This window comes from Microbulbifer discodermiae (genome assembly GCF_040742695.1).
Taxonomy (GTDB): domain Bacteria; phylum Pseudomonadota; class Gammaproteobacteria; order Pseudomonadales; family Cellvibrionaceae; genus Microbulbifer.
Genome location: NZ_JBFLAB010000035.1, coordinates 1 through 43705, shown reverse-complemented (window position 1 = coordinate 43705; position 43705 = coordinate 1). Strand labels below are relative to the sequence as shown.

Annotated in this window: 35 protein-coding genes, 1 pseudogene and 1 riboswitch; of the genes and pseudogenes, 20 read left to right on the top strand and 16 right to left on the bottom strand. The window is 52.2% G+C overall.

Features of this window, described 5'->3' with window-relative positions; translation table 11 throughout:
• Positions 1 to 106: IS3 family transposase (locus tag AB1S50_RS12960; protein ID WP_367151204.1), on the top strand; the 106-nt coding region annotated here is incomplete at its 5' end.
• A gap of 767 nt (positions 107 to 873) precedes the next feature.
• Positions 874 to 1422 (top strand): HD domain-containing protein, encoded by a 549-nt coding sequence (locus tag AB1S50_RS12955; RefSeq protein ID WP_367151202.1) that lies wholly within the window; start codon positions 874 to 876, stop codon positions 1420 to 1422.
• A gap of 76 nt (positions 1423 to 1498) precedes the next feature.
• Here AB1S50_RS12955 and AB1S50_RS12950 read toward each other — a convergent pair whose 3' ends face one another.
• From AB1S50_RS12950 to AB1S50_RS12935, 4 genes are all read right to left on the bottom strand, one after another.
• Complete coding sequence (locus tag AB1S50_RS12950; RefSeq protein ID WP_367151201.1) at positions 1499 to 1900, bottom strand: TolB-like translocation protein; 402 nt, start codon at positions 1898 to 1900, stop codon at positions 1499 to 1501.
• 24 nt (positions 1901 to 1924) lie between these two features.
• Positions 1925 to 2464, bottom strand: coding sequence for a hypothetical protein (locus AB1S50_RS12945; RefSeq protein WP_367151199.1), 540 nt, complete (start codon positions 2462 to 2464; stop codon positions 1925 to 1927).
• 301 nt (positions 2465 to 2765) lie between these two features.
• Positions 2766 to 3203, bottom strand: coding sequence for a hypothetical protein (locus AB1S50_RS12940; RefSeq protein ID WP_367151197.1), 438 nt, complete (start codon positions 3201 to 3203; stop codon positions 2766 to 2768).
• A 968-nt stretch (positions 3204 to 4171) separates the two neighbouring features.
• Entirely contained in the window at positions 4172 to 4603 is a 432-nt protein-coding gene (locus AB1S50_RS12935) for a site-specific integrase (protein WP_367151195.1), read from the bottom strand.
• A gap of 478 nt (positions 4604 to 5081) precedes the next feature.
• Between AB1S50_RS12935 and AB1S50_RS12930 the strand changes: the two genes are divergently transcribed.
• The 3 genes and pseudogenes from AB1S50_RS12930 (at position 5082) to AB1S50_RS12920 (ending at position 7959) form a co-directional block, all read left to right on the top strand.
• Complete coding sequence (locus AB1S50_RS12930) at positions 5082 to 5636, top strand: head GIN domain-containing protein (RefSeq protein WP_367151194.1); 555 nt, start codon at positions 5082 to 5084, stop codon at positions 5634 to 5636.
• Positions 5637 to 5970: 334 nt separating this feature from the next.
• On the top strand, positions 5971 to 6354 hold the full coding sequence (locus tag AB1S50_RS12925; protein WP_367151192.1) for a hypothetical protein: 384 nt from the start codon (positions 5971 to 5973) through the stop codon (positions 6352 to 6354).
• A gap of 363 nt (positions 6355 to 6717) precedes the next feature.
• Positions 6718 to 7959 (top strand): annotated as a pseudogene (locus AB1S50_RS12920) (serine hydrolase domain-containing protein).
• Between the two features lie 306 nt (positions 7960 to 8265).
• On the opposite strand, the gene AB1S50_RS12915 reads toward AB1S50_RS12920, so the two are convergent.
• From AB1S50_RS12915 to AB1S50_RS12900, 4 genes are all read right to left on the bottom strand, one after another.
• Positions 8266 to 10803 (bottom strand): alpha/beta fold hydrolase, encoded by a 2538-nt coding sequence (locus AB1S50_RS12915; RefSeq protein ID WP_367151190.1) that lies wholly within the window; start codon positions 10801 to 10803, stop codon positions 8266 to 8268.
• 355 nt (positions 10804 to 11158) lie between these two features.
• A complete protein-coding gene (locus tag AB1S50_RS12910) occupies positions 11159 to 11899 on the bottom strand; it encodes a hypothetical protein (protein ID WP_367151188.1) in 741 nt (246 codons plus the stop codon).
• Between the two features lie 14 nt (positions 11900 to 11913).
• Entirely contained in the window at positions 11914 to 12678 is a 765-nt protein-coding gene (locus AB1S50_RS12905) for a hypothetical protein (RefSeq protein ID WP_367151186.1), read from the bottom strand.
• Complete coding sequence (locus AB1S50_RS12900) at positions 12675 to 13460, bottom strand: hypothetical protein (RefSeq protein WP_367151184.1); 786 nt, start codon at positions 13458 to 13460, stop codon at positions 12675 to 12677. The genes AB1S50_RS12905 and AB1S50_RS12900 overlap by 4 nt, the downstream gene beginning before the upstream one ends.
• 1131 nt (positions 13461 to 14591) lie before the next feature.
• Between AB1S50_RS12900 and AB1S50_RS12895 the strand changes: the two genes are divergently transcribed.
• From AB1S50_RS12895 to AB1S50_RS12845, 11 genes are all read left to right on the top strand, one after another.
• Positions 14592 to 14960 (top strand): hypothetical protein, encoded by a 369-nt coding sequence (locus tag AB1S50_RS12895; protein WP_367151182.1) that lies wholly within the window; start codon positions 14592 to 14594, stop codon positions 14958 to 14960.
• Positions 14961 to 15651: 691 nt separating this feature from the next.
• Complete coding sequence (locus tag AB1S50_RS12890) at positions 15652 to 16047, top strand: hypothetical protein (protein WP_367151180.1); 396 nt, start codon at positions 15652 to 15654, stop codon at positions 16045 to 16047.
• A 588-nt stretch (positions 16048 to 16635) separates the two neighbouring features.
• Entirely contained in the window at positions 16636 to 16908 is a 273-nt protein-coding gene (locus AB1S50_RS12885; protein ID WP_367151178.1) for a hypothetical protein, read from the top strand.
• A 114-nt stretch (positions 16909 to 17022) separates the two neighbouring features.
• Positions 17023 to 17121: riboswitch (TPP riboswitch) on the top strand.
• A 77-nt stretch (positions 17122 to 17198) separates the two neighbouring features.
• On the top strand, positions 17199 to 19124 hold the full coding sequence (gene thiC, locus AB1S50_RS12880) for a phosphomethylpyrimidine synthase ThiC (protein WP_367151176.1): 1926 nt from the start codon (positions 17199 to 17201) through the stop codon (positions 19122 to 19124).
• 30 nt (positions 19125 to 19154) lie between these two features.
• Complete coding sequence (gene thiO, locus AB1S50_RS12875) at positions 19155 to 20240, top strand: glycine oxidase ThiO (protein ID WP_367151174.1); 1086 nt, start codon at positions 19155 to 19157, stop codon at positions 20238 to 20240.
• On the top strand, positions 20237 to 20440 hold the full coding sequence (gene thiS / locus AB1S50_RS12870; RefSeq protein WP_367151172.1) for a sulfur carrier protein ThiS: 204 nt from the start codon (positions 20237 to 20239) through the stop codon (positions 20438 to 20440). Before thiO ends, thiS begins: the two co-directional genes overlap by 4 nt.
• Positions 20441 to 20468: 28 nt before the next feature.
• Positions 20469 to 21272 carry a thiazole synthase gene (locus AB1S50_RS12865; protein ID WP_367151170.1) on the top strand — a complete coding sequence of 268 codons (804 nt, stop codon included), beginning with the start codon at positions 20469 to 20471 and terminating at the stop codon, positions 21270 to 21272.
• The gene (thiE, locus tag AB1S50_RS12860; protein WP_367151168.1) at positions 21269 to 22801 is read left to right on the top strand and encodes a thiamine phosphate synthase; all 1533 of its coding nucleotides are present in this window, start codon (positions 21269 to 21271) and stop codon (positions 22799 to 22801) included. Before AB1S50_RS12865 ends, thiE begins: the two co-directional genes overlap by 4 nt.
• 110 nt (positions 22802 to 22911) lie before the next feature.
• On the top strand, positions 22912 to 23313 hold the full coding sequence (locus AB1S50_RS12855) for a c-type cytochrome (RefSeq protein WP_367151166.1): 402 nt from the start codon (positions 22912 to 22914) through the stop codon (positions 23311 to 23313).
• Positions 23314 to 23532: 219 nt separating this feature from the next.
• Entirely contained in the window at positions 23533 to 24558 is a 1026-nt protein-coding gene (locus tag AB1S50_RS12850; protein WP_367151165.1) for a Vgb family protein, read from the top strand.
• A 134-nt stretch (positions 24559 to 24692) separates the two neighbouring features.
• Positions 24693 to 25166 carry a Dps family protein gene (locus tag AB1S50_RS12845; RefSeq protein ID WP_367151163.1) on the top strand — a complete coding sequence of 158 codons (474 nt, stop codon included), beginning with the start codon at positions 24693 to 24695 and terminating at the stop codon, positions 25164 to 25166.
• On the opposite strand, the gene AB1S50_RS12840 is transcribed toward AB1S50_RS12845, so the two are convergent.
• Positions 25155 to 26045, bottom strand: coding sequence for a LysR family transcriptional regulator (locus tag AB1S50_RS12840; protein ID WP_367151161.1), 891 nt, complete (start codon positions 26043 to 26045; stop codon positions 25155 to 25157). The two genes, AB1S50_RS12845 and AB1S50_RS12840, sit on opposite strands and share 12 nt — an antisense overlap.
• Before the next feature lie 161 nt (positions 26046 to 26206).
• On the opposite strand from AB1S50_RS12840, the gene AB1S50_RS12835 reads away from it, so the two are divergent.
• The 4 genes from AB1S50_RS12835 to AB1S50_RS12820 all read left to right on the top strand — a co-directional run bounded on the left by AB1S50_RS12835 (position 26207) and on the right by AB1S50_RS12820 (position 34620).
• Positions 26207 to 28180, top strand: a complete 1974-nt coding sequence (locus AB1S50_RS12835; RefSeq protein WP_367151160.1) for an acetoacetate--CoA ligase — start codon at positions 26207 to 26209, stop codon at positions 28178 to 28180.
• A gap of 144 nt (positions 28181 to 28324) precedes the next feature.
• Positions 28325 to 28696, top strand: a complete 372-nt coding sequence (locus AB1S50_RS12830) for a hypothetical protein (protein WP_367151159.1) — start codon at positions 28325 to 28327, stop codon at positions 28694 to 28696.
• A 202-nt stretch (positions 28697 to 28898) separates the two neighbouring features.
• Entirely contained in the window at positions 28899 to 30686 is a 1788-nt protein-coding gene (locus tag AB1S50_RS12825) for an autotransporter assembly complex protein TamA (protein ID WP_367151158.1), read from the top strand.
• On the top strand, positions 30634 to 34620 hold the full coding sequence (locus tag AB1S50_RS12820) for a translocation/assembly module TamB domain-containing protein (RefSeq protein WP_367151157.1): 3987 nt from the start codon (positions 30634 to 30636) through the stop codon (positions 34618 to 34620). The genes AB1S50_RS12825 and AB1S50_RS12820 overlap by 53 nt, the downstream gene beginning before the upstream one ends.
• Before the next feature lie 49 nt (positions 34621 to 34669).
• On the opposite strand, the gene AB1S50_RS12815 is transcribed toward AB1S50_RS12820, so the two are convergent.
• The 7 genes from AB1S50_RS12815 to AB1S50_RS12785 all read right to left on the bottom strand — a co-directional run.
• Complete coding sequence (locus tag AB1S50_RS12815; RefSeq protein ID WP_367151156.1) at positions 34670 to 35110, bottom strand: hypothetical protein; 441 nt, start codon at positions 35108 to 35110, stop codon at positions 34670 to 34672.
• 334 nt (positions 35111 to 35444) lie between these two features.
• The gene (locus AB1S50_RS12810; RefSeq protein WP_367151155.1) at positions 35445 to 35996 is read right to left on the bottom strand and encodes a hypothetical protein; all 552 of its coding nucleotides are present in this window, start codon (positions 35994 to 35996) and stop codon (positions 35445 to 35447) included.
• A gap of 28 nt (positions 35997 to 36024) precedes the next feature.
• Positions 36025 to 36717, bottom strand: a complete 693-nt coding sequence (locus tag AB1S50_RS12805; RefSeq protein ID WP_367151154.1) for a hypothetical protein — start codon at positions 36715 to 36717, stop codon at positions 36025 to 36027.
• Positions 36718 to 37231: 514 nt separating this feature from the next.
• On the bottom strand, positions 37232 to 38095 hold the full coding sequence (locus tag AB1S50_RS12800) for a M90 family metallopeptidase (RefSeq protein ID WP_367151153.1): 864 nt from the start codon (positions 38093 to 38095) through the stop codon (positions 37232 to 37234).
• A gap of 121 nt (positions 38096 to 38216) precedes the next feature.
• Positions 38217 to 39080 carry a gluzincin family metallopeptidase gene (locus AB1S50_RS12795; protein ID WP_367151152.1) on the bottom strand — a complete coding sequence of 288 codons (864 nt, stop codon included), beginning with the start codon at positions 39078 to 39080 and terminating at the stop codon, positions 38217 to 38219.
• A gap of 654 nt (positions 39081 to 39734) precedes the next feature.
• Entirely contained in the window at positions 39735 to 42659 is a 2925-nt protein-coding gene (locus AB1S50_RS12790; RefSeq protein WP_367151151.1) for a TonB-dependent receptor domain-containing protein, read from the bottom strand.
• A 788-nt stretch (positions 42660 to 43447) separates the two neighbouring features.
• On the bottom strand, positions 43448 to 43705 hold a 258-nt coding region (locus tag AB1S50_RS12785; protein ID WP_367151150.1), incomplete at its 5' end, for a transposase.

Sequence of the window (43705 nt, the reverse complement as noted above, 5' to 3'; positions counted from 1 at the left end):
GTACATCGAGATTTTTTATAACCGCCAACGTCGCCACTCACGGCTTGGCAACTTGGCCCCAACTGAATTCGCCAAGAAGTATTGGGAATCAGCCAAAGCGGCTTAAAGCGGGACTGTCCAGTATTGTCAGGACACCCCAGTATTTGTGTAGCGCGTACATTATAGTACAAGCGGTGAAATTTAATTGGTTAAAAAATAAACAATACTTTGGCGGATGATTTTGTTATCGTCGGTGGAAAATTGGTGATTCTAAAAGTGTCGAAATTGTAATTGGTTGTTTTCGACAAAACTGTCGTATAGATGCAGTAGCGGAATCTGGATTAGCGCAGCGGGTCGTTCACGACTTTCGCCAAACAGTGAGACAAACCAAGGCGTTGGCCGTACTCACGCAGCAGCAGAAGGCCGGCATTGGATATCAAATCATCACCAGTGAAATCTGCCGCGATTTTGCGGCGAGAAAAAGATGAAAATTGGAGTTTAGATTGGTAGCATTCTGTTACGGCGAAATTTCCAATTGGGCTGTCTTATACATCGGTAATTGTAAGATTCTCTAGCGTTGTTGGATCTGGGACCATATAAAATCCGGGATAAAGGATCAAATGATAGGTTTTGAATTGAATCGGTTACCCACATACTATTACAAAGTTGCTGGCTGGTAGTTATCGGTAGAGGCATCTCCTGAATTAATAGTGGCCGCTAGTAAAGAGAATACGTGCAAGCCTAGCAGCTGACCCCTCTCCTTATCCAATTACATTTATTATACGAAACTCCGGTAAATAAAGTTTATGGTGCTGCAATGGCTACCAAAATCATTGTCTTTTGCATCGTGCTAAACGTGAATGCGAAAAATAGTCAGTTTAGGGAGAAAACTTGGTGGTGCTAAAAGGCAACAAATCAGAACTTGTTGAGAGGACATTTTTATTTGTTAAATCTGCGCACGGTGCTATTGATCAGCGGCGCAAGTACACTGGGGAGCCTTACATTAGGCACCCCGTAGCAGTCGCCAGTATTGTTAGCGAAGTTCCCCATACAGAAGCTATGTTAGCTGCTGCGCTACTTCACGATACAGTCGAGGACACTGAGATATCTACTGCCGATATCGAGCGTGAGTTTGGTGTTGAGGTTGTTGAATTGGTTGCATGGCTGACAGATGTGTCTAGGCTGGAGGATGGAAACCGTTCCGTCAGGAAGGCTATCGATAGGGAGCATATAGCACGAGCGACAGCCGAAGCCAAAACAATCAAGCTGGCGGACTTGATAGACAACAGTAGAACTTTCGTCGCCTGTGCCCCGAAGTTTGCGGCAGTCTACCTTCAGGAGAAAGCTTTATTGCTTGAGGTGTTGAAGGAAGGCGACGAGAGTTTATGGCTCAGGGCAAACGAAATCCTTCAGAGTGGCCTCCGGTCCCTAGCAGGCTGTTGATTTTCGCGCAGATTTGGACATGTTGATCGTTTGAATCTGTAATTTCTGGCCCAAATAGACAATTACAGGCCGTTTTTCACTTGTACGGGCCTTGGTGAAGAACTTTGCCTCCCTCATTCGAGTCGGCTCCTTCGGCAGAAGTTTGAGGCTGAGATGGATAAGGCCTGAAGCTTTCTACCACCTGGGCATCTACCCAGAATATATCTCCTTCGTTACTGACTTTTCCTGGCGTTCTATTGAAAAACAGGTATTTACCATCTGGGGATACATAAGCACCGGTCTCTGTAGCTGCGGTGTTTATTGTATTGCCGAGGTTGAAAGACGTGCTCCAGCTGCCATCAGCTTGTTTGAAACTTATATACAGATCTTTACCTCCATAGCCATCATCTCTTTCACTGTCCCAGATGAGGTAAGAATCATCTGCTGCGATAAAGGGGTGGGCAGTATACGCGCCATTATTGATTACAGTTGGAAGCAATTTTGGTGGCTGGCGCTCTTTATTTTATACGTAGGAAATGCGCAAAACATCACCATTTTTATAGTCGTCAAATACATATGTTCCGCTATTTGAGGATGATAAACGCATGATCCCCCAGTCATCTCGGTCAAGCATTGGACCTAAACTTTTAATAACTGACCAACCTTGTCGATCACGTTGCATATATTTTTTACCCAAGTGCATGGTCTGGCCGTCGGGTGATAGTATGGGGCGGCCGACTCTAGGCATAAGGGTAGATTCCTGCCAATATCCATTGTTAGATTTAACCTGCTGCAAATACCACTTTTCGATTTGATTATCCCTGCGAGTGAAGTAAAAAGTTTGCATATCAGGAGTAAAGGAGCCGCTATAATCTCTGTGTTCGGTGGAGACAAGCCCTGGCGCAAATACTACAGGTGTATGACCCGGAGGTGTTTGGCCCAGATAGGGGCCTTTGAGTTTATTAACTGAAGCCGGCTGTTTAGCCAAGGTTGGGATATTGGCAAGTAAACTCATTAATAATAAAAGGCCAGTGAGACTCTTTGACGGGGAAGAGGGTTTCATATCTTATGAGTTCCTATTTTTGTGCCAGTGAGCTATTGAATGAAGGGGACTTGGCTTATTTTCATTGAATGGCTAACTCTGTGATTTTATTGGTTATTCTTTCACAAGATTTCTTCGGGATTGGTTATTTGTCTAAGTCGGGGGGATATATTGTATTGGTATCGCGATGTCTTGACGCCTGATGCCAGAAGCGTAGACCTTGTATTGCAGCACCAACCTTAAGGTGTCGGGAAGGAATATTTCGGAGAGTCGCCCCTTGATGTCAACTTTCTGGGGTTGGCAGGGGCGTTCTTCTCTGCTCTTAATTGGCGGGCTCTCTATGTTTTTCTTGCCCGGAAAACCACCATATCGGTCGATAAAAGTATTGCCTTGCCACATACACCCAAGGTATGACCAATATATCCAAGATGACGCCAATGCCGTTGGCAAAAGCTAATTCCCGGGCAGCACCCTCGAGTAAGCCCTGTTGCCAAAGTGGCAGGCCAACTCCGAGTATCCAGATCAGTTTGTAGGTCAACTGCAAAAACAATAGCGGTAGCATTTTCAGCGGGTATAGAAAACCCATAATAGACAACAACGCAAGCGCGGCCCAGAATGCAATCGCAACACCGTAAAAAGGCTCCCAAGTTTCCGCGGGGACAATAATTTCCTGCCAGGCGCTCGGTGCCAAGCCGACAAAGGTAAGCAGAAATACCAGGCGCATAGCGTAGAGTCTGACGTTACTTATTTCACGTTCCATTACTCTTTCCTCGACAAGTTTGTTTCTTTGAACATGTGGAATATTGGGGATGGCGCCTTCTAATGTCAACTTTCCGAATCGGCAGGGGGGCACTACTACAGCGCTTTCAGCAAATCAGTACCTTTTTTATCTAGCTTACGAGGCTTACTAACAGCAAATTGTGTTGTATTCCACGTCAGGGCTGAGGGGTTGTTAAACAGCTAAAATTGGTGATTAAACGTTTCTGGATAAAGCGACCGTCTTTTAATATCTAATTCGTTGATTTTATTACTTATTCTTTCATGAGATTTCACCGGGATTGGCTATTTGGCTAAATCGAGAGAAATCAATATTGGGCATCTGTCGGAATCGCTTTGAAATTTTACAGAGCCAGCCTTAACCAATTGATTTTACTACTATTTATGCATTTTTGTACGATGGAAGTTCAACAACTTTGGGCCGAAAATCCGATAAAGCAGTTTAATATGGCTGGCAGCCGATGTATGAGTTTCAGCTGTTGAATTAGCTGAAGCTTTACGGCATCTAATCGGTTGCGGTTGGTTGTGTTTTGCGTATCGCCATCATGGATGCCTTAAATCACCGCTGAGTGGTGATTAGTGAGATGGAACTAGTGCGAGAACTCAGAAATAAAAGGGTACTGAGTAAATTCAATCAATTTATCATGCGAAACATCTTACTAACGAATTTCATATTGTTTTCTGAGAGGTGCTATTTTACGCCCCGTTGCTTCCCACTATTGGCTCGAATCTTACTTTCTGTGTGGACGTAAACAGTATCGGTTGTGGCAATGCTGGAGTGCCCTAAGTCGGCTATTTGACATGATCGAGGGAAATGTTGCGTAAGAACTCCTTAACTTACTGATTTATATTGACTAGTTCGGTGTAAATTGGGCTCATGGTTTAGATGGGATTGAGGGGTGTGAGAACCATTCTCACATATGGCGTTATCAAAATCTCAAGGGGGTCCTGTCATTTCATGCCGGAAGAGGGTATTAACTCCGGAAGCTCACCGGTCGCCGGGCCGGCATCCGCTAATTGCGTGTTCCCGGCTGGGTCCTTGCGTCGGCGATGCGCCTGGTGCCCAAGCTGATTGAGCTGTTTTAAGCGCTGGCTATTAAATGCCTGGTACGTAGGTACCGAACGAAAATCTTTCCAGCCCACGATGTGCACCGCATACTCCATGCGCCCGCCCTGATCGTCGGTATAGTTCACCAGCCCGCGGCGAGACGAGTGCGAGCTGTAGCCACTCCCATCCAATCGGGCTTCCTTAAAAATCCGCTCCAGAATCACATTGATGTTCCGGGCGCTCAGTTGTCCGTCGGAAATTTTCTCGCACCAGTGTTTGATCTCGGTGTAGACATAGTCTTCATCGATGGCACCGGTGGAGAACCAGTCCTGCAACGCGGCCACCGGACAGAGCCAGCTCGGTGCCGGTGGTGCTTCAAGATTGCATTAGATGCGATTTAGCTCTCTTTTTAAGGTATGCTGCAGTTCACTTGGCTGCCAGGTGTAATGACGTGTAATTGACTTTCCATGACGGATTGTATGAACTCTCTTAGAAGCTGAAGCGCGAAAAGTTGATGAGCAGCTTCATTGGAAAAGAAGCGAGCTTTCAAGGCGGACCTTCATGCTGATGACGTCACTTTGTCAGGTACATTCTGCTGCGGTGGATAAAGCGGCCAGCGACACGACCGAGGCTGTCGATTCCAGATGGCAGAAAATCTTCTCCAAGACCGCGGTGGTGTGGGCTTCAGCAGTGCCGAGGGAGATCATTTCGGGGTCTTGCATGAGCAGGGTGGAGCGCTGGTTGCTCGGTTGGTGAGCAGCTGATGGTTATCATATAACTATTTTCAAGTAACGGAAACTTACTGAGCAGATTATGAGCATTAAATCTTTATTCGCGGTATTGGCAACTCTGATAATGACAGGGATGATGACTGGTTGCCCTTTGACGGCTGAGATAGTCGGCAGCAGCGAAGTCCGCACCTTGGGTGATTTTAACCGAATTGAAGTGGGTGGGCTGACCAATGTGGTGCTGGTGCACGGGACAAACCCTTCTGCTGAAGTCAAAGCGGCCGGGATTGAACTCAAAGATATTACCACCGAGGTGACCGACGGCATCCTTAAGGTCGATACCCGTGGTTTTCATAGTGGCGAGTCGATTCTTGTCAATGTGACCTACAACCGGCTGGAGTCGGTCAAAACCGCTGGTTCTTCAACCGTGACTAGTGACGGCCCAATCAATGCCGACAAGCTCAAGGTGATCATTACCGGCAATGGCGATGCCGACCTTGAACTGAACGTCGCCAGTGTCGAGGCGAACATGTCCGGTGGCGGTAACCTGCGCTTGACCGGCAAGGCAGGCGCGCAACAGATTATTTCCGGTGGCAGCAGTGGCAGTTTGAACAACGCCGATCTTGAGATCGTCAATTAATGAGTGATTGACTGTTTTTGGATAAAGCAATCGTCATTTAATGCCTAACTCTGTGATTTTATTGGTTATTCTTTCACGAGATTGCTGCGGGATTGGTTATTTGCTTAAGTCGGGAGACATATTGTATTGGGATCGCAATGCCTTGACATCTGAGTTCTACGCATATTTTGCGCGAATCTCTGCCCTTTTATCTTCACACAAAATCCGGTATTGATGTGTTTTAAAAAATTCATACGGCAAAAGGTGGTGGCCGGGTGAAACGATGGAACTGAAAGAGTTGGAAAAAGCTGGGATAGAGAATATCTATAATCTATTATTAAGATCGTAAATAAAAATGACAGAAAAACGAATTTCACAAAAAGAATTGGATAAGCTTGAACACTTGATTGATAAAGTCTTGCCTAAAGAGCTCAAAGCCTGGTTAGCCGATCAAGCTGAAAAGAGAGTTGTACTGACATATACGAGCAAAGCTCGAACAGGCCAGATCGTGAGTGGCTACAAAACTATTTACAATCGCTATAATAGGCTTCTAAATAACGCAAAAAAAGCGGCTAAATACAAAGCAGTAGAAGGTCTTATATTTCTCGGCCATGAACCTGATGCTCAGGATTTGGGTTATTTCTACTTGGATCCTACCAGCATGGAAGTGTTTGAGTTTAGTGATTACTGCGAAGAAATAGAAAATATCGGGTATTTCAAAACTATTTTTAGTAGCTAGCCTGGTATATACCCTTTCACCAGAAATTTATAGTGAAATTTATTATGGTTAGTATTCGCTCATGGGTCAGTAAAGTGCATTTGATTACCCTGTTGGAGCGTCGAGATTGAAATAGCCATACAAGCACTTTTGTCGTCCCTTGCAACTTATGTTGCAAAAATTTTGATTATTAATCTCGTGTCACTCCCTGTCTCCCCCTTTTTATGATCTGGTATTGCGGCTATTTCCCATACACGTTTTTCTGGAGAGGGTCATGCGCACGAGTTTAAAGCTAAAAAAGACCCGACAGGAAAAAAAATCTGCATCCATTATTGGGATTAGCGGCGTCCAAGAGGCGACTGGTGGCGTTGCTGCGTCCTATTAATGCACATGGAGATTACGGTGAAAATAATTTATTCGATTGGCATTGTTTTTGCTGTTACTTTAGGGTTTTGGTTGGCTTTACCCAGTGAAAAAGTGGTTAGTCCGGGAATTTCCTCCCTGGATAAATTTATACCTGCAATTATGCGGGAAGCAGCGATTCCTGGTGTTGCCATTGCGAAGATACAAGGTGGACAGATATTTTTCATTAAAACCTATGGTATGTCCAACCTGGAAAGTGGTAAAGCGGTATCGGAGGACACTCTATTTAATGTGGCATCAATCAGCAAGCCAATCATGGGTGTCACTCTGTTGCAACTGGTGGACCAGGGGTATTTGGATTTGGATCGTGATATTAATGCATATCTGCCGTTCCGGATTGATAATCCCAACACCGGGGGAGAGAAAATAACACTTAGGCATCTCGCCAGCCATGCCTCCGGAATCGCCGATTATTATGATTACAATTCTTACGCTAAAAATAAAGACACTGAAATTTCCCTGGAATTGCATTTGAGGTCACTGTTAGCTCATGATGGAGATTTATATAATAATGGAAAATATTTCACCAATGCCATGCCGGGGAACAATTGAGTCTATAGTAACTTAGCGGCAGGTGTTGCGGGTTTATTGGTAGAATCAGTCACGGGGAAGTCGTTGGCTGAATACAGTCAGGATACGCTGTTCCAAAGTCTGGAAATGGAAAATACCAGTTGGTTGCTCGAAGGTTTGGACCTTGGCGCCATTGCTGTGCCCTATGAAGTCGAGCAGTGTGTGCCGTATATTGGGTTGTGCGCCGATACGGAATCTGGCGCGCTGAATTACCTGATTAGCAAGTGGGTTAATCCACCGTTTGAGTTTAAAAAATTTATTCCATATCCACATGCTGGTAATCCACAGTATCCTGATGGTGGGGTACGCAGTAGTATTTCGGACTTGGCAGATTTCTTGGTTGCAATCTTGAATAATCGAGATAGTTCGGGCGCAAGGATTTTGTCGGAACAGATGTACGACGAAATGTTTCGTTTACAACTTCCAGAATCGGTTTCTGATTCCCAGCGGTTCTTTTGGCGGGATCGCAATGGGCTTACTGGGCATATGGGTTCGGATCTCGGTGTATTTACTGCAATGTACTTTGATCGTAAAAATAAAGATGGATTTATTATTCTAATGAATCGTGGTGCGGATATGAAATCCGGGCAAGCGGTAAGAGAGATAGCCAATCGTCTGCAAAAGCAAGGATAGAACTTACGGGTTGGTAAACTTTTTTAAACCTTTTCGCACCTGAATATCAAGACAAAGAGCATTCTGGATATGTCCACACAAGCTATGTTAACAAGCCACAAAATTTTCCTTCACAGCCATTCGTCTAGTCCGGGTAGCAGGTTTATATAGGCAGAATTCGGAGCTATATCTTAAGTTTGATAAACAATAGGATATTTTGTGATTTGGAAGAGCCTTCCAGAGAAGAGGCCCTTCCTATATCATTTTTTAAATAAGTCTATAGCGATTATCAGTTGCTTAGTCCATAGAAAATCGATACTTGCCTACTCAAGTGTCTGTAGCGGCAGCATCCGACAATTCACTCAGGTTATTCTCCCGGATTGCATCCGGATTGGTCGTGAGATATTCCACAATGTGTAGGTCGACTTCAGTTCCGTCTGCCAGAATATAGTAGCGCGCCCTTCCAGCTACTACTTCTTCCTCAGCATGATAGTTGGATACCTGTAGATTGAGCGCATCATTGCATAGGTGGGACACCCAGGAGCCTGCTGGGCTGTCGCTCGATTCACGGATGCGGATATGGGTCACCGGGAAGCCGCCGTCCCGTCCCCTTGCGGTACCCTCCGGTTCGACCAGGCTGGTTGGGGGCAGCGCTCGCAAATTGTTGTCCGGGTTGTCATCCGCCTGTGTGGCGAGATAGCGTCGGGCCAAAACCCTGGTGCGATTCCCCGATTCGTCCACAATCACATAGGGTGTGACACCACCGCGTGCCAATGCATGGTTTAACACTTGTTCATAGGATTTCGGCTTCCAAAGTGGGGCGAAGTGAAACGCTGTAATCCGACCATCCTCCCTGCTCGCCGAGAGTATTTCCCGCGGGGGCCGCCGCTGCGCCATAAAGCTCAGGATACGCTGGGCCAGCCAGCGCGGACGCTCGGCATGGATCGAATGGCCCGTTTCATCCACCAGAATGGCATAGCCGGGATTATTCTCCATCCGGGGTGCAAGGTACTGGACGCCGCCGAAGATATTAAAGCGATGTTCATCCACGACATCTTCGGCTCCGGCAATCAGCAGCGTTGGTATATCGGAGGCCTCATAACACGGCAGGCCCCGGCTCGCGGCCACTTCATCCTGGTGGCTAAATAACAGTTGTTCATAGGCAATACGCCAGTGCATACGCCTGCGGCGACTGTTATAGGTTTCATTCAGCAATAAAAGGGCGGATTGGCCCGCAGCGGCATTATCATATTCCGCCCTGCATTCCTCGCGTAGCCAGGTATCCGATTGTTTTATTGGAGTGATGTTTGCGACGCCCTCCACTGCGACGGCGCCCCATATTTGTGGACCCACCAATCCCGAAACCAGCGGGCCCAACCCGGGACCGAGGATTAAAGGCGCCAGACCACCCACCAGTGGCTGGGCAAAAAAACTCAGCAGTCGCACTCCGGCCTCAAATCCCGGGGTACCGTCATTGATGAGGCGCTCCCCCTGTATTTGCAGGCCGATAAAATCAGCCCGTGAACCGTCTGACTCCCTTTGCTGGCACCGGTGGTGTGGTCGCTCCAGTGCTTCTTTGGCGATTGGGTCGAAATGTTCACCCGGACTGGGAATAAAGTAGTCGGCGCGGCCGAAGGACACGTAGGAACTTGCCGGGGACCAGGATACGATTGCATCCAGCCAGATGGCGCTTGTCACCAACCGCTCGGACAGGCGCAGTGCCAGGTTCCCCCCCATGCTGCCGCCCACGACTGCTGCGATGCGGTCCAGAATCCCGGATCGACCATCCGCGATGATCTGTCGATCCAGCTCTTCTACGAATTCCACTACCAGCTTTTCATAATACTCCAGCATACCGAATCTGCGTTGCTCTGCCCGGTCGGGAGAGTATCTGGTGGTGGTTTGCAGGGGAGAGAGGTCTTCGTGATCCACATAATCGGAGTAGCCGTTGGTGGGGAAGTCAAAACTGACAACGGCGAAAGGCTTGCTAAAAGCGGAAAATTCCTGCTCATCGAGAAGCCCTTGGTAAAAACTGCCCGCCTCTTCCAGCCTTGAACTGTGCCCGTGTAGAAAGATCAATAGCAGGCAGTCGTCGGGGATAAGCGGTGGTCGTCTTGTTTCCGGCAGAGAGTCGGAAATCGATACGTCGGTATCAACGTCAGCCGCCCCGGCGATGGCGTAGCGGATTCTGGTTGTGATGTCGCGGCCATCATGGCCGACAGTGACATCGATATCTGCACAGGGCCAGTTAATGGTATCAACATTCACTGGCCGCGGCGGCGGATCGCGCTCGGCATTCACGGCGATCCACCCCAGGGGCCTCCTGGCAGCCGCCCGGTGCGCTACCGGGCCATGCAGGGCCCACAAAACCGCCAAGGCGCGATCCACCACGTACTCCGCAGCATCGAATACCTGGCGGCGGCGATCCGGAAGGATGGTGACTCCTCTATCCTCGGCGTAGGCCCTCGCCGCCAGTGCGACCCCACCTTTCAATCGGGGGAGGTCGACCTCTCCCCCTTCGCCAATCGCCGCAGAGCGAAATCGCGCCAGGTAGGTTGCGCCTGTCACGCTCAAGTCCGCAATGGCAATGGATATAACCGGACTGCCGGCGCCGCCAAATCCCGGCGGGGCGGTGGCATCCCCCGTTTCCAAGAGCCTGAAAATGGCCGCCGATGCCAGTGTGCCCACTGGATCTCCCCATTTTACCTGGGAATCGTCGCGCAGGGAGGGATTGAGGCGGCCGTCGGCTGTTCGGGAAAATAGCATTTCCAGTTGCGCCTCTGATGGACAGAAAAGCCGGTCCTTGGTCAGTGCAATAGGGCAGTATTCGATGATTCCGGGATCTCTAAAATGGCTAACATTCATAGGGTATTCTCCGGCAATAAGGGTTGTGTGGACTCAGGTAATTTAGTCGTTCAACTCCAATCAAACCGCAGTTCCTGTTATGTGAAGGCGCGGTCGATGTTCTTGCAATTAATGGTCGTTAGAAGTGGAAATCGACTATTCCTTTAGATCTATTGAGTCCAGGGCCTGTGTATTAAAAAATGGGGTGAAGATCCCGTAGCCAGGGGTTCGGCAAATATCTGTTCGTTTTCAGAATTTTTGAATTTATCCCAGTTACAGGTTCATTCTGTCAATTAATGAGGAAAGGTCGGACCTACCCGCCTTTATCGCACCAGGCGACGATCGGGTTGGTCCAACGGCTCGGTTAGGGAGTATGTCAGCAAGCGGGACTCAGGGGAGCGCCAATCATGCAGGCTTCGCAGCAGTGGCTCCCGATACGTTGCAGTCCACTATCATAGTTATCCCTCAGTTGTTCCAGTTGCGCCTCGCATTCTTCAGCCTGACTGCGCAGGCGGTTGGCGGCATTGCTGGCCTCATGAAAGGCGACCAGTAATCCAGCGGCGGCAATGGCCAATGCCACTCCCGCCAGGCTGAACCAGGACCCTAACGCTAGAAATATGGCGGCCAGGACAGCTGCAACCATGGAGGCGATAAAAAAACCTATCGCTTCCGCTTCTTTGCTGCTCAGGCGCTTTCGCAAACCCTCGCATTCCTCACAGACATCCGATAACTCAGCGGCCGCTGCAGCCGTATCCGCGACCGCTACCCCACAGCCGGTTGCCGGTGGGCACATGACCTCGGGGCTGCACCGGACGGGTAAGCCGGGCTCCAGAGGCAGGGGTGTTAGCAAAGGGCCATTCTCTTCCCGGGGTGTAGTGCGCCCGCCGCAATCAAAAGCCTCGACCCACAGCGGAAGGCGGGTGCGCGCTATTGGCCCCAGTTCAAATTCCAAGATCCTGTCACAAGGGGTGTTGGGCTCAAATGGGCCATACCGTGTGCCGGTATCGTCGTAGACCAATGCCTGCCGGATACCATCCCCGCTGTCGTCCTGAAGAACCAAATAAGCAGTAATGGAGGAGGCATCTGAGGCAGTTTCAAAAACTCTGGCTTGAATCATATTATCCTCAGCGGCTAGCAAGGTGCAGTGAGTGGAACAAAGACACAGTGTTCGCAGCAGTGCTGGCTGATACGCCTCAAAGCATCGTCCAGTCGCATTCGCAGGCCCGCCAGATTTGCTTCACAGGCCTCCGCCTGCTGGCCCAGGCTCTCCGCGCGCTCCCGGGCGGTATGGGCATCTCCCGACAACTTTATCGCGGCAGCGGTGCTGGCTATTGCCAATATGAAAAATGCCGCACCCCAGGGCCCGCTTTGGAAGGCTAAGACACTGAATATTGCAGCCAGGGCAAAAAGCACGGCAGCGAGTATCGCCAACAAGACGGCTTCGGCGATTGCATTCCCTTGTGCGGATCGCAAACGGGCACAGTCGCCACAAACGTCGGCCATTTCGCCCTGGGCCTCTCCAACCTCATTGACTGCAACATCACAGTCGGGAGCCGGCGGGCACCAGGTTGGGCTGCAGGGCATGGGCACACCGGGAGAACCCGGGGGCGGCTGTACCGGTGTCAGGAGTGGACCGATTTCCTGGCGGGATGTTGGTTGCCCTCCACAGTCCTCGCCTTCGGCCCACAGGGGGAAGCGGTTTCTCGCGATAGGCCCTATTTCAAATTCGAGGTATTGGTCGCAGGATTGTACTGGCTCGAAGGGGCCGTAGCTTCCGCCCACATCGTCATAGATCATAACCTGGCGGATGCCGTTCCCGGAGTCATCCTCAACAACGAACCTGACCAGCGGCATGCTGCTATCAGAGCCGGTTTCGTAAGCGCGTGCGCGAATCATTGGGCAACCTCCACTGTCTCGTGGTGGTCGCTGGTGTTGCCTCCGCAACCGCCGGTTCCACAACCGCAATTGCTGCCACCCGAGGGAATAGTCAGGTGCGCCAATCCCAATTGAGTTAAGCGCTGCCGGGCCTCCTTGAAGGGGCGGACAGCATCCGCTTGTCTTTTTGCCAGACTTTCACTGCGTCGCTGGATATCCTTAAGCCTGCGCGACACCCGCCAACCCATAAATCCCAATATCAATACCACAAAACCCAGTAATACTGGGGTAATTGAACTCTTTTCGGGGCCATTTGAGGCGGCTATACCGACCGCAACGATCAATACAGAGAAAACGATAGAGCGTAAATTTTCGAGATTGGACTTGGCTTCCATGTCCAGAAGCCGTTCACTGCGACGGTGGCCGACAGCAAAAGCCTGGCCCCTGCGGATATCCGAACGAAGTTTGCGCAGTTCGGGGTCATTGTCCACATCGACAGCGGCAATGGGAAGCGGTACCGCGCCAGGCTCTGGAGTATCTGTTGGGGTGGGATAAAGTGGACCCAAGTGCGAAAGCGCACCTGCACTGTCTTTTACTTCCACTTTCAGAGGAAAACGTCCGCGTGGCATTTCTTTTAGGAGAAGGTCCTCCGCTGGAGATTTTAACTGCTGTTCCCTGACCAATACACCGAAACGGTCATGGACACTGACAGACACCAGTTCCTGTTCCCGGCTGGAAATGGTTAAAAGAACACTCAGTGACAAATGGTCATAAGCGACCAGAAGATGACGGATGTCAGCCATAACGACACTCCACTATAAAAAGGACAAAACCGCACCAATACCTGGTGAAACAGCAACAGGTAAGTTGCGAGGTAACTTATTGTGGGGCATGTTTGGGAGTTTTAAGCGGGGTATTTTTTGAAAACAAATTCGATATTTGTTTATGTTTATCTTGTTATTGTAGTTCCAAACCCAACCTGTACAACACGCACGGCAGGGAGTTTACCTTTAAAATACTTAATTTCAAGCAGTTAAATAATACAAAAAACTTACATTCTGTAATTTCATGTCATTCTATTAATTTTCTGCGTAAATCAAGTCTCAATTGGAAAGAATAGGGTTGGTGAGAAATTGTCCCACAACAAAAAGCACTGATATACACGTTCTGGATTGTATGCTCCGGCTGCCGATGTTTTAGCTAAATCCCCTCCTTTGTGCATTTCATTGCCAAGCAAAAGATAGCGCTAATAAATCTTGCTTCTCAGCGGCTATGGCACTCACTGTTATTTGATGCTGGGCGCCCCTTTCTTATACAACCTTCGGATCCAGATTTATCTCTGCCTGCCCATTTATTCCTCTCACAGCTTCCACTCTTTGATTCTGGCAGGGTGTATGCGCCCAGGCATCAATATCAGCGTGGCGTTTATTTCATCCTAAATTGATGGCTTGTTGATCAAAGATATTGTGTTTTGAGACTTATTTCACGAATTACAAAAAAAAGGATGACATGACATTAAATTTGTTTATTTAATTTAAATCAGGTTATGCATTTTATTAATTAAGTTTACTTAAGAATAGAATATTATGAATAATTGGTTGCGCTGGAATATTTTGGTTTGGCTCCAGCATTCGATAAATGCCGCTGTGCAGCTGGTTGAGCAGCTGATTCTTCCACTCAGCAAGTTATCGAGTGGCAAGGTGAAATACTCTGTAGAACAAATAATTCATCGGCTATTTAATTCTTCTTGGCTATTAGAATACGATGGAAGCTGTGTAGTCCTGCCTATTGAAATGCTTCATTCGCGAGCCCCTATATTCATGAAAGGATTTGATTGAGTTGCAGAAAGTGTTTGTTAATTTAATCCGTGAAGTGAAAAATGATTACTGATTTCCCATTTGGTAGAAGACCTTGAGTTGATTAGGGATTATAAGATGAAACAACTATCAATTATTGCAATAATTGGCTGCTTTGTTGCACCGGCAATGGCAAAGCTGGTTGATGATGCAAAGGATCAATGTATAGATCAAGATTACTCATGGCGTTCGGGAAGTAAAATTACTAATTTTTATTCCGCTTTGAATAGAGGTGCAGGGCGTGACAACAAGACCATTTATTTCGGCACTGTTGATGGTGCGGTCTATCAGGTGAAAATTCCCACGGATATAGCGGAAGCAATCATAGTGACTACTATGATTTCGAATCTTCGATCTGCATATTCTTTAGAAAATATATTGGACCTATGTGTGGATGAAAATACCTCTCCTTCAACTCTGCTTGGGATTCACAGTCATACGCCTTGATCCAATATTTGGGATGCAATTCGAAAACCTATGGTACTTTGGAGAATTTTAGGTTGATATTTAAGATGTTTAACTATGTAATTAAAGTCCAAGTTCAAACTTATCCTCTCCGTTATCGCAAGAGGAATATATAGTGAAGAAAAATTGTATATTTATATTCTTCGCCTATATGAAAAGCCGTACAGTTATATTGTCAACAGAGAGAAGTTGCTTCACTAATCGATAATTATTCGGCGTTGCTCCTTTTTTTGGCCATGGGGTATCAGTTTAGTGCATATTGCGCGAAATTTAAACGCCAATTCGGGATTTTCGGTCACCTGTATATGGAGAATTTTGATGCTACCGACGTCAATTACTCGCGAATAAAAACTGGAATAGGATTGTTTTCATTGCACACTGATCTCAGTTCATGCGCCGTTTGTTTCATTGGCAATAGAAGGCTTCTTTATGCAATCATAGATCAATTTCCTATTGATTGTGGAGAAGCTTCTCATTGGATCTTTATGGTCGACTGCAAATTTGAACGAATAGATCTATATATTGCACAGACCATTAATTAATTTATCTGTATTATTTCTGAAAAATAATTTCCAGATAAATGTGTTGGTGACGTGTATTTATTTATTGAAATTTCAAAGCTATTAATTAGCTGTTGAGCAAATATTCTATCTGCATTCATAAGGGATAAATAATGAAAAAATTTGTTTGTAGTTTTTTATTTTTTTGCAGTTTTGATGTTTATAGTTCAGCAGGTGAAAATGCTTTGCAGGATTTGTTTGAAAGCCTATGTCAATCCAGAAGCTATCATTATGCTAAACATTTTAGTATTCAGTCCGTGTATATTACGATCATTAATTCATCCGACAGCGTCCTGCCAGATAAACGCATATATTTTAGCAACGGGGATAGTCTATACTACCAGCTGCCAAGTGCTTCTTCTTTGCCGATGAAAGACCAGAGCGATAGCTATGTAAACTTGATTAGCACTGTTTATAATTCACTGGCATCAAGTGGCACTGTAGATCTATGCTACGATTATCGGACATCTCCTTTTACGGTGGTGGATATTTACTACAATCTAGGCTAGTCAATCTTCTTGGGGATAACATTATTTATTAATGGGCGTTTCTGACATGGCTATATTTTCTAAGCTAAAATTTAGAGGCTTGCGATGAGGTAGTCCTTTGGATGACTGGCTATGAAAAAATATAAAAATGCTAATCAACTTGCTGATGGTTTTGGTTTCTTTCCAGGCATCGAGTTGCGCTAAGTCATTTAATCTGGATCTAACCAGCGCAACCAATTATATCGATAGTTTAAACATAATTTGCAACAATGGCGAGAATACTGCTCCGGCAATTGAAGTGTAGATGCAGGGTACGGTTCTTCGGCGATTGGAAGCAGCCAATTCTTACACTTATTTCCACATCGCCATAGCTAGGCTGGATGGGGAACAGTCGAATCTGGAGTTTGTGGTGGACCCTTCGAACTAATACGTTGTTGGTTTTTTGGCAGGTGGCAGATGCCTCCACTTAATGGAGATATAGGCTTCCGCCACCATTGCGGATTTTACCACGGTATATTGCGGGATATGCTGGCATTCATCGCGATCATTCCGGTTTGCAGAGTGGCCGCGTCAGTCAGTTATAAGTCAAGAAAGGAGCTAAGCGCTGATGTGCCCCAGTGTTACCGGGATACCACTACGATACAGGATATTTATGTTGTGGACCGGGAATCCGCTGCACTGGCGCCGCAAACGCAAGTGGTCGACCGCCCGGCTCCGCCGCGCTCAAGTGGTTTCAACGATTTTATGAGGGCCAAGATCCTTACCGATCTCGAGGGTCGATGCAGGTATTCTGATCTGAGCACAGGTGGGGATAGCCCTGGCTGCTATTCCCACTCCTCCCCGGGGCGCTATCGCCCGGCCTTTCTGGCCGATAGTCTGTAGTGAATGGCCTTGTACGCCGGGAATATGGACCAATCTGCCGGAGCGGTCGGTTTTCCCTGAATAGGCCCTTGTCGACCCCGTTGTTCAGCCGTCGCTATCCCGGTTATACTGGGGCACAACTTGTCGGAGTGCCTGTGGGCTGAGATCGCTGTCGCGAGATCCGTTGAACCTGATCGGGGTAACCCCCGCGTAGGGAACAAGATCTGTAGTCGCCTTTGTCGCGACTAGTCTCTACTCAATCGTCCCCATGTGCTGCGCCATCCATTTTCAGCAAGCCATTGGGGGTCCGCATGTCCCAGACCAAAGATTCATTGATCCGCACCGACAAATCCAGCCGAGCCGCGGGTCGGCAATCCGCGAAAGCGTTTCTGGACAAGCTCACTGCGCAGTCGTTCCCCAATTCGCGCAAGGTTTATCTGCAGGGGGAGGGGCCCGGCGTGAGCGTCGGCGCGCGGGAAATTGCCCTGGGCGACAGCATAGCGGGCGGCGACGCGCAAAATCCAAAACTGGAGGCCAATGCGCCGCTGCGGGTCTACGATACCTCCGGCCCCTATTCGGACCCGGCTCACAGTCTCGATGTGCGCGCGGGGCTGCCAAAATTGCGCAGTGCCTGGATCGAGGCCCGCGGTGATACCCAGGTGCTGGATAGCCGCCAGGCGGCCTATAGCCAGCAGCGGCTGGCGGAGCAGGGGCTGGATCATATTCGCTTTGAGAAGCTGCCAGCGCCACGGCGCGCCAGGCCGGGCAGTAATGTGTCGCAAATGCACTATGCGCGCCGGGGCATTGTCACGCCGGAAATGGAGTTTGTCGCGGTGCGGGAAAATATGGGACGCGCCGCGGCCGCCGAGGCATTGATAGAATCGGATTTTGGCAAGGCGCGAGCCGGTATCCATATCCCCGAGCAGATCACGCCCGAATTCGTGCGCCGCGAGGTGGCGGAGGGGCGCGCGATCATTCCCGCCAATATCAACCATACAGAACTGGAGCCGATGATTATCGGCCGCAACTTTCTGTGTAAGGTGAATGCCAATATCGGCAATTCCGCGCTGACCTCATCCATCGAAGAGGAGGTGGAGAAGCTGGTGTGGTCGTTAAAATGGGGCGCGGATACGGTAATGGATCTCTCCACCGGACAGAATATCCACGAAACCCGCGAGTGGATACTGCGCAACTCGCCGGTGCCGATCGGCACTGTGCCGATTTATCAGGCGCTGGAAAAAGTGGACGGTATTGCTGAGGACCTGACCTGGGAAGTCTTCCGCGACACTTTGATCGAGCAGGCGGAGCAGGGTGTGGATTATTTCACCATACACGCCGGGGTGCTGCTGCGCTATGTTCCCATGACTGCCAAGCGCGTGACCGGCATAGTATCCCGAGGTGGCTCGATTATGGCCAAGTGGTGCCTGGCCCACCACAAGGAAAACTTCCTCTACACCCATTTTGCGGAAATCTGCGAGATTATGCAGGCGTACGACGTGAGTTTTAGCCTCGGCGATGGACTGCGTCCCGGATCGATTGCCGACGCCAACGACGAGGCGCAATTCGGCGAGTTGCACACCCTGGGCGAGTTGACCCAGATCGCCTGGCAACACGACGTGCAGACCATGATCGAAGGGCCCGGCCATGTGGCCATTCACAAGATCAAGGAAAATATGGACGAGCAGCTACAACACTGTCACGGAGCGCCCTTCTATACCCTCGGTCCGCTGACTACAGATATTGCGCCGGGTTACGACCATATCACTTCGGGCATCGGCGCGGCGATAATCGGTTCCTATGGCTGTGCCATGTTGTGTTATGTGACTCCCAAAGAGCACCTGGGGCTGCCCAACAAGGAAGATGTGAAGGAGGGGCTGATGGCGTACAAAATTGCCGCCCACGCCGCGGATCTGGCCAAGGGGCATCCGCGCGCGCAGCGGCGCGACGATGCCCTCTCCAAAGCCCGCTTCGAATTTCGTTGGGAGGACCAGTTCAACCTGGGCCTCGACCCGGAGCGTGCCCGCACCTTTCACGACGAGACCCTGCCCAAGGCGTCCGGCAAAATCGCGCATTTTTGTTCTATGTGCGGACCGAAATTCTGCTCCATGAAAATCACCCAGGATGTGCGCGACTTCGCCGCGCGGCAGGAGGCTGCAAAGGAAGAGGCGGAACAGGGCATGGAAGAGATGGCGGTCAAGTTCAGGGAACTGGGTAGTGAGATTTATCACGAGGCATAACGCGGGTCGATGTGGAGTTGGAGGTAAGGGGTGACTGGCGCAAACAAGTTGCGTATTGCGGTCGCCGGGGGAGGCCTGTTGGGGCGCCTTGCGGCCTGGAGACTGGCTTTGGGCGGGGCTGATGTGAGCCTGTTTGAAGCGGGCGAGTTACGACGGCCGGCGGGCGCCTGCTGGGCCGCGGCGGGTATGATTTCTCCCCTGAGTGAGCTGGTTCACAGTCCCATGGAAATCTACCATATGGGGCTGCAGAGCCTGGCGTTGTGGCCGGGCTGGATCGCGGAGCTGGAACAGGCGACCGGCACTGCAGTGCGCTACCGTCGCAATGGCAGTATCGTGGTGGCACACCAGCGTGACTCGTCCCAACTGGACCAGTTCCAACAGGACCTGGCAGCTGTCTTGGGCGATACCGCGGCGGCGGAATTACAGCCGCTGAATGCGGAGCAGATCTGTGGCCTGGAGCCGGACTTGCAGCACTTTACCGGCGGTATTTTTCTGCCCAATGAGGCCGATATCGACAATCGTCATCTGCTGCAACTGGTACTGGCGGAGTTGCAACGTCTCGGAGTACACCTGGAGGACAAGACACCGGTGGAGTGCGAGCCGGGCGCGGTACTGCTGCGGCAGGGCCGGGAGCGCCGGGGATTCGATTTAGTGGTGGATTGCCGGGGAATGGGGGCGAGAGAGCTGGCGCGGGATTTGCGCGGTGTGCGCGGCGAAGTGCTGGTGGTGGAGACCCGCGAGGTTTGCTTTGGGCGGCCGGTGCGCTTGATGCATCCGCGCTACAAACTCTATGCGGTTTCCAAACCGGATGGCACTACGGTGATCGGCGCCACTGAAATAGAAAGTGAGGATCTGTCGCCCATCAGCCTGCGTTCCAGCATGGAACTCTGTTCCGCACTCTATGCCCTCAATCCGGCTTTCGCGGAGGCGCGTATTCTTGAGTCCAATGTCAATTTACGCCCGGCGGTACCGGACAATTTGCCTTTTGTGCGTACCGGTGAGGGGCTGATCCAGGCCAATGGCCTCTTTCGTCACGGCTATTTGTGCGGACCGGCGCTGGTGTGCCGGCTGCTTGAAGCGGTCCGCGAAACAACGGAATCGGTAGTTGTCCAATGAGCGAAATTCAAATTAATGGCCAGCGCCACAGGTTGGAAAATTGTAAAACCCTGGAGCGGGCGCTGGAGCAGGCGGGCTTCACCGGCGAAGCGTTTGCGGTGGCGGTGAACGGGGAATTTGTACCCCGGGGGCAATACGCCCAGATCCAGCTCGAGGGAGGCGACTGCCTGGATGTGGTGGCACCGGTAGTCGGAGGCTGAAGGTAGTGTTGCAGGTGGAGCGGAATTGATGCGAGACACACTGAAACTTTACGGGCGGGAATTTTCCAGTCGTTTTTTACTGGGCACCGCGCTCTACCCGTCACCGGCAGTGATGAGCGAGTCGCTGGCGGCATCCGGAGCGGAACTGGTGACCCTGTCGCTGCGCCGGCAAAATCCCGCCCAGCAGAGCAATAATGCCTTTTGGGACCTTATTCGGCAGTCGGGCTGTCAACTGTTACCCAATACCGCCGGCTGCAAGTCGGTGAAAGAGGCGGTCAATCTGGCGGAGATGTCCAGGGAGATTTTTCAAACTGACTGGCTCAAGCTGGAAGTGATCGGTGACGATTACAATCTGCAACCGGACCCCTTCGGCCTGGTGGAGGCGGCGGCGGAACTGGTTCGGCGGGGCTTCAAAGTGCTGCCCTACTGCACCGACGACCTGGTGTTGTGCCGACGCCTGCTGGATGCCGGTTGCCAGGTGCTGATGCCCTGGGGGGCACCCATCGGCACCGGCCAGGGACTGCTGAACCGCTACAACCTGGCCACACTGCGCGCCCGCTTGCCGCAAGTGCCCCTGATTATCGATGCCGGTATCGGCGCGCCGTCCCAGGCGGCGGAAGCCCTGGAGATGGGTTTCGATGCGGTACTGCTAAACACTGCAGTGGCCAGGGCACAGGACCCGGTGGCCATGGCGCTGGCCTTTCGCCAGGCGATTGAGGCCGGCCGTACAGCATACCGCGCCGGCCTGATGGTCAGGCAGCAGACCGCCAGCCCGAGTACTCCGACGCTGGATATGCCCTTCTGGCAGCAAACTGAAGAGGTCAGCCGGTGAAGTCGGGTGCGGAGCGCGGATCCCCCAGGCCCATTGTCTGGTCTATTGCCGGCAGCGACTCGGGAGGTGGTGCCGGTATTCAGGCGGACCTGCTCACCTTTGCCGATTTTGACTGCCACGGCTGTAGCGCAATTACGGCCAATACCGCACAGAATACGGTTGGGGTGGCGGCGATCAATGCAGTATCCACGGACGCATTGCGTTCCCAGCTGGAAGCCTTGAAAAGCGATCTGTTTCCCGCGGCGGTCAAGATCGGCCTGTTGGCCAATGCGGCACAGGTGGATGCGGTGGCCGAATTCCTGCTCAGTTTACGGGCGGTCAATCCGGTGCCGGTGATTTACGACCCGGTGGCGGTGGCCACTAGCGGCGCGGCCCTGACCGATGGCAGTATCGGTGAACTGGTGCTGCGAAAACTGTTTCCACTATGTGATCTGGTAACGCCCAATCGCCAGGAGCTGGAGTGGCTTGCGGCTACAGCAGTGGGTGACGCCGCGGAGATTTCCGCTGCGGCGGCACAGTTGTGCGAAACCGGCTGCGGAGCAGTGCTGGTGACCGGGGGGCACAGCCAGATGGTGGAGGGCCAGGTAGCGGACTTGCTCTGGGACGGTGCGCGCGCAGACTGGTTTGTGAATACAAAAATAGCCACCCGCAATACCCACGGCACTGGCTGTACTCTGTCTTCGGCAATCGCCGCCTGCCTGGCCCTGGGTTACCCCTTGCGGGATGCCTGCGTGGTGGCCAATGCCTATGTGCAGCGCGGTTTGCGCCTCGCCTGCAATGACGCTATTGGCCACGGCCCGGGGCCGGTGGGCCACTGTGGCTGGCCGGTGGAGTTGAAGGATTTCCCGCGGGTTCTGCTGCCGGGGGATGCGGATGCTGAGCGGTATGGCCTGACGGGTGATGGTGCTCCTGTGTCCGGTTTTCCGCCCCCGGACAACCGCTCGCTGGGGCTCTATCCTGTGGTGGATTCGGTCGCCTGGCTGGAAAAACTCGCCCCTCTGGCTGTCCGTACTTTGCAGCTGCGCATTAAAAGGCCGGCAGCCGACCTGCGTGAACAGATACAAAAAGCCGTAGCGATCGGCAACAAATACGATTTGCGGCTGTTTATCAATGACTACTGGCAACTGGCCATTGAGTGTGGCGCCTACGGTGTGCATCTGGGGCAGGAGGATCTGTTGGCGGCGGATCTGGGGGCCATCAAAGCCGCGGGGCTGAAGCTGGGTGTCAGCACCCACGGTTTTTATGAACTGTTGCGCGCTTACCGCTACCGACCCAGCTATCTCGCCATCGGCGCCATCTTCGCTACGGAAACCAAGGATATGAGCGATCAACTCCAGGGCCCGGCAAAACTGGCGCGTATGGTGGCGCTGTTGCCGGACTATCCACTGGTTGCCATCGGCGGCATTAATCTGCAGCGGGCCGGTGAAGTGGCCCGCACGGGTGTGGGGAGCATCGCCGTAGTGAGCGCCATCACCCGCGCCGCTGACTATCGCCATGCGGTGGAGGAATTGCGCTCCATTATCGATTGAAACACAGCTTCTTGGGCAGTACCGCCTGAACCACTCCGCTGTTATAGCTTCCTGGTCTGGCATCTGCGGTTGCGAGGGGCGCAAATGGGGGGTGATAATGGGTTTCAGGTTTGCAGCAGTTGGTTACGGTGATGAAGTCCGGTGTATTTGTTTTGTTATCTCTCCTGGGTGGTGCCATATTGTTATCGGCCTGCTCGGCGAAAGAAGAACCCTGCGGGGAGAGCGCGGGAATTCCCGACACACCGGGCGCCCAGCGGCTGACACCGGAAGCGGTGGAAACACTCTATTTGCGCAGCTGCTACGGCTGTCACAACAGTGGTGTCGGCGGCGCCCCCCGCAGCGGCGATACCGCGGCCTGGGCACCGCGAATGGCCAAGGGACTGGATACGCTGGTGGAACACTCAGTCAAAGGCTATCGCGCCATGCCCCCGAGGGGCCTGTGTTTCGACTGCAGTGAGGAGGAATATGCGGCGCTGATTCAAAGGATGGCGGGAGGAAAGTCATCACAGTAGTGGCCGCGAAGCTGGCCGCCGGCTACTGAATTGACCGGCGGCTAAAGCGCTGTTATTAACCCCCTCATCCATTGGGTCATCGCTCTTGAAAACCTGCGCAATTAGGTGAAATCGTCGGCTTTTTAAGGGCTGGCGTCAGTCTTCGACCGGTGGCGGTACATCCTTGTGCCGCATTGACCCGGCAATTTATTGATAATAATTTATGCAGGGAATCCATCCATGAGCGACTTTCGACTGCTGTGCAGGGAGGCTCCACATCGCCTGTGGCGCCTTGCCTTTTTGTTACTTTTACTGCCCCACACTTTTGCCCTGGCGGAGACCCCGGCGCTGCCGGACAAGCTGCAACTGAGTGAGTGGCAGGTGCCCTGGGGCGGCCGCCCCAGGGACCCCGCCGTCGACAGCAGGGGGGATGTCTGGTTCTGTGGCCAGTCCGGCAATTACATAGCCCGCTTTTCTCCGCGCACCGGTACCTTCAAGAAGTTCGAGATTCCCGAAGGTTCCTATCCCCACAATCTGATCGTCGACGCCGAAAACCGGGTTTGGTACGCCGGCAACCGCAATGGCCATATTGGCCGCCTGGACCCGGCTACCGGGAGCATCCGGCGCTTCCCTCTACCCGAGGGAGTGACAGATCCACATACGCTGGTGTTCGATGGCAGCGGCTATATCTGGTTTACCGCCCAGAACAGCAATCGCGTCGGCCGTTTGCACATGGAGACAGGTGCGGTGGATCTTGTGTCTGCAGCCACCGGCAAGGCGCGCCCGTACGGAATAAAAGTCGACGCTAAGGGGCGGCCGTGGATCGCCCTGTTCGGCACCAGCGCGCTGGCCTGGGTGGACCCGGACAAGATGCTACTGCACCAGGTGGCGCTACCCCGCGCCGATGCCCGCCCGCGACGGCTGGAAATCGATGGCGAGGGCAGTATCTGGTATGTGGACTACCCGGGCGGTTATTTGGGGCGCTATGTGCCCGCCAGCGGTCAGTTCACCGAGTGGCGCTTGCCGGGCGACAATCCGCGGCCCTATGGGACAGCGATGGATACTGAGGGGCGCCTGTGGCTGGCGGATACCGGTGAGATCCCCAACCGGATTCTGGGTTTCGACACAGGCGATGAAGTGTTTTTCAGTGCCAGTGAGGTGGCCAGCGGAGGTAATGTGCGCCATATGTATCTTAGCGGTCCGGAAAGCCGTTTCTGGTTCGGCGTGGATACCGGTTATCTGGCCGAGGGCAGGCCCCTGGAGTGAGGGGGCAGCTCTTTGATAGTCTGCGTTTATTCATGCGCTAGGTTTTATAAATTTTCATTTAAAAAGTGTGCAGGCTAACATGACAGTCATGTGAGTTTTTGAGTATTTTCTCCAGGACAAAGACGAGGTTGAATATGACGAAAATTGATATCGGTATAGATGCCAAGGACCGGGAACACATTGCCGACGGCCTGAAAAAACTGTTGGCGGACAGTTACACATTGTACCTGCAGACCCATTATTTTCACTGGAACGTAACCGGCCCCATGTTTCGCGAGCTGCATCTGATGTTCGAGGAACAGTACACCGAACTGGCGGAAGCGGTGGACGATATCGCCGAGCGGATTCGGACCCTGGATGTGTTTGCGCCGGGCACCTATAAAGCCTTTGCGACACTGGCATCCATCGAGGAAGTGGTGGAGGTGCCCGCCGCAGAGAAAATGGTGGAAATTCTCACCAAGGGGCATGAACAGGTAGTGAAGACCTGCCGCGATGTATTGAAGGTGGCCCAGGAGGGGGATGACGAGTCCACCGTAGCACTGGTATCCGACCGCATGCGCGTGCACGAAAAGACCGCGTGGATGCTGAGGGCAACCTCAAGACTGTAATTGTGCAGACAGGAGTTTGAGAAATGCCCGGGCGGGGGAGGACAGGGCTTCCCGGTTGCGAACCAGTGCCCCGACCTCCTGGCTTACCACCGGTGCCGTCAGGGTTTTGATGGCCAGGCCATAACCGCACATCTGCGGCTGGCAGAGGCTGGGCACTACGCTTACCCCCAACCCCGCCCGCACCATCTGCCCGATGGTACTCAACTGGTTTGCCTCGCATAGGAAACGGGCCTCGCGGCCGGCCCTGGCAAATGCCTGGTCGGTCCAGCGGCGGATGGCGGAACCCCGGTTCATGGCGATAAATGGTGATGCTGCCAGATCTGCCCAGCGCAGGGACTGGCGCCCGGCCAGGGGATGGTCCTCCGGGGTCACGGCGACGAAGCGATCCCTGGCGTAGGGCATAAATTCCAGCCCGGGCAGCTGGTCCGGGCGGAAACTGATCCCCAGTTCTGCGCGGCCTTCCACCAGTGTCTGTACCACCCTCTCCATAACAACATCTTCCAGCACTATATCGATCTTGGGGTGCTGGTGGTGGAATGCCGCCACTAGTGGGGGCAGGCGATTGAGCGCGAAAGCGGGGATAACCGCCAGGGTCAGTTGCCCCCGCTGCAGGCGAAAACGCTGTTGTACGGCATCCAGCGATTGATCCCATGAGCGCAACAGCTGCTCCGCCCGCTGCAGGAAATCCGTACCTTCCGGTGTCAGTGACAACTGCCTGCCCTCGCGGCTGAACAGGGGCCCTCCGGCACTGGCCTCCAGGTTGCGGATGGCGATGGACAGGGCCGGCTGGGAGACGTGCAGCTCGGCACTGGCGCGGGCGAGACTGCGGGCTCTGGCCACCGCGACAAAGGCTCGGAGCTGCTTGATAGTAGCGGTCATGGGTGTCCAATCCGCAGTTGGGGTAACAATACGACTTTAATAAATTTTAATAAAACATTAAAAGTTTAAACTTTATTAAACTGTTGTACCAAGGCATGATGGCCTTCAGTGACCCGCAACCCCAAGATGCGGCTATTGAAATAAGAGAGAGGCCAGCCGAAATGAACAACGCTACCCAGCCCCTGTGGCAGCCCTCCCCCAGTGCCATTGCGGCCAGCCAGATGGACCGTTTCCGGCACTGGGTCAATCAGCACTGGGAGCTGGACCTGGCCGATTACGACGCCCTGTATCGCTGGTCGGTGGAATCCCGCGGGGAATTTTGGAAATCCCTGTGGGACTTTACCGGGGTGATCGCCAGTGAGCGCGGCGACAATGTGCTGGGAGAGGACAGGATGCCCGGTGCCGAGTGGTTTCCCCAGGCACGGCTCAATTTCGCCGAAAACCTGCTGCGCTACCGCGATGACCGGCCGGCGCTGGTGGAGCGGCTGGAAAATGGCAGCCGCCGCCAGCTGAGTTACGCCGAACTGTACCTGCGGGTGGAGCAACTGGCCGGCGCCCTGGCGGCACAGGGAGTGGAGCCGGGAGATCGCGTCGCGGGCTTTATGCCCAATGTCATCGATACGGTGGTGGCGATGCTGGCTACCACCAGTCTCGGCGCCATCTGGACTTCCTGCTCCCCGGATTTTGGCTTCAACGGCGTTCTGGACCGGTTTGGCCAGGTGGCGCCAAAGGTACTGTTTGCCTGTGAAGGGTACTTTTACAATGGCAAGGTTATCGACTCGCTGCCGCGACTGGCCCAGGTAACCGCGCAGATCGATGGGCTGGAAAAACTGGTGGTGGTGCCGGTGGCCCGTTCGGCGGACGAGACAAGTGATGCCATTCGGGGGCTGGACAAGGCGGTTACCCTGGAATCCTTTGTCTCCGCCGCGCCCCCGCGGCCCTTGAGTTTTGTACAGACAGAATTCAACCACCCCCTCTATATCATGTACTCCTCCGGCACCACCGGGGTGCCCAAGTGCATAGTGCACGGAGTGGGCGGCACTCTGCTGCAGCATCTCAAGGAACACCGGCTGCACACGGACCTGAGCCGAGATGACGTCTTATTCTATTTCACCACCTGCGGCTGGATGATGTGGAACTGGCTGGTAAGCGGGCTCGCCAGCGGCGCCACGCTGGTACTGTTCGATGGTTCTCCGTTCTATCCGGTGGCGAAAAGCCTGTGGGATATGGCGCAAGAGGAGGGCGTCAGTGTGTTCGGTACCAGCGCGAAATATATCGCCGCCTTGGAGAAGTCCGGCGTCAAGCCCCGGGAGAGCCATAACCTGGAGCGGCTGCGCGCTGTCCTGTCGACCGGGTCGCCCCTGGCCGACGAGGGGTTTCGCTACGTCTACCGCGATATCAAGGCGGACCTGTGCCTGTCATCCATTTCCGGCGGCACTGACATTATTTCCTGTTTTGCGCTGGGTAATCCGGTACTGCCGGTCTACGCCGGCGAGCTGCAGTGCCGCGGTCTGGGCATGGCGGTGGAAGTCTGGAACGATGAGGGCCAGGCGGTGAGTGCCGAAAAGGGTGAACTGGTATGCGCCAAATCCTTTCCCAGTATGCCGGTCGGATTTTGGAACGATGCCGATGGCGCAAAATACCATAGTGCCTATTTCGAAAATTGGCCGGGTGTCTGGGCCCACGGGGACTACGCGGAAATCACCACACACGGTGGAGTGGTTATCTACGGTCGCTCCGACGCGGTGCTCAACCCCGGCGGTGTGCGTATCGGCACGGCGGAAATCTACCGTCAGGTGGAAAAAGTAGAGGAAGTGCTGGACAGTATCTGTATCGGTCAGCAGTGGCGCGACGATGTGCGCGTGGTCTTGTTTGTGGTGCTGCGTGAGCAGCTGGCCCTGGATGAGGATTTGATCCAGAAAATCCGTTCCACCGTGCGCGCCAACACCACGCCCAGGCATGTGCCCGCCAAAGTCATTCAGGTGGCGGACATTCCCCGTACCATCAGCGGCAAAATTGTCGAGCTGGCGGTGCGCAATGTGGTGCATGGCAAGCCGGTCAAGAACAAGGACGCGCTCGCCAATCCGGAAGCGCTGGCACTGTTTGAGAACCTGGCGGAATTGTCGGAGGAATAGCGGGGAAGCGGGCTTTATCACTCGGTCCGAAGCAGCCAGTTAATACGGCAGAGGGCGACTGTTTTTGGCGCTGTACTATTCGGGTGTTTCTGAGCTAATCTAAATTGCTATAGAAATCTCAATAATTGTCACATAAGGGAACCGATGATCACTTACCTCTACTGGGCGGCGGTGATCGCCCTCTCCATCCTGGCCCTTTTTATCGGCGGCCGCCTGGGAAGCCTGAGCAAGGGCGCCATAGTCGCAGCTGTTATTTTCCTGATCGGCTGGCTGGCATACTTTTTCCACTATGAGCAGGTGTTTGTAAAGCGGTTTGGTGGCGTTATGAGGATTTCCGTGCCAGAAGGGCAGCGGCATATCGGGGCCACCTGGAAAGAGGATAACCTCTGGATTCAGAATTACGATCCCTCCAACAACACCTGTATCTTTTCCGAATACTCCAAAGGCAATCTGCTGGAGGGCCGGGTCATTATTCGCAACTGCAACCCCCTCCAGCAGACGGTGCCGTCGCCATAGGCGCGCGGCCGGGGGACTTCTTTCGCAACCAACTATCGGATTGTGGGCGACGCCCGCACCACCGCTAGTGCACAGAGGGGCCGGGCTTAGAACAGCCGCGGCCGGAAACCGCCGTCTCCGGCGTCGGATGCAGGATGCAATCGTACGCTGCCGCGTCTTTAGCGGTGGCAATTGCGGCAAGCCAATGTAACGGACTGATGCCTTGCGCCTTCTGATTTATATCCTTTTTACCGGATTCCCGCTGTTGTACCTGCAGTGGGCGCAAGCTATCCCTTTTTTTGACCGGTTGCCCCGGTTTGAATTGCGTGTCGAGGGTGACCGCCAATTGCAGGACTGGTTGCGGGAGCAGCTGGAAGCCCAGCGTAACAGCAGCAGTGTGCTGCAAAGCTATCGCGATCCCCGCGATGTCGCCCGCTATGAGCGCGGAACCCTGGGCAAGCTGCTGCGCTCGCGCGGCTATTACAACGCCCGTGTGCGCGATTATGTGAGCAGTGGAGGTATCGACTACCTGGTGGCACCCGGCCCCCAAACCCTGATTACGAGTATCGAACTGGAGATGCCCCAGCGCTATCGGGAGGGTATCGGCAATCTGCCCCTGAGCCCTGGAGATCCGCTGGATGCGGGTAAGGTGCTGGAGGGGGTTAAGGTTATCGAAAAATACCTGGGTGAACACGCCTGCCTGCTGGACATAGATGTCAGTTATCAGGCGACCCTGATCAGGGGTGAGGCCAGGGCCCGCCTGGTCTATCGTGTGGCACCGAGTCCGGAAGTGCGGTTGGGAGAGGTCCGCATAGAGGGGCTGACTTCGGTGAACCCCGATTTTCTGAGAGGCAAATTACAGCTCGAACCCGGCGACTGCTTCAGTCGCAGAAAATTAAATGCGGCGCAGTTGCGTTTGCTGCGCACCAATCTGATCTCCAGTGCCAACAGCCGGGTTTCCGCTCCTTACGAGGGTACGGTGGATGTTGTGTTTGTAGTGGTCGAGCGCAGGCACCGCACTGTCAGACTGGGGGTGGGATATACCTCCGATGAGGGTGTCGGTGTGACCGCCGGCTGGGAGCACCGGAACATCTTCGGTCGCGGTGAAAAGGTCGAGGTGGAGAGCAAGGCCAACCCGGTACAGCAATCGTTGCAGGGCCAGCTGCTTATGCCCCGCTTCTTTAGGGACAGGCAGAGCTTTTCCGCTTCCGCAGAGCTGTCCTCCGAAGATCGCGACGCCTACCAGGCTGATGCATTCACGCTCGGCGCCACTGTGTCGCGAAAACTGAGTAAGCACCGCACAGTCAGCGTTGGCGGTGAACTCAAATTCAGCCAGGTGCAGGAGCAGGGGGAGGCCACCGAGGATTTTAGCCTGCTCTCTTTGCCCTTGGGGTTCAAGCTGGATACCACGGACAACCTGCTGGATGCCCGCCGGGGCGCCACCGCGGCGCTGGAGGTGCGCCCCTATGCAGACCTGGGCCAGTCGAGTACAAACTTCGTCAAAAACACCCTGGCGCTCACCGGCTATATCACCGGTAATAACTTAAAATTCGAGCCCACCCTGGCGCTTCGCATCAAGGCGGGTGTTATTTCCGGTATCGACACTTTGGACGTTCCTGCCGATGAGCGGTTTTACGCCGGTGGCGGTGGCTCAGTGCGCGGCTATGCCTACCAGTCGTTGGGTCCCCGCCGACTCATTCCGCCTGCCAGCCCGGGTGGCGAGCCGACCCTGAGCGATCCCATCGGCGGTCGCGCCTTGAGTGAAATTTCCCTGGAGGGGCGTTTTCGCTTCACCGATACCTGGAGCGGAGTCCTTTTTCTGGACGGCGGTAACGCCTACGAAGATCCTCCGCCGCGTTTTGGCTCCAGCTTGTTCTGGGGCACCGGCGTGGGAGTGCGCTATATCACCTCCTTCGCGCCGCTGCGCCTGGACATCGCCTTCCCGCTGGAAAAGCGCGATGACCTGGACGACGACTTTCAGGTGTATGTCAGCCTGGGGCAGGCATTCTGAGATGCGGCGTTTCTTTACCGCAGTGTCCGCCGGTTGGTCCCGGTACTGGAGCCGAAGAACCCTGCGGTGGCTGGGGCTGTGCGCAATTTTTCTCCTGGGCGCGTTTCTGCTGCTGGGCACTGAATTCGGGCGGGTATCCCTGGTCCGCGGCGCCTTAACACTGAGTCGGGTATGGCTGCCGGACCTGCGGATTCGGATCGAATCCATTGGCAGTACACATCTGGGGCAGTGGTCCTTCGGGGCGGTTACCCTGAAGCGCGGCGACAAGACACTGTTACAGGCGCGTCAGCTGGCACTGGATGTTGATCCCGTGGGTCTGTTTACTCGCAAATTGGATGTGAAGTCCATCCGTGCCGGTGAGCTGCTGGTGGATGGCGACGGAGTGAGAAAGCCCACCACCACCGGGGATGGGGAGCAAGCGGCCGCTGCCGATCCCACTCCAGTTGCGGCAAAACCCCGGCTGCTTCCGGCGGTTCGCCTCGGGCGGCTGGAGATCGGCCGGTTGCATCTGAGTGACAGCCGCTTCGCGGATCTGCCGGATTTTTCCCTGTCCCTGAATGGCCGCTATCACTGGCCGGGGGAGGGCGCCGCTCTGGACCTGCAAGTACGGGCACTGGACGGCTCCGGTTTACACCTGCTGCTATCGGGCACAGCACAGGGGGAGCGGGACTTTGCTGTGAGCCTGGGGTTGAAGGAAAAACCCGGCGGCTTTGCCGGCCGTCGTTTACATCTGTCGCCAGAGCAGGGGCTGGACATGCGCGGACGCCTGCTGTTCCAGCGAGAGAAGGGAAATCGTTTTTCGGTGGAAGTTGGGGAATTGTCCATGCCCCTGGCGGGTCATCAGGTGGCGTTGACCGGGGACGCCATAGTGCAATATTCACCCTGGAATATTTCCACTGACGGGTTGCAACTGCGGGTCGACGACAGTCGCCACCAGCTCAGCGGCAGCATAGGACAAGACAGTCTGGCGGTGGATATCCAGCTCAACAAGTTGCCGGTGGCTGTTTCCCAGCCCTGGCAGTCTCTTCTCACCGGCGGTTGGCTCACCGCTGACCTGACACTTGACGGCACACCCGCTGCGCCACATATCACCGGCGTTGTGGATCTCCAAAGCCAATATGCAGAGCGCCCATTCAAACTGCAGGGGCAAGTGGAAACCCTCGGCAAGCGGATTGATTTTTCATCGGCAATGCTGGAATTCGCCTCCAGCCGCGTGGACGCCGGGGGCAGCGTGGATATCGCCGGCAGGACACTGGACCTGAATGGCGAGGTGCGGCAGATGTCGCTGGACGATCTGCGCCAGCTGCTGGTCGCATTGCCTGCGACCGAGGCGTTGAGACTGCCCACCGAACTGCAAGGGCAAGTGGAAGAGTTGTTGGTGCGGATCGAGGGGCCCTGGAACAACCCGCGACTGGACCTGAGTCTCGCCGCCAACCCCAGTTACCGACAAGTGTCCGCCACCCTTGACGCCCATCTGGAAGGGGATTTCCGTGAACTTGAACTGGCGGAGTTTGTACTGCAGGCCGATGGCCTGACGGTTACCGGCGGTGGCAGTGTGTCGCTGATGCAAAAGACTTTGCAGTTGCAGATGGATATGGGTATGACCGACTTTCGCCCGGCGCCGCGACTCCAGTTGAGCGCCGCGGAGGGCATGGTGCTGAACCTGGATGCGGCGGTGGAAGTGTTTGGCCCCTGGCAAAACCCCCGTATCGACACGCGCTTGAGCTCCCACGGTTCCTACCGCGACTACCATTTCCTGTTGACGGGCAATACTGCCGGCAACCTGCAGCGAATAGAGTTACAGGATATTCGGCTGGATCTGGATACCAACCCGATCGAATTCCCAGTGCTGAACCACCAGGGAAACTACTCCAGCTCGCCGCTGGCGAAGCAATCCTCAACTCAGAACAGCCCTGTGCCAGCGGGCCCGGAAAGCGGTGCGATACTGGCCGGGGCAGGGCGGCAGCCGGGGCAGGGCGGCGCTGCGTGGTTGGAGATGGACGGTGAAATAGAGCCGGGCGCGGGGCTCGCCCGCGGTACCCTGGCGGCGCGCAACCTGCCGGTTTCACTGGCCGAACTGACGGGAATGGAACTGCCGCCTTCCCTGGACGGGCAAATCAGTGTAGATGCTACTTTTTCCGGCCCTCTGGCCAATCCGGAGGTCAGTGCAAATCTAATGGCGGCCGGTGATTTCCGCGGAGAATACTGGCGGGCCCAGGGCGATATAGAGTATGGCCAGGGGTTGCTGGAACTGGACCAGGTGGAGCTTGTGTGGGCAGAGCGGAATCAGCTTTCCGCCCAGGGCAGTCTCAACCGACGACTACTGGACCTGGAAATTCGCGCGGTCGCGCAATTGGAGGATCTGGACTTGCCCTACGTTGTCGGTGAGGGGGGGCAGGTCACATTTTTGGTCAGCGCCAAAGGCAGTCCGCAAAGGCCCCGCCTGGACGGTGAGTTGATATTGGCCGGGGCACGGCGTCCACTGCAGGTGAGTGTGAACTGGCATACTGAAGGCGAGTATCTGCATGCCTCCGCCAACGCTGAGCACGGCGGGCGCCAGGCGCTGGATGCCAGTGCGGAGCTGATGCTTACGCCGCTGGTACAGAGGTTGTTCTCTCCTAAGTCTCAGGGCGCGGCCGCGCCACCATTGCAAATGAAAACTGCCGGCAGTGCGGATCTATCCGTGCTGGCGGAGTTTATCGACCCTGAAATTCACGCCATGCGGGGGCAGTTCAGCTTCGATATTTCCGCACAGGGCACATTCCGTGCCCCAGAACTGGATGGGCGCCTGCAGTTGACCGGAGGTGGCTATGAGCACCGCCCCAGCAATACCCGCCTGCGCAACATCGAATTGCTGGCCGAAATGACTCCGGCGGAGTGGCGTATCGAGCAGGCCAGGGCCGACGCCGGCACCAGGGGTCAACTGGATCTGGTGGGGGTGGTCAGGTTTCCCGCCGCAGGAGCGCCCATATTGGATTTTCAACTGCGCACCGAGCGGGCAGAGTTGCTGGATACGCCGGCCGTAAGCGGTTCGGTTTCCGGTATTCTGCTGTTGACGGGAACCACTACCGATGCGGAGCTAGCGGGGCGGCTTACTTTGCGGCCCCTGACGGTACAGGTGGAGCAGCTGTTTGGCGGCAGCGTCCCGGAAATCGATGTAGTGGAAGTGGAAGCGGATGGTCCGCAGTTAAAACCGGCTTCGCATCTGCTGCAGCGAGTGGCCCTGGATGTGGAAGTGGTGCTGGACCAGCAGTCCTATGTTCGGGGGCTGGGGCTCGATTCTGCACTCCAGGGCCGCGTCGATGTGAGTGGCACCCTGGCCGAGCCATCGGCTTCCGGATCCCTGCAAATAGTGCGCGGTACCTTTGATTTGTTGGGTAAGCGCTTTGATCTGCAAGAGGGTGAGGTGCAGTTTGACAATAACCAGGCGGCAATTTTTGTCAAAGGGCGGTACGAGTATAGCGAGGGGGAAATTATCGCCCAGATTTCCGGAACCACCGACGACCTGGATATTACTTTTAGCTCAACTCCTGCCGCCGCCCAGGATGAGATTTTCGCACAGCTTCTGTTTGGAAAGTCCCTCACAGATATTTCCCCCCTGCAGGCGTTACGCCTGGTGAGCGCGATAAATACGCTAAAAAGCGGCCGCGTCGCTTTCGACCCTGTCGAACGCACGCGGCGCTTGCTGGGTGTGGACACGCTGGATATACAGACTGAGGACACGGATGATGGTGACCAATATGCTTTGAGTCTGGGCAAATACATCACCAATCGCATCTATGTGGAGTTACAGCGCAGTACCGACCCTTTGACACCGTGGAAAGCCAAAATGCAGATAGAGCTTAGGCCGAATCTCAATTTGCAATTTAAATCTGCAGATGACAATGAAAGCGGGGCTGGCAGTGTTGAGCTGCAGTGGAAAAAGGATTATTAATGCCTCTCACAGCAATTAATTTCGAGGATGTAGTTCAGGTAAACAAGGATTAAAGCCTCTTGCAGCTACCCGGAAGTCCCCCGGCAATACTATTTGTTTGTATTTTCGCAATCGGAATAGCAAAGACCGTATAAACTTTAAATTCAGCAATATTTGACTTATTGTCATTTGAGGTTTCCGTATTCGATGGCGTAAGTGATGATCCTTGGTATGAACTTGTATTTATTTGCGAATTTTCATTTGAATTGATGTTGTCAAATTCTTTGATCGAGACCAAAACAATTTTTTGAATTAATATTTTTTCAATAGGATTGTCCAAGCACATCAATGCCAGGCTTTTTGCCTTTATTAGAGTTTCATTTTTTGTGCCCTCTTGGGATGTTGAGAACACATCATCGCTGACAAAAATTTCTGTAACCCAAGGACCGAGCGCTACTAAGAGCGTGATAAAAGCAATAACTAGTAAAACCCTGGAGAATAGTGAAGACACAGTATAATCCACCATAATTTAGTAGGCTACCGCATGGAAAATTCGATATCTTACAAAATCGGCTATTATCCACGCGGTATCTATGGTATGTAGTTTTTCTCAATATAGGCTATTGCCGGACACTGGATACTACAAGTTGTTGAAAAAGCCCTCCCTGGCTTTCCTCAACCCGGGTTAGCGGCGCATGTCCGCAAACCCTCCACGACAAATCAAGCAGTTACATGCTTGATTTGCGGCCCGAACATCCCTGTTCGGGACAGCAGGCTGCTGAAAAACACTTTTTCAACAGCCTGACTAATTGAGCTGACAAATAAGATGAAGCCTTTAACGCCAGTTAATTCCACACCAAAACGGTTGGGTATCCTCCCCAGTTCATATTCCATCCGGTAATTAATTGTTTTGTTTGAGTGGAAAACATACACCAAATTGTAGGAATGCCAAAACACCTGTTTTCATTTTCTTGGCCCATTAAGATAAAAGGGCTGGTGGTAGCAGAGCCATGAGAAGAGAATTGCCAGGCGCCAAAATATACAGAGCCACTATTTATTTTTTTTGCATCAAAAGAGCCAAAGCTAAAAACGGGTCCGTTGGGATCGAGAACTCCAGCTGTTGGGCAATCGTCATAACCATCGGGTAAATTCGTCGCCGTTATACAGGTTGAAGTAAAGAAATTTTGATCCCTGACATTAAGATCATGTTCATAACCTGGGTCACTTACAGACCATGGCCCGGAAGTGTCCCATAAAAAATATGAGTCCATATAAAAACGTCCGTCATAGTATAAGTCTCCTCTTGAGGGATAGTAGGACGCATGTGGAATTTGACAATAAAATAAAATAGAAAATATTGAAAGACTACCAAGAAAATAGCGTGATAAACTAAGCATAATTAATTCCTTATATAATTTTTAAAAATTAATTGATTAGATCGATCATTAGATCGTATAGTTCACCAGCTGTGGCTCCTGTAACTAATGGAGCTTGATATTCCTTTCTTAATTTTTCTGGTTTTAGATTTAGCTTTTCCTTGTATGCATAAGGTATGGTGGCCCCCATAGAATTATTATTTTCTATATGAGTGATACTGTTATATGTTTTAACTAATTGATTTTTTTCTAAGATTTCTCTTTTATCCTTTGGTGTCTTAACCTCTATAGCAAAAATCAGAGGTAAACCCTTATCGATTGTACTGGTAAAGTTTTCTAGCGAATTTCTTATGTTTAAAAGAGAGCGTACCTGTTTTTGTAGAGACTCAGATTCCAGGAATTCTTTCTTACTATTTTTAGCTGCAAAATCTTTCAATCTTATTTTATTTGATTTTAAGGCGTTTCGGTAGAAGCTACTGGTTTCCTTTCTTGCTTTATCAATGAATTCAGCAGGTTCCATAGGGTCATTGCTTCTGTAAGTTGCGGAAATTCCCGATGACCACATGAACAATGCTCTGGGTTTAGCTTTAGCTGATTGCATTAATTTTATTATTTTTTCGTCACTCAAGGTAGTTTCAAATCCAATTTGAAAATGAATAAACTCAGAGGGCGTGCTATCTGCTTGTGATTGTGAAGTGAAAATCACTGTGATAAAGATCAATGGATAGAGTAATCTGTTCATAAGCTCTCCATAATATATTTATGTTTTACCTGGAAACAGCTTTTTAAATCAGGAATCAGTCGTATTTTGGTTGTTTAATACTTCTTTTCTTAGAGCCTTGATCTAAGGATTTTTCTGGCGCCGGAAAGATTTTATAGTTCAAAATTGCACTGGTTTGTAATTCATTAAATGTCAAACAGCTAAACGGTATTATCGATTTATAGGGTTATGTGGAGCTCCTTCTTTTTCCATTTGTGTGTATTTTGACCCGCCTGGGGAGGCTAGCATCGCTCATTATAGAGGGTCAATTATAAGCGTTGTTTATAGTGTCAAGAATTATCGAGATTGTGGCTGGATTCTCAAAGAGTATTAATTTAGCTTGGAAGTTACTATGGAGGCACCAAAGATATACCTTGAGTTCCTATCCAGGAAATCTAAGAAAAACAACCACAAAACAAATAAAATAGCGCTAGCATTATTTGGCGCAGAAATATCTCTTGTAGGCTTAAACCATATTTTTGCGCTCTTTTCCCATTTATTTCTCGATCTTTGGTTGAGCTGGCGAGTTGGTATCATACAGAACAGCGGGGTCAATCCGATAGAAATTCCGTAGTTCCCGGTAGAGCGCCGAGTGGTGACTGCTGAGAGCTGCCGGTATGACGAAAAATGCCTCTGTGGCGACAGCAAAAAATTCTGCTGGAGATTCAGCTCCATAGAGATCCAGAACCCGTGGGCCTGTGTTTTGAGAGCCCTCCGAATCCCGCTGCTGGCGCAAGTGCCTGAATTCAGCTCCAAATACTTCCGCCCAGTCCCTGCCTTCGCCGGAGGATTCGAACAGTGGTCGTCCGTCGTAGTAGCCGTCCTCTTCATCGAGCTTGTGGGCGAATTCATGCAGGGCGACATTGTGTCCCAGTTCCGGGTGGGCGAGATCCTGCTCCAGATCCCGCCAGGAAATTACCACTGGTCCCCGGTAGTGGGACTCCCCTTCGCGCACACTGTGTCTGGTTGTCTCCACATAGTTCTGCCGGTGGATTTCCCGGGCCACATAGGTGTCCGGGTAGAGCAGTACCGTATACAAATCCGGATAGCAGCGAGTGTCCCGTCCCAACAGCAGCAGGCAGGCGTGTGCTGCCACTGCGATCCGCATATATTCGCTGACCTCGAGGCCGTCGCAACCCACAAATTCCTTCTGCTGCAGGAAGAGGCTCATTTCGCCCCTGAGTTGTGCCTGCATAGTCAGTGGAAGGGATTTGTAGATACGCAGGCTCTGACCTAGAAAGCGCTCCTGGTCGCAGTTCAACGGGCGTCCGCGAAGCTGGCGCCGGCGCAAGAGTCGCCAGTAATAGGGCAATACCCAAAGAGCGACCGCGCCGAGGACAATAAACAGAAAGGTGGTCATTTCAGTGGCCCCCCGAAAAAAGCTGGTGGTCTGATATCAGCGGACACTCTGTTGCAGGAATAATACCCTAAAAGACGGCGAAAGACGCGTATTGCCGCAGGTGAATAGTGGCACTGGAAGCTTAGAATTGAGCGGTTTCCGTCGCGGGAAACAGGTTCTGAAACCTGGGAAACCCCTGTTGGGATCGATTGTCACGCAGCAGGTTACTGAATAGGGTGGAGGTGGAAATACGGTCCAGTTGGGCGACAAGCTGGTCCAGCCCGCGGGTTTGGGTGCGACAGCAGGTGGTGTATCTTGCCAGCACGCGCTGCAGGGAATCGTCACGTTGGCGTAAAAGCCTGTCCGCCTGTAAAAAGTAGACGGCCCCGCCCCAATACATGGTGGGATATTGCCTCCTTCGCTGCAGCTTCGGTGCAGCCAGTGCGAACGGCTGAGTGCTTTCACGATATTCCCGGGCAGCTTTTTCGATCCTTACCCTGTATCTCGCCAGGGCCTGTTCCTCTGTCAATACACCCATTTGCTGCATCACCTGGTATTGCATGAAGCTGGCGAAGCCCTCAGCGAACCAGGCATTGCGCCGGCCCAGGTAGGGAATCAGCAGGTGGCTCAACTCGTGGGGCGCGGTCCAGTCTCGGAGGAAGTCCTGCAGAGAAAAGCTTGGGTCCACATAGAAATTGACCCCCTGTACACGGCCGCGGCGCGTATTGGCCCAAGGCACGGGTTGGCCGCGACCGGCGCGCCGATAAAAGTATATGTGTACGTCAAAGGGGTAGGGACCCACCTGCTGTTCGACCGCGGTGACGGTGCGGTCGATCCACTTTGTCAGCTTCTGCTTGTCCGCGGCATCAAACGGATCCTGCCAGTGCCAGACAAGCTCTGCTTTGGCTAATGGAGTGAAAGCCATTGCGAAAAGTAATAGAAAGGCCTTAACACTGATAGCATAGGTGTCGGTGTGAGTCAGGAAAGGCACTGTGCTTCGAGTCACAAGGTGGCTCCTGGAAAGTGGTATTGATTGACGGACCTCTAGTGGCTGCAGCTGTTGTAGAAGTACTATATTGGTCTGACTAACAGTTTGATGTCTAGCGTAAACTAATATAGTTTTGTATAAAAGTAAAATTGAGACATAAGCTGATTTCTGATACCAAAATCTCTTTAAAAATTTTGAGGATAAATAACCTTTTTTAATGTGTAATCAAGCACCGCAGATCTTATTTTAAATCAGCAGTCATGCTCGATTTATTATGCGTATTCTATAATTATTTTTATTGGTAAATTTCATCGCCACTTCTTTCGGAAGTCTACTATCCTGGTTGATGATATAAATATACTTATTTGTCTATGACTTAGTTTTTAGTTGGATATATTTATGTAATTTTGAGATCAAGAGCTTAAAATACACAACGTTAGAAAAGTAAATTAGTTCTCGTGTAGATTGAAGTGTCTGGTATTTTATCCATAAATAGAATATCAAGCGTAAGGAATATTTGTGGTTTTGGTGTGGCCAGATTTTATTTTCTATTATATAGATTTTATCTCCACGCTTTGGTTTGTCTTACAAAATATGGAGACCAAGAAAAACCCACACCGAAGTGTGGGTTTCACCTTCAAAGCCTATTGTAATCTGCGAATAACGCTGGGGTCAAAATTCCTGGGAAAGACGCAAATAATAGGAACGGCCGAAGAGGCGGTAAGTCGATGGATCGGTGCTTGCATTGAAGCCGTCGTCGATATAGGGAGGCTCCTCATTGGTCAGGTTGGTCACGCCTAAGGAGATTCGTGTGTTAGTCGGAAAAGTATAAGCTGCGGCGAGATCATGGTACAACTGCGAGTCAACTTTCTGTATGTAGTCGATGAGTTGAGCGTTAGCATCAATTTCACCAACATACTCGCCCAGGTAAGAAACACTGAGGTCGTTCCAGTACCAATTTACTGAGTAATTTAACTTGTCCTCCGGATAGAGATTACCGTTGGCGGCTAAGGTTCCAGCTTGTTCTTCAGTAGCAGCGCCTTCAAAGGGAGTACGGCGGTTTTCTAATTGTCGAACCCAAAGTAAGGAGGTTTCAAAGCGGCCAAAATTCGTTTCGAAGCCATAACGGGTTTCAAAATCAATACCTTCCGCGGTCAGTGAAGCAACATTAAAACCGATGTCCTTGACCTGTCTCACACTATAATCGGGGCGACGAGTGATCAGAGCACAAGATTGAGGGTTGCCGTCTTTGTAGCAGTCATCCAAAATAAACTGCGCGCCCAGATTATCGATCAAGTTATCCATCTCGGTTTTCCAATAGTCCAGTGTGATGGATAGATCGCCAACCGGAAGGGACGGAGTAACTACAAAGCCGGCAGTGAAAGTGTCACCAGTTTCTGCATCCAACTCCGGGTTACCGCCGACTCTGGTCAGAACTTGGGTGTCTAGCTGTGGCGCAACACGATCACAGAAAGGAGAGCTATCGATGTTACCGATAGCACATGGATCGCTGTACTCTGGGAAGGCATCACTTTCCCCGTCGTACAGTTCATTTATGCTTGGAGCTCGGAATACCTCACCTTGAGTGGCGCGAAACTTTATACTGTCAACTAGCTGCGCTTCCAAGCCCAATTGATAAACAGTATCGCTACCAAAAGTGCTGTAGTCGTCCCAACGTAAGCCCAGAGACATATCGAAACTTTGGCTGCCATTGTCGTACAGCGGAGCCAAAAACTCTGCGAATATAGAGTTACTGCTGTAGCCGCCTTCAGTACCCTCGCCCTTATTGCCGGTGATTTCACCAGCAACCTTGGCGGAGTCCGGGGCAAAAACCAGATATTCACGGCGGTATTCGTAACCGAATGCAGCCCCCAATGCGCCAGCGGGTAGTTGCATCAGGTCACCAGATATGGAAGCGCTGAATTGATCCTGCTCGACAGTTATGGAGTCCACTGCAGTGGTTCCCACATAGGCGAGCATTTCATCTGTAATGCCGCCAGCACCGCTGAACAAGTCCAGGGGCACACAGTTGGGAATCAGAGTGCCGGGATCGTTGATGTCGGTATAACACTCTGGTGTGCCGTCGCCATCGAGATCGGCAGAGGGTCCCATGGCCTTGGACAGGTTGGGTCCATAAAACTGGCCGAAATCTTGATCGGCGCGTTCGCGGAAGCCTTTGTTGTAAGATGCCTCCCAATCCCACTCAGCAAAGCTACCTTGCAGGCCTGCAATTGCCTGGAACTGCACAATACTTTGCTCGAACCGGCGAGTACTTTCGACTATACGGCGACGAGCATCGATCACTGGCTGGCCGAGAGTGTTGTAAAAGTTGTCCTCGGAAATGCCATTGTAGGGGACTGGGTCCACTACCTGCCCCAATGTTTGGTCAGCAGTGTAAACCCAATCCGGGTCGTCGGATGTGCCCATATTGACTTCGCGCAAAGGCTTACCGGTGATTGGGTCTACAGGGATGTATGAACCGCTATATCCTGGATCGGAAGGTGAATTATAAGGCTGTGGTGCCAGCTCCTGGGCTGAGGTTCTCAGATTGGCGCGGAACTCGGAGTAAAACTGGAGATTTTCGGCAAGGTCGAAGTTGACTTGAGAAAAGATATTCAATCGTTCATAAGGAGTTTGAATATAGTTGACCGGAGCGTAATTGTAGGTTCGACCGTCGTAAGCAACAAGGCCATCGCCAGGGTTCATCCATACAGGGTTTGCAAATGCGGGTATGCCGGTATCAGTGGTAGTGGTCTTACCCTCGGCGTCCAGAAACAGGAGTTCACCATCCGAGTTTTTACGCTGAAAAAGCTCGCCGGATGTGAGACGGCCCTCCGGAATGCGGGAGGAGCCTATTGCAAAGGCTGCTGTTGGCCCTCCCTGTTCAAAGGCTTGCGCATCTGGGTAGATAAAATAAGAATTCTGAAAGAAATCCCATGGCGTGTCGGATTGGTAGATCTCTTCCTGCTTAACATATTCAGCACCGAAAGTTACGTTGCCGCCGTCAAACGACTTGCCAGCAATAAAGCTAATACTATCTTGCGCGCCGGTGTCGGCTTCAAAAGAATCTGCGTTTTGAATTTCTACCATTATGCCGTCGAAGTCACTTCGGGTGATGATGTTAACTACGCCAGCCACGGCATCGGCACCATAAGTAGCTGATGCACCATCTTTCAGGATTTCAACGCGCTCAATCATTACGGCCGGAATAGTCTGATAGTCGCCACCATCGACTGTTCGTTTGCCATTTACCAAGTTCAAGGTCCGCACCGGGCCCAAACCCCGCAAGTCAATCTGAACTGAACCGTTGCCACCATTGTTTGTGGTGGTGCCAATGGGTGACCCAGACATGGCAGGTAAGCGCTGCAGCAGGTCACCGACGTCGACAAGACCGGTAATTCGCATCTCTTCAGCGGTTAACACTGTGACAGGACTGGAACTTTCGAGATCAGCTCGCTTTATGCGTGAACCGGTAACGATCACTTCTTCTACCAAGGAAGCGTCTTCCTGCGCGAACGCAGGCATGGTAGGAACCCATACTGCGGCGGCGGTACCAATGGCTCCATTCACGGCTACTGCTATGAGGTTCTTTTTCATTATGGATCCTCTCTTCATCATCATATTTATGTTCGGTTGCTACGAAGAATGGTGAATTTTTGCAAGCGGCTGGTTTGTATACAGCCACTCTCCCCCGGTAAAACTACAATAGGAAGAAATCAAGTCACCTCATTAGATAAATATCAATCAATCCTAAAAGATATGAAATTTATCAATTCTGGTAATTTAAACTGGATTCTATTTTGGAAGATACAAAAATGCTCAAGAGGGAAAGAAATTAACGACATTTTTCGGTAGTATGGCGCTTTTTCCATTTTATTGGGTAAAATAGTTGCCTAGATTTTTTTTGTGAATTAATGGTTTGGGGATGGTTCGCCGCAAATTAAAAATAGCATCAATTGAGGAATTTCACGACATTTTCGGCTAATCTAGGCTAATTCATACCGGCATTGGTTAGGTGAGAAATTAGGGTAAGTGTTTCACTTATTGATAATCATGGTGGTTGGAATTCGATCTTGGAATCATCGTAGGAGTTTCGGTTGAGTGGGTTGTAAGCAGGCGGCCAGTTATTGGTACGTTAGTATTGCGTGACACTGTGTTAAAGCTGATAAACCTACCCTGTTCAGAGTACGTTTCATGTGTAGATTGGCGCAGATATTATCGTTAACTTTTGAGCATTATATAAATCCTAGCAGGCTGTTGATTTTCAGCCAGATTCAAACACGGTAATCGTTTGAATCCGCAATTCTCGGTCCAAATAGACGATTTAAGGCCATTTTTTACCCTTACGGGCCTTGGTGGCGAGCTTTCCCCGCCTTCAAGACGGACTATCCCTGTAACGCCCTCATTCGAGTCAGGTTCCAGCCAATCATCGTCAGCATAAAGACACTGTTCACTTTCGATAAACCGCGTACTTTCATCTGCCTGATGAGACCAATTGTCTTACCCCAGCCAAATGGTTCTTCTACCCGCTTTCTGCTCCGATGGCTGATCTGGTAGCCAGCGTGCCGGCTGGTGCGACCATCAATGGCAGAGCCTCCAATACGATTGTCATTCCGGGCAACATGGGGCGTCATATTCATGGC

Bases quoted from the DNA above. Each gene is read 5' to 3' on its own strand.
- AB1S50_RS12945 (WP_367151199.1), bottom strand. From the start codon at position 2,464: ATGAAACCCTCTTCCCCGTCAAAGAGTCTCACTGGCCTTTTATTATTA.
- AB1S50_RS12940 (WP_367151197.1), bottom strand. From the start codon at position 3,203: ATGGAACGTGAAATAAGTAACGTCAGACTCTACGCTATGCGCCTGGTA.
- AB1S50_RS12930 (WP_367151194.1), top strand. From the start codon at position 5,082: ATGAGCATTAAATCTTTATTCGCGGTATTGGCAACTCTGATAATGACA.
- AB1S50_RS12925 (WP_367151192.1), top strand. From the start codon at position 5,971: ATGACAGAAAAACGAATTTCACAAAAAGAATTGGATAAGCTTGAACAC.
- AB1S50_RS12915 (WP_367151190.1), bottom strand. From the start codon at position 10,803: ATGAATGTTAGCCATTTTAGAGATCCCGGAATCATCGAATACTGCCCT.
- AB1S50_RS12910 (WP_367151188.1), bottom strand. From the start codon at position 11,899: ATGATTCAAGCCAGAGTTTTTGAAACTGCCTCAGATGCCTCCTCCATT.
- AB1S50_RS12905 (WP_367151186.1), bottom strand. From the start codon at position 12,678: ATGATTCGCGCACGCGCTTACGAAACCGGCTCTGATAGCAGCATGCCG.
- AB1S50_RS12900 (WP_367151184.1), bottom strand. From the start codon at position 13,460: ATGGCTGACATCCGTCATCTTCTGGTCGCTTATGACCATTTGTCACTG.
- AB1S50_RS12895 (WP_367151182.1), top strand. From the start codon at position 14,592: ATGAAACAACTATCAATTATTGCAATAATTGGCTGCTTTGTTGCACCG.
- AB1S50_RS12890 (WP_367151180.1), top strand. From the start codon at position 15,652: ATGAAAAAATTTGTTTGTAGTTTTTTATTTTTTTGCAGTTTTGATGTT.
- thiC (WP_367151176.1), top strand. From the start codon at position 17,199: ATGTCCCAGACCAAAGATTCATTGATCCGCACCGACAAATCCAGCCGA.
- thiS (WP_367151172.1), top strand. From the start codon at position 20,237: ATGAGCGAAATTCAAATTAATGGCCAGCGCCACAGGTTGGAAAATTGT.
- AB1S50_RS12865 (WP_367151170.1), top strand. From the start codon at position 20,469: ATGCGAGACACACTGAAACTTTACGGGCGGGAATTTTCCAGTCGTTTT.
- AB1S50_RS12850 (WP_367151165.1), top strand. From the start codon at position 23,533: ATGAGCGACTTTCGACTGCTGTGCAGGGAGGCTCCACATCGCCTGTGG.
- AB1S50_RS12845 (WP_367151163.1), top strand. From the start codon at position 24,693: ATGACGAAAATTGATATCGGTATAGATGCCAAGGACCGGGAACACATT.
- AB1S50_RS12840 (WP_367151161.1), bottom strand. From the start codon at position 26,045: ATGACCGCTACTATCAAGCAGCTCCGAGCCTTTGTCGCGGTGGCCAGA.
- AB1S50_RS12835 (WP_367151160.1), top strand. From the start codon at position 26,207: ATGAACAACGCTACCCAGCCCCTGTGGCAGCCCTCCCCCAGTGCCATT.
- AB1S50_RS12830 (WP_367151159.1), top strand. From the start codon at position 28,325: ATGATCACTTACCTCTACTGGGCGGCGGTGATCGCCCTCTCCATCCTG.
- AB1S50_RS12820 (WP_367151157.1), top strand. From the start codon at position 30,634: ATGACCTGGACGACGACTTTCAGGTGTATGTCAGCCTGGGGCAGGCAT.
- AB1S50_RS12810 (WP_367151155.1), bottom strand. From the start codon at position 35,996: ATGCTTAGTTTATCACGCTATTTTCTTGGTAGTCTTTCAATATTTTCT.
- AB1S50_RS12805 (WP_367151154.1), bottom strand. From the start codon at position 36,717: ATGAACAGATTACTCTATCCATTGATCTTTATCACAGTGATTTTCACT.
- AB1S50_RS12800 (WP_367151153.1), bottom strand. From the start codon at position 38,095: ATGACCACCTTTCTGTTTATTGTCCTCGGCGCGGTCGCTCTTTGGGTA.
- AB1S50_RS12790 (WP_367151151.1), bottom strand. From the start codon at position 42,659: ATGAAAAAGAACCTCATAGCAGTAGCCGTGAATGGAGCCATTGGTACC.